Origin of the sequence: Nocardioides sp. NPDC127503, from assembly GCF_040302165.1 — a bacterium.
Classification (GTDB): domain Bacteria; phylum Actinomycetota; class Actinomycetes; order Propionibacteriales; family Nocardioidaceae; genus Nocardioides.
In genome coordinates, this window is the sequence record NZ_JBEORH010000002.1 from 335,679 (window position 1) to 391,340 (window position 55,662).

Genomic DNA, 55,662 nt, shown 5'->3' on the forward strand with positions numbered 1-55,662 from the left:
GCGCCTCGCCCAGGTCTGCGCCTGCGAAGCGGCCCATCGAGAGCGCCGCGAAGAGACCGGAGTTGGCGGCGTCCTCGACCCACTCGGTGGTCAGGGTGATGCCCTCCGCGTCCTCGGCGACGCTCGTACGCGCGCCGATCATGCCGGGAGTGTCGTCGATGAGCCCCGAGGTGGCAACGTCGGCCGCCCGCCGCCAGTAGGCGAAATGGCGTCGGCGGCTCAGCTCGGCCGGATCGTACGACCCCGGCTGCCCGAGCCGCTTGACCACGACCGGCTCCTGCTCCTCGCCCACAGCGGTGCGCCAGACCCCCAGCGTGGAGGGTCCGGTGCCGCCGGGAAGGACGAGCCACCCTGGGTCGGGCTGCCACATGCTTGCCAAAGTAGCGCATCTTCGCAGGTCGCAACGGCACTCACCGCCGGGATGCGACGACGGGATGCTGAGTTTGATCCTGGGGCCGATATGGTTGAGCCGATGTCCGAGACTGACTACTGCGAGCTGTGTGACCTGCCGAAGTCACAGTGCATCCATGGGCGGCCCCCGGCCCCGCCCGCTCCGGCTCCAGTGAAGAAGCCGACAACCCGGGTGCGCAAGACCACGACGAGCTCGACGGCCGCCGCGCCGAAGGTCGTCACCAAGTCCGCTCCCCGCAAGTGGACCCCGCCTGCCGCCTTCGCGCCGCTCATCCTCGAGATCCTCGAGAACGCGGGCGGCTCGATGTCCGCCGACGCTGTCCTCGACGAGCTCGAGAGCCAGCTGGCCGACAGCCTTCTCCCGGGCGACTTCGAGACCACCCCGGAAGGCGAGCTCCGCTGGCGCTACGCGGCGCGACGCGCCCGCCAGACACTCCTGACCGACGGCTCGATGGTCAAGGGTTCGCCGGGAGTCTGGCAGCTCCCCTGACGCTGAGGCGTCAGCTGTCCGCGTTGAGGACCTCGATACGCACCTTCTGGGCGTCCTCGATCGCCTGATCGAGCACCGCGCGGTTGGGGTCCTGAACGGCCAGCCACGGTCCGGTCACCGTGAGCGCTTGAAGCCGCCGGTCCCCGAGTACGTCGTCGACACCGCCGTGGTCGCCGCCGGTGACGAGCGGGCCTCGTAGCCCGTCGAGGATCCGGGCGGCGTGCTCGGCCGCCGCCTCGTACGCAGCACTGGCCTGGTTGGCGCGGCGCCGGGCGAAGCGCTGCTGGCTCCAACCGCCCGCCTTGGTCTTCCCCTGGACGTGCCGCCGCCCGATCTTGTGGTCGACGATCTCGCCGCCGCTCATCCGGGCGATCGCGAAGCCGCCCTTGCGCACCAGCAGGAGGCCCCAGTCCTGCGGGGCCGCCGAGGCGGCGATGAACGCCTCGACCTCGGCCGGCCCGGCGTACGTCTTCTCGAACGGCAGCGCCGCGATGAATGACGAGCTGTCGGCCGCGGCACCGGTCAGCGCTCCGGAGTCGACCGCGAGCCGGGTCTCACCGTGGCGCGCGGCGAAGTTGTCGACCCAACGGTGGATCCGAGCGACCGGGACGGCGACGTTGGGCATGTCCGTACGCTACCGGTCCAGGCCACGCAGCAGCCGAGGCGGCGCGATCTGGCGATAGGCGTCCTCGCAGATCTCGGCGACCTCGCCCCAGTCGACGTCACGGTCGAGCCGCATCCCGACCCAGCCGCGCCCACCGACGTAGGGAGGCACGAAGAACCGCTCGGGGTCATCACCGACGACCTCGGCCTGCACCCCCGCCGCGGCAGCCGCCCACAGATGCGGCTCGTCGCGCCCGTGATGCCCCTGCGGCCACAGCATCACGAACTGCTTCTTCACGAAGAAGCCGGGCGACCCGTGGGTCACCCGCTCAGCGCTCTCCGGGAACCCGAGGCAGATCTCCCGCACCCTCTCGGTCAGCTCGGTCGGTGTCATGCACCCATCATCCGACTTCTCGGATGACTTCGCTCGATCACTCAGGCTTCGGCCACACGAGCTCGAAGCGCTCCAGGACGACTGGCATGTCCAGGGCGAAGCCACGGTCGTGGCCGGCCTCCTCGGTGAAGAAGCGCTCGTGGACCTCGCGCCAGTGCTCGAGAGAGCCGTCGCCCTCACCCTCGGCCCGGGCGTGCTCGGCGGAGACCTCGTCGAACGGCACCACGTCGACCGCGGTCGTCACGACGAGGGCGCGCGGGTGGCCGTCGCCGTCGAGGACGATGCCGAGGGTGCCGACGGTCGGGATGGGCTCCTCGGCGGCCTCGTAGTCCCACATCGCGGAGGCGGTCGCGGTCTTCGCACCCTCGAGGACGAGCTCGAGAAGCTCGTTGGACTGCTCCGGCGTACCTCCGAAGGCCCAGGCCGGCGGCTGCAGCGCCTCCAGCGGCGATGCCCCGAAGTAGCCCGGAGCGGCGCTGAGGTGGGCGTGGTGCTTCACGTCCTCCCAGAACGCGGCGACGTCAGCCTCCTGCTGGGAGTCGGACACAGGGGCATCAGGCTCAGGGATCGCGGCGTCACTCATAGGCGACACTCAACCACAGTTGGCGCTACCCGTGCCGGGACTCCACGGAGGTACGCGGCGTGGCTGATCGCGCGGTCACCAGACGGGCCTCGACGCGCCAGCCGAGGCCGGCGTAGAGGGGCTCACCCAGCTCGCTGGCGACGAGAAGGCCATGGACCGCACCGGTCTCCCGGGCCGCCGCGACTAGCAGGCTCATCACCGCGCCGCCGAGACCGCGGCGTCGGTGGTCGGGGTCGGTCTGAACGCGGTCGGCGACGGCGTCGGCGCCGATGACGGCGATCCGCCCGCTGGCCGCGACGGTCTCGCCTGCCCTGACCGTCACCGTGATGACGCCGCCGTCGCGCTCCGCCTCGGCACGATAGCCCTCCGGGACAGCCCGGGACCCGTGGTCGGCGAGGAGTATCGACATCAGCGCCTCGTCGCCATCGTTGGCGGCCAGTCCGGCCTCGGCGAACCACGGACGTACGCCCGCGGGCGAGTCGGTCACCACCGACAACCACGCCTCGGGCGTGGCCCGGGCGGTGTCGACGAGCCCGGCGAGCGTGTCCGCGTCGTCGGTCGCCACCCACTCGACCCGGCGCCCGGTCTCCCCCACCTCGACGCGTACGCCTCCAGGCACCGCGGCGGGGCGCGGGAAGCCGCGTGCGTAGGCCCAGCCGCGGGCCCACCGGGAGACCAGGTCCGCAAGGTCGACGGCTTCCAGGGCAGCGGCGGCGAGCGCGGTCTGGCGACCGCGGTACCACTCCCCCAGCACCGTCGCGACCAGCACGGCCCCGGCCAGGCCGAACGCCAGCGGGTCGAGGGTGAACAGCCCGATCACCGCGATCCCCACAGCGGCGATGTACCCGAACCAGATCCGACCAGGAGCCTCCACGTCCGCGGAGCCTACCCGGGTCAGCCGAGACGCTCCCGCAACGTCGCCAGCCCCGGCCCGTCGAGATCGGTCAGCGCGACCGACCGCCCGGAGAGCGCCATCGCGAGGGCCTCGCTGGGGCCGGCGACCTCCGCGCCCGGCCCGTCGGCCGGGGTCCAGGACCAGTCCTGGTCGGTCGCACGCAGGGCTAGCCCGTCGAGCCGCCCGGCCGGGACCACCCCGAGCGAGGCCTGCTTGGTCGGCAGCCAGTCGAGCACCGCGCGCCAGTCCTCGAGCGGGACGTCGGTCTCGAGACCGAGCGGCCGGGCACAGTCACGCAGATGGATGCAGTGGTCGGTGAACTGCCCCATCGGACCGACCCCGGGCGCCGGCACCCGCTTGGTGGCGTACGTCCTCAGCAGCCCGGTCAGCTCGGCGACCGGCCGTCGCGCCTGCTCCTCGGCGATCGCGGCGGCGGCCCGGTCGATGGAGCCTCGGGCCAGCAGCGTGCGCCACAGCAGCCGCCCGATCCCGACCGAGAACGGCATCGCGCTGTGACCCAGCACCTCCCGCACCGTCCAGGCCGAGCAGAGGCTCTGGGTCTCCAGCTGGGACTCGTCGAGACCGTCGAAGAAGTCGGCGAGCAGGCGGCGGTTGGCTGCGGTGCGGGCGGCTACGTCCATGCCTCCATCGTGTCAGGCCGCAGCCTCCGCGACAGGCTCCACGACCGGCTTCGTCCCGGCGTACACGTCCCGGTCGATCTCATCCACGCCGTGTGCGACCAGCAGGGCGACCATGGTGTCTCCGTTCACGTTGAGGAACGTACGCAGGATGCCGGTGAACCAGTCCACGGCGATGAGCAGCCCGGCGGCCTCGATGGGCAGGTCCAGGGACGTGGCCAGGAAGATGGCGACGACCGGGAACCCGCCGGGCACCGTGATCGTGCCGATGTTGAGCAGCACCGCCAGTGCCATCCCGAGCGCGATGTCGCCCGGGGAGAGCGAGACGCCGGAGGCCTGGGCGAGGAAGAGCACCACGATCGTGTAGTTGAGCACCGCGCCGCACGAGCCCATCGTCATCCCCAGGCAAAGGGTGAAGTCCGCGACCCGCTTCGAGATCCCGAACTTCTCGACCGCGTTCTTCAGCACCGTCGGGAAGGTGACCGCCGACGAAGTCGTGGTGATCGCCACGACGGTCTGCTCGGCGAGCTTCGCGGGCAGGCGCAGCGGGTTGAGCCGAGTGACGGCGACGACCACGACGACGTAGAGCGCGGAGATGATCACGACGCCGGCAAGGGTCGCGCCCAGGTAGGCGAGCGCGGTGGTGACGACCGCGAAGCCGACGCGGCCGGCGAGGTCGGCGAGGAGGCAGAAGACGCCGATAGGCGCCAGGAACATGACGTACCTGATCATCAGCAGGACGATCGCCTGGATCTGCTCGAAGAAGGTGAGCACGACGGTCGGGCCGTTCATCGCGGTGTAGCGGTTGAGCGCGAGGCCGAAGATCAGGGCGAAGACGATGATCGGCACCATCGCGCCGGTGGCCATCGCCTCGACCACGTTGGTGGAGACGAAGCTCGTCACCGTCTGCTGCCACCCGACCGCGGTCGCCGCGGCCGAGTCGGTCAGGGTCGGGTCGAGCTCGCCGTCATAGCGCATCCCCGAGCCCGGCTGGATCAGCTCCGCCAGCCCCCAGCCGACGAAGGCGGCGACCACCGCGAACCCCAGCATCCAGCCGAAGGTCGCCCCGGCCAGCCTGCCGGCGCCCGCCCCCGTCATCGTGCCCGTCGCGACGATCACCGACGAGGCGACCAGCGGGACGATCGCCATCTGGATCAGCCGGATGAAGATGTCACCGACGAACTTGAGGTTCGCCGCCCACTCCCCCACCACCAGGCCGAAGACGATGCCGGCGACCGCGCCGACGAGGATCAGGACGGCCGGGGACTTCAAGACCTTCATCGGGTCTCCTAAGCGTCGGGGACGTGGCTCCCCGGACGCTAACGAGGCCGCGTACGCCGCCGGTTAAGCCGTCGTCACCGGCACGTTTCCCGCGACAAACCAGTGGTCCCGGCTGGGGCGGGGTGAATACCATTGATGTCATGCGCGAGACCACGATCTGCAAGCACCTGGGCCGACCGGTCCAGGACGTGGAGTTTGCGCGCTCGGAGCCGCAACGAACGTAGGTGCTCACCGCATCCACCAGGGCCGCTCCGATCGAATCGGAAGCGGCCCTTTCTCATGTCCAGCAGCATCACCAGGAGGTGAACGAGATGGAGATCATCACACTCTTCGGAGAGGGCAACAGCTCGAAGACCTACGAGCTGACGCTGAAGCACCCGACTCCCCGGACCGACGAGTGGGCCTGCGTGGGCGAGGACCCGGAGCTCTTTCATCCCGAGGACCTCACCCAGCTCGCCGAGGCGCAGCAGGTCTGCGCCGAGTGCCCGATGCGGCAGACCTGCCTCGAACTCGGGACCGCCCGGAGGGAGTGGGGAGTCTGGGGCGGTGTGCTCCTGGAGAGCGGCAAACCTCGGGACACTCCCAGAACTCCAGGACGGAAGCCCTACAAGCGCAGCCAGGAAGCTATCGCGAGGGCTAGAAGCGTCGCCTGAAATGACGTGGGAGTCCTGAGGTCACCCAGTGACCTCAGGACTCCACGTCGGGCGAAACCCTCAGACGTTGAACCCGAGCGCGCGCAGCATCTCGCGGCCGTCGGGGGTGATCTTGTCCGGGCCCCACGGCGGCATCCAGACCCAGTTGATGTGGACGTCATTGACCATGCCCTCCAGGGCCTGCGAGGTCTGGTCCTGGATGACGTCGGTCAGCGGGCAGGCGGCAGAGGTCAGCGTCATGTCGATGACCACGTTGGACTGGTCCTCGATGTGCAGGCCGTAGATCAGGCCCAGGTCGACGACGTTGATGCCGAGCTCGGGGTCGACGACGTCCTTCATCGCCTCTTCGACGTCCTCGATCTTCAGGCTCGCGCCCTCGACCGTGGACGTACGCATCCCCTGCCACTCCGGGGCCTCGTGACCGTGGCCATGGCCGTGGCCCGAGTGGTCATGACCGGAGTGGTCGTGACCCGCATGGTCGTGACCCGCGTGGTCGTGACCCGCATGATCGTGCTCAGTGTGGTCGGTCTCAGTCATCAGTTCTCCTCAGCGAGCGTCTTGGCGGTGGCGTCTTTCCAGGCCATCCACGACAGCAGCGCGCACTTGATCCGGGCGGGGAACTTGGCGACGCCGGCGAAGGCGATGCCGTCCTCCAGAATGTCCTCGTCGGGCTCCACCTGGCCCTTGCCCTGCATCAGTCGCAGGAACTCCTCGTGGATGACCATCGCCTCATCGACCGTCTTGCCGACGACCAGGTCGCTGAGCACGGAGGCCGACGCCTGCGAGATGGAGCAGCCGAGGGCGTCGTAGGAGATGTCCTCGATCTTGCCGCCGTCGACGTGCACCCGGAGGGTGATCTCGTCGCCGCAGGTCGGGTTGACGTGGTGAACCTCCGCCTCGAACGGGTCGCGAAGACCCTTTCCGTGCGGGTTCTTGTAATGGTCCAGGATGATCTCCTGGTACATGCTCTCGAGGTTCGCGGCAGTCATCACTTGTCCAACTTGAAGAACGTGCGTACGTATTCCAACCCCTCGACCAGCGCGTCGATCTCGGCGGGCGTGGTGTAGAGGTAGGACGACATCCGGTTGGAGGCCTGGACGCCGAACCGCTGGTGAGCCGGCTTGGCGCAGTGGTGCCCGGCGCGGATGGCGACGCCCTTGGAGTCGAGCACCTGGGCCACGTCGTGCGGGTGCACCCCGTCGAGCTCGAAGGCGATCGCGCCGCCGCGCTTGGCCGCGTCGGCCGGGCCGAGCACGGTCACGCCCGGGACGGTCGCGAGGCGCTCCAGCGCGTAGGCCGTGATCGCCTGCTCGTGGGCGTGGACGTTCTCCATGCCGAGGTGCATGAGGTATTCCAGCGCCGCACCGAGACCCACGGCCTCGGCGATCGGCGGGGTGCCGGCCTCGAACTTGTGCGGGATCGGCGCGTAGGTCGACTTCTCCATCGACACCGTCGCGATCATCTCCCCACCACCGAGGAACGGCGGCAACGCCTCGAGCGCGGCACGCCGGCCCCACAGCACGCCGATGCCGGTCGGGCCGACGACCTTGTGGCCGGTGAAGGCGAGGAAGTCGGGACGCTCCTCTTCGGCCATGCCGGCCAGGTCGATCGGCAGCACCGGGGCGGCCTGGGCGGCGTCGACGACGACCAGCGCACCGACCTCGTGGGCCTTGCGGGCGATCTCGGCGATGGGGTTGATCGTGCCGAGCATGTTGGAGACCCAGGTCAGCGCGACGATCTTGGTCGCCGGCGTGATCAGCTCGTCGATGTTCGACAGGTCGAGCTCACCGGAGTCGGTGAGTCCGAACCACTTCAACGTCGCACCTGCGCGCTGCGTGGCGAGCTGCCACGGAACGATGTTGGAGTGGTGCTCCATCTCGGTGGTCACGACCACGTCGCCGGCGGCCAGCGGCACGGTGTTGGCGACCAGGTTGAGCGCCTCGGAGGCGTTCTTGGTGAAGATCACCTCGTCGCGCTCGGGCGCGCCGAGGAAGCGCGCGACGGTGTCGCGCGCCCCCTCGAACGCCTCGGTGGCCTCGGCACCCAGGTGGTGCATCGCCCGAGCGATGTTGGCGTTGTGCCGCTCCAGATGGTCGACCATCGTGTCGATCACGATCTGCGGCTTCTGCGAGGTGTTGGCGCTGTCGAGGTAGACCAGCGGGGTCTCGCCGCCGTCGAAGGTGCGCTCCAGGATCGGGAAGTCCTTACGGACCAGATCCAGGTCGGGCAGCAGACCCTTCATGTCAGACCCCTGCCGAGACGTACTTCTCGTAGCCGTTGGCCTCCAGCTCCTCGGCCAGGTCCGGCCCACCCGACTCCGCGATCCGGCCGGCCACGAAGACGTGCACGTGGTCAGGCTTGATGTAGCGCAGGATGCGGGTGTAGTGGGTGATCAGCAGGACCGACTTGCCATCGCGGGCGCGGAAGTCGTTGATCCCTTCGGAGACGACCTTGAGCGCGTCGATGTCGAGGCCGGAGTCGATCTCGTCGAGCAGCGCGAACGCCGGGTCGAGGATGTCGAGCTGGGCGATCTCGTGACGCTTCTTCTCGCCGCCGGAGAAGCCCTCGTTGACCGAACGCTGCGAGAAGGTCGGGTCCAGGTGCATCTTGTTCATCGCACCGTTGACGTCCTTGACCCACGTACGCAGCTTGGGGGCCTCGCCGTCCAGCGCGGTCTTCGCGGTGCGCAGGAAGTTGGCCACGCTCACGCCGGGGACCTCGACGGGGTACTGCATCGCCAGGAAGAGACCGGCCTTGGCGCGCTCGTCGACCGACATCTCCAGGACGTCCTCACCGTCGAGGGTGACGGTGCCGCCGGTGATGGTGTACTTCGGGTGGCCGGCGATCGAGTAGGCAAGCGTCGACTTGCCCGAGCCGTTGGGGCCCATGATCGCGTGGGTCTCGCCGGAGTTGATCGTCAGGGTCACGCCCTTGAGGATCTCCTTGGCACCGTCCTCGGTGTTGACCGAGACCGTGAGGTCCTTGATCTCAAGCGTGCTCATGCGGTTGCGTCCTTCTCGATAAGGGTGTTGATGTTCTTGGCGAGCTCGGCCTCGACCGTGCTGGTCAGCTTCTCCTCGAGCTCGGGGACACCGATCTGACGGATCAGGTCGTTGAAGAAGCCGTGCACGACCAGGCGCTTGGCCTCGGTCTCGGAGATGCCGCGGCTCTGCAGGTAGAAGAGCTGCTCGTCGTCGAAACGGCCGATCGCCGACGCGTGACCCGCGCCCTCGATCTCGCCGGTCTCGATCTCCAGGTTGGGCACGGAGTCGGCCCAGGCACCGTCGGTGAGGATGAGGTTGCGGTTCTCCTCGTACGTCTCGATGCCCTCGGCCTCCTTGCGGATCAGCACGTTGCCGATCCAGACCGCGTGGGCCTTCTCGCCCTGCAGCGCGCCCTTGTAGACCACGTGGGACTTGGTCTTCGGGGCCGTGTGGTCGACGAAGAGACGGTGCTCGATGTGCTGACCGGCGTCGGCGAAGTAGAGGCCGAGCGACTCCACGGAGCCGCCGGGGCCGGAGTACTCCGCCGAGAAGTCGTGGCGCACCACGTCGCCGCCGAAGCTCACCGAGACGTGCTTGAGGTTGGCGTCGCGGCCGACCTTGGCGTGCTGGGTGGAGAGGTGGACGGCGTCGTCGGCCCAGTCCTGGACGGAGACGACGGTGAGGTCGGCGCCGTCCTCGACGACGATCTCGATGTTGTCGGCCACGACGGCAGAGCCCTCGAAGACCAGCACGACGGTCGCCTTGGCGAACTTCTCCGCCACGATGACCGCATGACCGGCGCCGGCGGTCTCCGAGCCGGTGCCGTGATGGCGGATCACGGTCGCGCCCTCGACGACGGTGTCGGTCGGGATCCGCACGAGGGTCGCCCCGGTGCTGGCCGCCCAGGCCCGCGCCGAGACGCGGTCGGTCGGAACCAGGCCCGAGCTGCCGCGTACCTCATCGTCGGCAGCCACGGTCTCGACGGTCACGCCAGAGGCCGCCTCGACCTCCACCTTGGTAGCACCGTCGGCAAACGGAGCGTCGTTGTGGATGCCCTTGAGGCGCTTGAGCGGGGTGAACCGCCAGATCTCCTCGCGACCCTTCGGCACCTCGTGCGCCTCGACGTCGAAAGAGCCTTCGGGGTGGAGGTGGGACTCGACCTTGTCGAGCTCCAGAGCCTCCTGTACAGCTGCGGTCATCAGCCGACCGCTCCTTCCATCTGCAGTTCGATCAGGCGGTTGAGCTCGAGGGCGTACTCCATCGGGAGCTCCTTGGCGATCGGCTCGACGAAGCCGCGCACGATCATCGCCATCGCCTCGTCCTCGGCCATGCCGCGGGACATCAGGTAGAACAGCTGGTCGTCGGAGACCTTCGAGACCGAGGCCTCGTGACCCATGGAGACGTCGTCCTCGCGGATGTCGACGTAGGGGTAGGTGTCCGAGCGGGAGATCTGGTCGACCAGGAGCGCGTCGCACAGCACGTTGGACTTGGAGCCGTGAGCGCCCTCGTTGATCTGGATCAGGCCGCGGTAGGACGTGCGGCCACCGCCACGCGCAACGCTCTTCGACAGGATGGACGAGGAGGTGTTCGGGGCGGCGTGCACCATCTTGGCGCCCGCGTCCTGGTGCTGGCCCTCGCCGGCGAAGGCGATGGAGAGCGTCTCGCCCTTGGCGTGCTCACCCATCAGGTAGACCGCCGGGTACTTCATGGTCACCTTGGAGCCGATGTTGCCGTCGACCCACTCCATGGTCGCGCCCTCTTCGCAGACGGCGCGCTTGGTGACCAGGTTGTAGACGTTGTTCGACCAGTTCTGGATGGTCGTGTAGCGAACGCGGGCGTTCTTCTTCACGATGATCTCGACGACCGCGGAGTGCAACGAGTCGGACTGGTAGATCGGCGCGGTGCAGCCCTCGACGTAGTGAACGTAGGAGCCCTCGTCGGCGATGATCAGGGTGCGCTCGAACTGGCCCATGTTCTCGGTGTTGATCCGGAAGTAGGCCTGCAGCGGGATGTCGACGTGGACACCCTTGGGCACGTAGATGAAGGAGCCACCCGACCACACGGCGGTGTTCAGCGCGGCGAACTTGTTGTCGCCGACCGGGATCACCGTGCCGAAGTACTCCTGGAAGATCTCCGGGTGCTCCTTGAGCGCGGTGTCGGTGTCGAGGAAGAGCACGCCCTGGGCCTCGAGGTCCTCGCGGATCGAGTGGTAGACGACCTCCGACTCGTACTGCGCGGCGACACCGGCGACCAGGCGCTGCTTCTCCGCCTCCGGGATGCCGAGTCGGTCGTAGGTGTTCTTGATGTCCTCGGGCAGGTCCTCCCACGAGGTGGCCTGCTTCTCCGACGAACGCACGAAGTACTTGATGTTGTCGAAGTCGATGTCCGAGAGGTCGGAGCCCCAAGTGGGCATCGGCTTGCGGCCGAAGAGCTTGAGGCCCTTCAGGCGCAGGTCGAGCATCCACTGCGGCTCAGACTTCTTACCGGAGATGTCGCGGACGATGGCGTCGTTGAGACCGCGCTGTGCCGCGGCACCGGCGACGTCCGAGTCGGACCAGCCGAACTCGTACTTGCCGATGCCCTTCAGCTCGGGGTTGAGCTCCTCGATGGAGGTCATGTCGTGACCTGCTCCTTCTTCTTCGAAACTTCGCCGGGACCGGAGGATCCAGGAGGGATGTGCGTCGTGCAGACTCCGTCGCCGTGGGCGATGGTGGCCAAGCGTTGTACGTGGGTGCCGAGCAGCTTCGCGATCGCCTCTGTCTCCGCCTCGCAGAGCTCGGGGAACTCCTGGGCGACGTGGGCGACCGGGCAGTGCTGCTGGCACAGCTGCTCACCTGCGTCGTGGCCATTGATCAGCGGCAGCTCCCTGACGGAGGCCGCATAGCCGTTGGCCGTGAACACATTTGCGAGCACCTGAGCGGGGCTGAGGTCCGTCTCGCTGGCGGCGATCCGGTCCAGTCCCTGCTTGATGAACGCCGCGCGGCGCTCCGCGAATTCCCGCACGGCCTCCTCGCCGGCCACCTCGGAGAGGAACCGCAGCGCCTCGACCGCCAGGTCGTCGTACTTCTTTTCGAAGCCGTCCCTACCCTGGTCGGTGAGCGCGAAGAGCTTGGCCGGGCGGCCCCGCCCACGCGTGGATGCGGTGCGCGGCTCACGCTGCTCCACCGCCTCCTCCTCGGCCAGGGCGTCCAAGTGGCGCCTGACCGCGGCCGGCGTGAGATCGAGCCGCTTGGCCAGCGTCGCAGCCGTCTGCGGACCGTCGACGAGCAGCGAGCGAGCGACCCGCTGGCGGGTGCTCTCCTCGTTGGTCTCTGCGGGGTGCAGAGTGCTCTCGTCGAATTTCACAACACCATTGTGACGTTATTCCCCCAGGCGATTCAACGAAGGCAACCCTTACTTGCCCACGCGGCGCCGCCAACGTGTCGTACGTCACGACCGCATCCCGATCAGCAGCGAATCACTGGTCAGCCTGTCGGCATCCCGTCAAGGGTTGGGGAGGCGAGGGCGGCGACGCCGATGTAGACGGCGTCGGGCGGCAGCCAGCGGGTGCCGCGGTCCGAACGCAGGACCGCGCGACCGCGTTCGAGGTCGAAGACACCGACCCTGGTGCGGCCGCCGAAGCGTACGACCGCCACCTCGCCGCGCTTGGGTCGGCGGGGGTTGATCATCAGGTCGGAGCCCGGCGGAAGGCCGCGAGACGTGAGGTGGGCGCCGACAAGACGGTAGACCTGCGTCCCCTCTTCCGACGCAGGCGCCGATGATCGCTTGACGGGCGCGGGCAACGCATGAGGAGCGATGTCGAACGGCAGCGGTACGTCGCGCCGGGACGCGCCGCCAGTCGATCTCATGTTCGAAAGCGTACCGGTCGACAACGGCACACGGAACCGACCTGGAATCGGGGATTCGCCCGGGCGCCCTGCTCTCCCTGCGCCGGTCCGAGAGAATGTGGCCCATGACCGCCAATGACCCCACGGACTGGGAAACCGCGTACGTCCGCGGCACGACCGGCTGGGACCTCGGCGCTCCCCTGGCATACATCGAGGAGGACGCGGCGCTGTTCGGGGAGCCCGGCACCGCCTTCGCGCCAGGTGCCGGCCGGGGACACGACGCGGCGGGGTTGGCGGCTGCCGGATGGCGTACGGCGGTTGTCGACGTCTCCCCCACGGCAGCCGCCCACGCAGCAGAGCATTATCCGGATCTCACCTACATGGTCGGCGACGCATTCGACGTCGACGTCGTCCTGGCCGCGACCGGCGGGCCGGTCGACCTGATGTGGGACCACACCTTCTTCTGCGCACTGCCGCCCGCCTGGCGCGGCCGCATCGGCGACCTGGCCCGCGCGGTCGTACGCCCCGGCGGCCGAGTCGCGTCGGGGGTCTTCCCGATCGACCGGCCGAGCGAGGAGCCGGGCCCGCCATGGACGTACGTCCCTGAGGACATGACCCGCGCGCTCGGCTCCGACTTCGACCTGGTCCACCTCTCCGAGCCGCGCCGGCTGAACCCGCGACTCCCGTGGAGCCACCGCCTCGGGATCTGGCAGCGCCGCTGAACCCGCCAGCAGATACCAGCGGCCGCTCGGTCTCAGGCCAGGCGGGCGGGGAAGCCGCCGGTGGCGACCGGGCCCCAGCGCTTCGGGGTGATCCGGAGGAGGGACTTGCCCTGGTCGACCATCGCCTGGCGGTATTCGTCCCAGTCGGAGTGCTCCCCGGAGATGTTGCGGAAGTAGGTAACGAACGCGTCCAGCGCTTCCCCACCGCTCGCCGCGTCGAGGACCTCGGTCTCGCCGTCGACCTGGACCCAGGCGCCGTTCCACTCCTCGGAGAGGACCATCACGCTCACCTGCGGGCGGATGCGGGCGTTGCGGGTCTTGGCCCGTTCGGGGTAGGTCGCGATCACGATCCGCCCGTCGTCGTCGACGCCGCCGGTGACCGGCGAGAGCTGCGGGGACCCGTCGGCTCTGCTGGTCACCAGGATCATCTGGTGGCGGGGACGTACGAACTCCAGGAGTCCCTCGAGATCAACGGTCGTGTTCGTCGCGATCGTGCGTGCCATGGTCTCCAGCCTGCCAGGTGAACCCGTCCGGGTCGGTGAAGGCCTCGCTGCCGCCGCTCAGGACGATTCCGTACGCAGCGGCCGGGTCGACCGCGACACCGGTCTCCTTCTCCAGGGCACGCAGGGGGTAGATCGCGAGCTGGACTGCACCGGGAGCTGCCTCGAACTCGGCGTACTTGCCTCCGAAGCTCCGCTTCACGCCGAGCCCGCGCTCGGCGTAGAACCGCTTGCTCGCCTTGACGTCGGCGACGCCGAGGAGCAGGACGATGTCGTCGATCTCGCGGGTGGCCGGGCCGCTGTCCTTCTTCGCCGAGGTGGCGATCTTCCAGATCGAGCCGTCGGGGACCTGGACGATGCCGCCGTAGCCCCAGAACGACTTCTCGACCGGCTTGAGGGAGGTGGCGCCAGCGGTGAGCGCGGAGTCGACGAGGCTGTCGACCGTCGAGGGCTGGCCGACGACCAGGGAGATCGTGAACGGCCGGCCGGTGCCGGTGCCCGGGCCCTGGCGTACGGAGATCTGGTCGGTCAGCCCGAAGGCCTTCTCGTAGAACGCCTGGGCGTCCGTGGGGTCTGCTGCGTCGAGGGTGATGGTCTGAAGAGTGAACATGTCTTGACCTTAGGAATCCGGGGGCCCTGGGGGCTTCTCGATTCCTGACCGCCTTGCCTGTTGATCTCCTGAGCAGAAATTGTGTCTGAGACACCGCGTCATAGGCCTGGGGGCATCGCGTCTCATCCCCGCGTTGGCCGTCCTTCGGTGGGAGTTGGGCGGCCAACGTCCTTACAGGCACCTAAGAATCCATGGGATCGCACCTACGCGATTGGGCCGGTGGCGTGCGCCTTCTTAGACTGCCGCCGTGGACTCTTCCGTCGCCAGGCCTGCTGTCGAGGTACGCGACCTGCGCATGACCTATGGCGACAAGACGGCCGTCGACGGACTCTCGCTGAGCGTCGCGGAGGGTTCGATCACGGCCGTGCTCGGCCCCAACGGTGCCGGCAAGACGACCACGCTCGAGACCTGCGAGGGCTACCGCAAGCCTCAGCAGGGGACGGTACGCGTCCTCGGGCTCGATCCCATCGCCGACCGCAAGCAGCTGCTCCCCCGGATCGGGGTGATGCTGCAGGGGCAGGGCGCCTGGAGCGGCGTACGCGCCATGGAGATGTTGCGCCACATCGCGCGGCTGCACGCGCATCCGCTCGACGTCGACTACCTCGCCGAGCGCCTGGGACTGGGCGAGTGCGGTCGCACCCCCTACCGGCGGCTCTCCGGTGGGCAGCAGCAGCGGCTCGGGCTGGCGATGGCGCTGGTGGGCCGTCCGGAGCTGGTGTTCGTGGACGAGCCGACGGCGGGCATGGACCCGCAGGGGCGGCGTACGACCTGGGAGCTGCTGCGCGAGCTGCGCGCCGACGGCGTCACCGTCGTGCTGACCACCCACTACCTGGAGGAGGCCGAGGAATTGGCCGACCAGGTGCACATCATCGACCGCGGCCGGATGATCGCCTCGGGCAGTCCGCTCGAGCTCACCAGGGGCGGCGCGACCGCCACTGTCAGGCTGGTCGTGACCAAACCGTTCCCGCCCGGTGCCCGCGAGTCCCTGCGCAAGGCGCTCGGTGAGGACACCGAGGTCATCCTGCTCGACGAGCGCTCGATGCGGGTCACCGGCAAGGCCGACCCGACCACGCTCTCCAAGGTGAGCCGCTGGTGCGAGGAGAACGACGTCCTCCCGGAGTCGCTGACCCTGGGTCGCAGGAGCCTCGAGGACGTCTTCCTCGATCTCACCGGAGGGCTCCATCTCACCGAGGGGGTCGAGCATGTCTGAGGTTGCCACGGGGACCTTCACCCCTCGGCCCGGCGGCGCACCGATCACGCGGCAGGTGATCGCCCAGGCGCTGATGGAGGCCAAGCTGATGCTCCGCAACGGCGAGCAGCTCCTCCTCGCCGTCGTCATCCCGGTGATGGTGCTGATCGGCGGCGTCACCGCAGGCAACGCGATCGACCTCGACCTCGGCACTGACCAGCCGCTGGTCGACCTCCTCACCCCGGGCGTCCTCGCCCTGGCGATCATGTCGACCTCGTTCACGAGCCTCGCGATCGCGACCGGGTTCGAGCGGCGCTACGGCGTGATCAAGCGCCTCGGCGCCTCACCGCTCCCCCGGATCGGCCTGCTCGCCGGCAAGGTGCTCGCGCTCGGCTGCGTACAGCTCGTGCAGCTCTTCGTCATCGGTGGCGTCGGCCAGATCCTCGGCTGGACCCCCGCCGCAGGGTTCGGCACCGTCCTCGCCTTCTTCCTCGCCATCGCGATGGGCACGCTGGCCTTCGCCTCGCTCGGGCTCTTCGTCGCCGGCGTGCTGCGCGCCGAGGCGACCCTGGCCGCGGCCAACCTCATCTACCTGCTTCTGCTGGCCGGCGGCGCCGTGGTGCTGCCGCTGACGGCCTACGGCGCCTACGGCGACGTCGCTCGCTGGCTCCCCTCTGGCGCTTTGGGCGAGGCAGTGCGCACCGCCTTCCTCGACGGCGTCCCGGCCTGGCGAGACCTCGGCGTACTCCTGATCTGGGCCGTTCTCGGCTCCACCCTCACAGCTAGGACCTTCAAGTGGGAATGACGACCACCGAACCCTCCACCGGCCCGGCTCCCTCGGCCAAGGACAAGGTCCTCGGCTGGCTCCGTGCCCATGCGTTCGGTCTGGCCATCGCCAACCTCATCGCCAACATCGGGATCGTGGTGACCGGTGCAGTGGTCCGGTTGACGGGTTCCGGCCTCGGCTGCCCCACGTGGCCCAAGTGCACCGAGGAGTCCTACGTGGCTCACGAGGCCCTCGGGATCAACGGCGTCATCGAGTTCGGCAACCGGCTGCTGACCTACGTCCTCGCCGCGATCGCGATCACGGTCGTCATCGCGGTGTGGAGGCGCCGCGGAGTCGTACGCAACCTCGCGATCGTCATCGCCCTCGGCGTCCCGTTCCAGGGCGTTATCGGCGGGATCACGGTGCTCACCGACCTCAACCCGTATGTCGTCGCCCTCCACCTGCTGCTGTCGATGGCGATGGTCGGACTGTGCGTCTGGCTCCTCGACGAGATCCGTTCGCCGGAGCGTGAGGAGGCTGCGCGGAGCGTGCGCATCGCCTCCGTCGTCACGCTGGTCGTCGGCTGGCTCACACTCTGGCTCGGCACGGTCGTGACCGGCTCCGGCCCCCACTCCGGCGACCTCGAGTCCCGCCGTACCGGCCTCGACCCAGCGCTGATGTCCCACATCCACGCCTACGCCGTCTACGCGCTGATCGCCGCGACCCTGGTCACGCTGTGGCTGGGCCGCAAGAACGCGTACGTCCGCCGGGTCACCATCGTTCTGCTGGTCATCGAGCTCGCCCAGGGCCTGATCGGCTGGGTCCAGTACCTCACCGACCTCCCCGTCCTCCTCGTCGGCTTCCACATGCTCGGCGCCGCCCTAGTCTCCGCCGGCCTCGCCCGCGTCCTCGTCTCCACCCGCGCTCACTCCGCCTGACGCACCCTCGTCGAGGCGTCACCCCGGTCGGCCGAGAAGTCGCTCCCGCAGGCCGAGGCGTCACGCGCGTCGGTCGAGAAGTCGCTCCTGCAGACCGAGACGTCAGGTGCGTCGCTCGAGTGGGCAGCGTGCTGCCGGCTCGGCCGACGTAGCTGACGCCTCGGCCGACGCGGGTGACGCTTCGGCGGGAGGCGATCAGCCGATGAGCGGGTCGACCGCGAGGGCGACGAAGAGCAGGCTCAGGTAGAGGTTGCTGCTGTGGAAGAGCTGCATCGGGCGGATCTTGGCGAGGTCCTCGGTGCCCTTGGCACGAGCGTGCAGCTGGTGGGCCTGGACGAGGAAGACGGCGCCGAGGGCGACGGCGGCAACCGGGTAGAGCCAGCCGGTGGAGGCGAGGGGCCACATCAGCAGCGAGGTGGCGACCATGACCCAGGAGTACGCCACGATCTGGCCGCCCACGTGACGGGCGGACTTGACCACCGGCAGCATCGGCACGTCGACCTGCGCGTAGTCCTCGCGGTAGCGCAGCGCCAGGGCCCAGGTGTGCGGCGGGGTCCAGAAGAAGACGACCATGAACAGGATCAGCGGCTCCCAGTTCACCGAGTTGGTGACCGCGGTCCAGCCGATCAGGGTCGGGAAGCAGCCTGCGATGCCGCCCCAGACGATGTTCTGCGTGGTGCGCCGCTTGAGCAGCATCGTGTAGACGAAGACGTAGAAGGCGTTGGCGGCCAGCGACAGGCCCGCGGAGAGCCAGTTCACGAAGAGGCCGAGCACGACCACCGAGAGCACCGCGAGGATCGACCCGAAGATCAGGGCCGCCCGCGGGGTGACCACGTGCCGCGGCAGAGCCCGGCGCCGCGTACGCCTCATCTGCTCGTCGATGTCGCGGTCGTAGACGCAGTTGAAGACCGAGGCCGAACCGGCCGAGAAGATCCCGCCGACGACCGTGGCCGCGACCAGGCCGACGCCCGGGACACCCTGGGCGGCGAAGAACATCACCGGCACGGTGGTGAGCAGCAGCAGCTCGATCACGCGGGGCTTCGTCAAGGAGACGTACGCCGAGATGACATCGCGCATTGACGCGCGGTCGCTACGCTGGTCGAGGTCGGGGACCGGCTGTTCGACGTGCGTCACTGAGAAGATCCTTCTCGATCGGGTTGAGGCTTCACATGCGGCTCATACAGGCAGTTCACAGCATGCGGCTCGCAGTCTAACCCGGGGCGTGAGTAGGCTCGGATTCGGCAGCCCCCACGGCCAGCCCAAGAACTTCCCAAGTGGACTCTACGAATTTGAAAAGGCACCTCGTGAGCACCAAACCTGTACTCGAGTGGACCGATCTGGACAGCAAGGCCGTGGACACCGTCCGCGTACTCGCCATGGACTCCGTGCAGAAGGTCGGCAACGGCCACCCTGGCACCGCGATGAGCCTGGCTCCGGCTGCCTATCTGCTCTTCCAGAAGGTGATGAAGCACAACCCGGCCGACACCGACTGGCTCGGTCGTGACCGGTTCGTGCTCTCCGTCGGCCACTCCAGCGTCACCCTCTACATCCAGCTCTACCTCGGCGGCTTTGGTCTCGAGCTCGGCGACCTGGAGAGCCTGCGCACCTGGGGCTCGCTGACCCCGGGTCACCCCGAGCGCGGCCACACCCGCGGCGTGGAGGTGACCACCGGCCCGCTCGGCCAGGGTGTCGCCAACGCCGTCGGCATCGCGATGGCCCAGCGCCGACTGCGCGGCCTGCTCGACCCGGACACACCGGTCGACCAGCCGAGCCCGTTCGATCACAAGACGTACGTCCTGGCCGGCGACGGCGACCTGCAGGAGGGCGTCAGCAGCGAGGCGAGCTCGATCGCCGGCACGCAGAAACTCGGCAACCTCACGATGATCTACGACGCCAACCGGATCTCGATCGAGGGTGACACCAACGTCGCCTTCACCGAGGACGTCGCCGCTCGCTACCGGGCCTACGGCTGGCACGTCCAGGAGGTCGACTGGACCCATGACGGCACGGGCTACCAGGAGGACGTACCGGCGCTGTTCGACGCGATCAACGCCGCCGGCGAGGTCACCGACCAGCCGTCGCTGATCGTGCTGCGCACCGTCATCGCTTGGCCCGCCCCGAACGCGCAGAACACCGAGGCCGCTCACGGTTCCGCACTCGGCACCGAGGAGGTCGCAGCGACCAAGGAGATCCTGGGCTTCGACCCGGCCAAGTCCTTCGACGTCGACCCCGAGGTGCTCGCCCACACCCGCCAGCTCATCGAGCGCGGCGAGAAGGCCGAGGAGGCCTGGCGCGCCGAGGAGGCAGCCTGGGCCGAGGCCAACCCCGAGGGCGCCAAGCTGCTCGAGCGGATGCGGGCCGGGGAGCTTCCCGCCGACATCGCCGACGCGCTGCCGTTCTTCGAGGCCGACGCCAAGGGCATCGCCACGCGTGCCGCCTCCGGCAAGGTCATCAACGCGCTGGCCCCGGTTCTGCCGGAGCTGTGGGGTGGCTCGGCCGACCTCGCCGGCTCCAACAACACCACCATCTCCGGTGCGCCCAGCTTCGTCCCGGAGGACCGCTCCACCCACGAGTGGAAGGGCGACCCCTACGCCGGCCGCGTGCTCCACTTCGGCATCCGCGAGCACGCCATGGGCGCGATCCTCAACGGCATCGTGGCCCACTCGCCGACCAAGGCCTTCGGTGGCACGTTCTTCCAGTTCTCCGACTACATGCGAGGCGCCGTACGCGTCGGGGCGCTGTCCAAGCTGCCGGTGATCCACGTCTGGACCCACGACTCCGTCGGTCTGGGCGAGGACGGCCCGACCCACCAGCCGGTCGAGCACCTCGCCGCGGTCCGGGCGATCCCGGGTCTCGACGTGGTCCGCCCCGCCGACGCCAACGAGACCGCCGCCGCGTGGCTCGAGGTGCTCAAGCACCACGACCGCCCCTCGGCGCTCATCCTGACCCGTCAGGCGCTGCCGACCTTCCCCCGCGGGAAGGACGGCTACGCCGACACCAGCGGCGTGGCGAAGGGTGGCTACGTACTCCTCGACTCCCCCACCGGGACCGTCGACGTGGTGCTGCTCGGCACCGGCTCCGAGGTGCAGTACGCAGTCGCCGCCCGCGAGGAGCTGGCGAAGGAGGGCATCGGTGCCCGCGTCGTCTCGCTGCCGTGCCTGGAGTGGTTCGAGGGCCAGGACCAGGACTACCGCGACTCGGTGATCCCGCCCAGCGTCAAGGCGCGCGTCAGCGTCGAGGCCGGCGTGAAGCAGGGCTGGCGGGAGTACGTCGGCGACGTCGGCCGGATCGTCTCGCTCGAGCACTTCGGCGCCTCGGCGTCCGGAGCGCTGCTGTTCAAGGAGTACGGCTTCACCCCCGAGGCGGTCGTCACGGCCGCCAAGGAGAGCCTCGCCGCCATCAACAAGGGAGCATGAAATATGTCTGACCGTCTCAAGGCGCTGGCCGAGGCCGGCGTATCCATCTGGCTCGACGACCTCTCCCGCGAGCGCATCGAGACCGGCAACCTCGCCGATCTCGTCAAGGAGAAGTCCGTCGTCGGGGTGACCACCAACCCGACCATCTTCGCCGCCGCGATCGCCAACGGCGAGCGCTACGACGAGCAGCTCCGCTCGCTGGTGGCCGAGGGCAAGAACGTCGACGAGGTCATCTTCGGCCTCACCACCCGGGACGTACGCAACGCCTGCGACATCTTCGCGCCGGTCGCCGACTCCACCAAGGACGACGGCCGGGTCTCGATCGAGGTCGAGCCCACCCTGGCCAACGACACCGACGCGACCATCGCCTCCGCGAAGGCGCTGTGGGCCGCGGTCGACCGTCCCAACGTGCTGATCAAGATCCCGGCGACCCTCGAGGGCCTCCCGGCGATCACGGCCGCGATCGCCGAGGGCATCTCGGTCAACGTGACCCTGATCTTCTCGGTCGAGCGCTACCGCGCGGTGATGGACGCCTACCTGACCGGTCTGGAGCAGGCCAAGGCAGCCGGCAAGGACCTGTCCACGATCCGTAGCGTGGCCTCGTTCTTCGTCTCCCGCGTCGACACCGAGATCGACAAGCGGCTCGAGGCGATCGGCACCCCCGAGGCCAACGCGCTGCTCGGCAAGGCCGCGGTGGCCAACGCCATCGCCGCCTACGCCGCCTTCGAGGAGGTCCACGCCAGCGAGCGCTGGACCGCGCTGGCCAGTGAGGGCGCCAACGCCCAGCGGCCGCTGTGGGCCTCGACCGGAGTCAAGAACCCGGCCTACCCCGACACCCTCTACGTCACCGACCTGGTCGTCGCCGACACCGTCAACACGATGCCGGAGAAGACGATGGAGGCCTTCGCCGACCACGGCGAGGTCAAGGGCGACGTCGTCACCGGCAAGGGCGCCGAGGCGGCCACGGTCTTCGAGTCGCTCCGCTCTGTCGGAGTCGACCTCGACGACGTCTTCCTGGTGCTGGAGACCGAGGGCGTGGACAAGTTCAAGGTCTCCTGGACCGAGCTCGTCGACACCGTCGTCGCCCAGATCGAGGCGGTCAAGCAGTGAGCGAAGGCCCGGTCGACGCGACGACGACGGACGCTTGGAAGGCACTCACCGAGCTGCGGGCCGGCTTCGAGCCAGACCTGCGCTCGTGGTTCGCCGATGATCCCGGCCGGGCCACACGCTTCACCTTCGAGGCGGCCGACCTCTTCGTCGACCTCTCCAAAGACCTCATCACCGACGACCTCCTGGCCACCCTGCTCGCGCTTGCCGAGCAGGTCGGTCTGGAGGCACGGCGGGACGCGATGCTCGCCGGCGAGCACATCAACGTCACCGAGGACCGCGCGGTGCTCCACACCGCCCTGCGTCTTCCCGCCGACGCCTCCCTCGAGGTCGACGGCACCGACGTCGTGCCCGCCGTCCACGAGACCTTGGCGAAGATGTACGCCTTCGCCGACCGGGTCCGCTCCGGTGAGTGGAAGGGCGTCACCGGCGAGCGGATCCGCACGGTCGTCAACATCGGCATCGGCGGCTCCGACCTGGGCCCGGTGATGGCCTACGAAGCGCTCGAGCCGTTCCGTCACCCCGAGATCGAGTGCCGGTTCATCTCCAACATCGATCCCACCGACGCCGGGCAGAAGCTGAAGGGGCTCGACCCCGCCTCCACCCTGTTCGTCGTCTCCTCGAAGACCTTCTCGACGCTGGAGACCCTGACCAACGCCCGCCTCGCGCGCACCTGGCTGCTCGACGCGCTCGGTGACGAGGTCGACTCCGCCGATGCCGTGAAGAAGCACTTCGTCGCGGTCTCCACGGCGCTGGACAAGGTCGCCGACTTCGGGATCGACCCGGAGAACGCCTTCGGCTTCTGGGACTGGGTCGGCGGCCGCTACTCCGTCGACTCCGCGATCGGCACCTCCCTGGCGATCGCCATCGGACCGGAGGGGTTCGCCGAGTTCCTCGGCGGCTTCCACGCCATCGACGAGCACTTCGCGAAGACGCCGCTCGCGCAGAACGTGCCGGCTCTGATGGGTCTCCTGAACGTCTGGTACGTCAACTTCCTCGACGCTCAGACCCACGCCGTGCTGCCCTACTCCCAGCTGCTGCACCGGTTCCCTGCGTACCTTCAGCAGCTGACCATGGAGTCCAACGGCAAGTCGGTGCGCTGGGATGGCACCGCGGTCACCACCGACACCGGCGAGGTGTTCTGGGGGGAGCCCGGCACCAACGGACAGCACGCGTTCTACCAGTTGATCCACCAGGGCACCCGGGTGATCCCGGCCGACTTCATCGCGTTCGCCAACCCGGCCTATCCGCTCGCGGACGGCAACATCGACGTGCACGAGCTGTTCCTGGCCAACTTCTTCGCCCAGACGCAGGCGCTCGCCTTCGGCAAGACTGCCGAGCAGGTGCGCGCCGAGGGCACCGCGGAGGACATCGTCAACGCGCGGGTCTTCTCCGGCAACCGGCCGACCACCTCGATCATGGCGCCGTCGCTGACCCCCGGGGTCCTGGGCCAGCTGATCGCCCTCTACGAGCACATCACCTTCACCCAGGGCGTGGTGTGGGGCATCGACTCCTTCGACCAGTGGGGCGTCGAGCTCGGCAAGCAGCTCGCTGTCCAGATCAGCCCGGCGGTCTCCGGTGACGCGGACACCGCCAAGCAGCAGGACGCCTCTACCCAATCCCTCATCGCCTACTACAGAGAGAAGCGCACGTGACCAGCGACGGTCATCCCGAGTCACTCATCGAGGTCCACGACACCGCTGAGGCCCTGGCCTCGGCGGTCGCCGGGGAGTTCCTCAGCCGCGTTGCCGACCTGCAGGCGGCCGGCGACGTCCCCGCCATCGGCCTCACCGGTGGCACGATCGCCGAGGCGATCCATCGCGAGATCGCACGCCTCGCGCCCGAGTCGGGTGTCGACTGGGGCGCGGTCGAGTTCTTCTTCGGCGACGAGCGCTACGTCGCGGCTGACTCCCCCGACCGCAACGCCGGCCAGGCCCGCGCCGCCTTCCTGACCGAGGTCGGCGTCCCGGACCACCGCATCCACGAGATGCCCGCCACCGACTCCGGCCTGAGCGTCGACGAGGCCGCGGCACAGTTCTCCGAGGACGTACGCAGCCACGGCTCCGGCGGCTTCGACATCCTGATGCTCGGCGTCGGCCCCGACGGCCACATCGCCTCTCTCTTCCCCGGCTTCCCGCAGCTCGAGGCGAAGGACGCGATCGCCGTCGGCGTCACCGACTCCCCCAAGCCGCCGCCGGAGCGCATCACCTTCACCGTCGAGGCGCTGCGTCGGTCCACGACCGTCTGGTTCCTGGTCAGCGGCGAGGGCAAGGCCGAAGCGGTGGCCAAGGCCCACGGCGGCGCCACGGTCGCCGAGATCCCGGCCACCGGCGTCACTGGCACCACCGAGACGACCTGGTTCCTGGACCGGGCCGCCGCCTCCAAGCTCTGACCCACGCCGACTCGGCGCGTCTGTCCCGCTCAGGCGCCCCGAGTCGGCGCGAATGTCTCGGAAATTCAGTTACCCAGCATGCTAACGCCGGGTAAATCTTTCCCGTTACGGGTGCCGCGCACCCCTGCGGACCTGCCACCATCCGAGCATGTCCCTCAGCCCCTCTCGGCGGCTCGGCCTCACCCTGGCCAGCCTCGTTGCCCTCGCTCTGGCGAGCTTCATGGCGGTCGTGATCACGACCTCCCCGGCCCAGGCGGCCACGATCAACGTCACCACGGCGATCGCCACCCAGAACGGCTCGACGGCCACCGTACGCGGCTATGTCGTCGGCCAACCCACAGCGACCAGCACGGTCGTGACCAGCAACTACCCCAGCGACTACGCTCTCGCGATCGCTGACTCGGCCTCGGAGACCAGCACGTCCAAGATGCTCTACGTGCAGATCCCCGACGCGTTCCGCAGCGCGTGGGGCCTCCGGTCCAACCCGAGCCTCAAGGGGCGTCAGATCGATGTGACCGGCACCCTGACGGCGTACTTCTCCCATCCCGGCCACAAGAACGCCACCGCCTTCGCGTTCGCCGGCTCCACCCCGACTCCGACTCCCACTCCGACGGCCACCCCGACCGCGGACCCGAACATCCCGGCGGGCTACTACGACCCGGCCGCCGGCCTGTCCGGCTCGTCGCTGAAGTCGGCGCTGCACAACATCATCGACGGCCACACCACGCTGTCCTACAGCGCGGTCTGGGAGGCGCTGAAGGTCCTCGACCAGGACCCGAACAACTCCTCGAACGTGATCGAGTTCTACTCCGGGGTCTCCACACCGAAGACCAACAACGGCGGCGACGCCAACAACTGGAACCGCGAGCACACCTGGCCGCAGAGCCACGGCGACTTCGGCACGAGCAACGGCCCCGGCACCGACGTCCACCACCTGCGGCCCGAGGACGTCACCGTCAACTCCACCCGCGGCAGCAAGGACTTCGATCTGGGCGGGTCGGCGGTCTCGGAGTGCAGCGACTGCTGGACCGACGCTGATTCCTTCGAGCCACGTGACAGCGTAAAGGGCGACCTCGCCCGCGGCATCCTCTACATGGCCGTGCGCTACAACGGCGACGACGGCTTCGCCGACCTGGAGGTCAACAACTCCATCAACGGCTCGACCAACTACCTCGGCAAGGTCTGCGTACTGCTCGGCTGGCACAACGCCGACCCCGTCACCGCCGCCGAGCGCACCCGCAACAACAAGGTCTACTCGACCTACCAGCGCAACCGAAACCCCTTCGTCGACCACCCGGAGTACGCCGAGTCCATCTTCGGCGCAACCTGCTAAGCCCTCCCCGTCGAGTCGGCGCATCTGTCTCGCGCAGATGCGCCGACTCGGCGCGTCAGCCCCAGATCTTCCACAGGGTTTTCCACAGTCTCACTGGGCCCGGTGGCGACACCGGACCAAGATCCACAGACTCGCGGCATGGACATGTACGAGATGCTGTTCAACGGAAGCCTCGGTAGCGCCTTCCCGTTGCCGATCACCGAGCCGTTCACCTTCAAGATGGCCCGTGAAGCGGGCATCTCACGGAGGCGGCTCGGCGCGCTCCTAGACACAGGCCTCGTGCGCCGCCCCATCAAGGGCGTCTACCTGGCCACCGAAGTCGGCGACTCACTCCCCACCCGGGCGGCGTGCTTGAGGCTGATCGCACCGGCCGACTGCATCGTCGTCGACCGACATGCTGGGTGGCTCCTCGGGGCTGAGATGATCCTCGCCCCCGGTGAGCACCTCAGCCTTCGCCCGCTATCACTCTTCCGACCAACCGGCCACGGCCGGCTGCGCAATGACATCGCCAGGAGCGGAGAACGCGATGTGAAAGACAGTGAGACCGACGAGATCGGTGGTCTGCGCGTCACCACCCCATTGCGTACGGCCTGGGACCTCGGTCGCGTCCGTTGGCCGGACGAGGCGATCGCCGGAGTCTCGATGATGCACCGACTCGGAGCGTACGAGCCTGAGGAGTTCCTCGCGGGAATCGAGCAGTTCCGCGGCCACAGGTGGGTCACCACCCTCCGTGAGATCGGCCCGCTCGCCGACGGCCGGTTCGAGTCACCGCCCGAGGCGGTGCTCGGCCTGCACTGTCACCAAGCCCGATTCCCGATGACACCCCAGGTCGAGGTTCCGACAATGGCCGGAGAGTTCGTCGCACGTCTCGACCTGGCCAACGAGGATCTGCTCGCCGCGGTCGAGTACGACGGGGCCGAGTGGCACTCCTCCCCTGCCCAACAGGCACATGATCGGGAGAGACGGCTGGACGCATGCCGCGAGGGGTGGCTGGTCGAGGCGTTCACGAAGCGCGACCTCTTCACACGGACCGGGGACGCGGACGTACGCATCCGTAGACTGCACCATGAGGCACTCCGGCGGCGGGGCCGAAGGCTGGCGAGCTGACGCCCGGGACAGTTGCGCCGACTCGTTCGTCCCAGGCGGGACAAATGCGCCGAGTCGGCGCCTCTGCTTGGAGCAGATGCGCCGACTCGGTGGGTGTTTCAGAAGATGATCTCGCCGGACTTGCGGCGGGAGCGGAGGAGGGCGATTGCCTCCTCCAGGATGTCCTCGGCCTCGGCGTCGGAGCGGCGCTCCTTCACGTAGGCGAGGTGGGTCTTGTAAGGCTCGATCTTCGGCGCCGGGGGCGCGTTCTCCGCGTCGAGACCGGCCGGGAGACCACACTTGGGGCAGTCCCAGGAATCCGGCGGCGTCGCCTCGACGGCGAAGGTGATGACCGAGCGATGTGCGTTGGTGCAGAAGTAGGTGACGGCCTTCCGTGGCGCAGCTTCGCCGCGCTCCGCCTCACCCATCGGCCCAGCACCGACTCGGGAGCCCCGAATCGCGTTCCCTCCACCTGCCATGGTGCTGCGGTGTCCTCTCTCAACTTAAAGTTCGCAGCCCCGAGAGGCCACTTTGGGGGAATCGGACGGCAAAATCTCCGTCCAGCGTCGATGAGTTTAGACGCTATCGCGCGTGCGCTGAAGGGGAATGTTTCAGTAGGCCATCAGCAGGCCGAGCGCGATCACACAGGCGAACCAGATCACACCGATGCCGATGGTGAGCCGGTCGAGGTTGCGCTCGACGACCGAAGATCCACCCAGCGAGCTCGAGACACCGCCACCGAACATGTCGGAGAGTCCGCCACCGCGGCCCTTGTGAAGCAGCACGAGCAGGATCATCAGCGCGCTCGCGATGACCAGGATGATGGTGAAGAGAAGTTCCACGTTGAAATCCTATCTGGAGAGCCCGAAACCTACAGCACTGGCCTAGAGAACTGGCAGGTCGTAGTAGCGCGAGATGGCCGCGAAGTCCTCGACCGAGAGGCTCGCCCCGCCGACCAGCGCCCCGTCGACGTCGGCCTCCTGCATAAGTGCGGCCACGTTGTTGGGCTTCACCGAGCCGCCGTAGAGGATGCGTACGCCACCGGCGATCTCCGCGCCATAGCTCTTCTCGAGCTGCTCCCGGATGCCGGCGCAGACCTCTTGGGCGTCCTGCGCAGTGGCGGTCTCCCCCGTGCCGATCGCCCAGACCGGCTCGTAGGCGATCACGATCTGGCCGACCTCGGCGTCGGTGAGCCCGGCCAGCGAGCCCTCGACCTGTGCGGTGCAGTGGTCGAGGTGGTTGCCGGCCTGGCGGACCTCGAGGCCCTCGCCGACGCAGACGATCGGGACGATGTTGTGCTTGAGCGCGATCTTGGCCTTGAGCGCGACGATCTCGTCGGTCTCGCCATAGTGCTCACGACGCTCGGAGTGACCCACGATCACGTAGGAGCAGCCGAGCTTGGCCAGCATCGAGGCCGAGACCTCGCCGGTGTAGGCGCCGGACTCCTGGGTGGAGACGTTCTGGGCACCGTAGGTGATGCGCATCTTGTCGCCGTCGACCAGCGTCTGCACCGAGCGGATGTCGGTGAACGGCGGGAAGACCGCCACCTCCACGGCAGCGAAGTCGTGGCGCTTGTCAGAGAGCGTCCAGGCGAGCTTCTGGACCAGGACCACCGCTTCTTGGTGGTTGAGGTTCATCTTCCAGTTGCCGGCGATGAGCGGGGTGCGCCCCGCGGCCGGCTTCTTGGCCGCCATCAGCCCAGTCCCCCGACCACGGTCGCCTCGTCCAGCACGGCGATGCCCGGAAGCGTCTTGCCCTCCAGGTATTCGAGCGAGGCGCCGCCGCCGGTCGAGATGTGACCGAACTGGTCGTCGGCGAACCCGAGCTGGCGGATCGCCGCGGCGGAGTCGCCACCACCGACGACCGAGAGGCCGTCGATCGTGGTGAGCGCCTGGGCGACCGCGCGGGTGCCCTCGGCGAAGGCGGCCTGCTCGAAGACGCCCATGGGGCCGTTCCAGAAGACCGTCTTGGCGCCCTCGAGCGCGGCGGCGTAGGTCTGGCCCGACTCCGGACCGATGTCGAGCCCGAGCGAGTCGGCCGGGATCGCGTTGGCCGCGACCACGCGGGCGGATGCCTCGTCGCCGAAGGAGTCGGCGACCACGACGTCGGTCGGCAGCAGGATCTCGACGCCGATCTCCTCGGCGCGCTCGAGATAGCCGAGCACGGTGAGGATCTGGTCCTCCTCGAGCAGCGACTGGCCGACCTCGTAGCCCTGGGCCTTGAGGAAGGTGAAGACCATGCCGCCGCCGATGAGCAGTTTGTCCGCCTTGCCGAGCAGGTTGTCGATCACGCCGAGCTTGTCGGAGACCTTCGAGCCACCGAGGACGACCACGTAGGGCCGCTCGGGGGTCTCGGTGAGCCGCTTGAGCACGTCGATCTCGGTGGCCACCAGGTCGCCCTGCGCGCTCGGGAGCAGCTTGGCGACGTCGTAGACGGAGGCCTGCTTGCGGTGGACCACGCCGAAGCCGTCGGAGACGAAGGCGTCGACCAGGGCGGCGAGCTCGGCGGCGAAGGTCGCCCGCTCGATGTCGTCCTTGCTGGTCTCACCGGCGTTGAAGCGTACGTTCTCCAGCAGCGCGACCTGGCCGTCGGCGAGGCCGCCGACGACCGAGCTGGCGGAGTCGCCGACGGTGTCGGTCGCGAAGGCGACCTCGGCACCGAGCAGCTCACCGAGGCGGGTCGCCACGGGGGCCAGCGAGTAGGCCGGGTCCGGCTCCCCCTTCGGCCGACCGAGGTGGGCGACCACCACGACCCTGGCGCCGGCGTCCGCCAGCGTCTTGATCGTGGGCACCGAGGCACGGATGCGACCGTCGTCGGTGATCGTGGTGCCTTCCAACGGGACATTGAGGTCGGAGCGCACGAGAACTCGCTTGCCCGCGACACCCTGCTCGATGAGCTGCGTGAGATTCAGAGACATAACGGGCTAGACCCTAACCTGTGAGGCAGGTCGCTGGGTCACAGGCTCGCGCCAACGTACGCCACCAGGTCGCCGAGCCGGTTGGAGTAGCCCCACTCGTTGTCGTACCACGCCGCGACCTTGACCTGGTTGCCGATCACCTTGGTCAGCGGGGCGTCGAAGATCGAGGACGCCGGGTTGGTGACGATGTCGGAGGAGACGATCGGGTCGGTCGAGTAGACGAGGTACTTCCCGTCGGCGGCCTTCTCCATGATCGAGTTGATCTCCTCGACCGAGGTCTCGCGCGAGGCCTCGAAGGAGAGGTCGACGATCGAGCCGGTCGGCACCGGCACCCGCAGCGCGTAGCCGTCGAGCTTGCCCTTCAGCTCCGGCAGCACCAGACCGATCGCCTTGGCGGCGCCGGTCGAGGTGGGCACGACGTTGAGGGCGGCCGCACGGGCACGGCGCATGTCCTTGTGGATGTTGTCCTGAAGGTTCTGGTCGGCGGTGTAGGCGTGGATGGTCGTCATCAGGCCCTGGTTGATGCCGACGCCGTCGTTGAGCGCCTTCGCCAGCGGCGCCAGGCAGTTGGTCGTGCACGAGGCGTTGGAGATCACCGTGTGGGCCTCGGGGTCGTAGATCGACTCGTTGACGCCCATCACGATGGTGGCGTCCTCGTTCTTCGCCGGCGCGGAGATGATCACCTTCTTCGCCCCGCCGGAGTCGATGTGGGCGCGTGCCTTGGTCGCGTCGGTGAAGAACCCGGTCGACTCGATCACGACGTCGACGTCGAGGTCCTTCCAGGGGATGTTGGCCGGGTCGCGCTCTGCGTACGCCTTGATCTCCTTGCCGTCGACGACGATCGCGTCCTCGGTGGCGGACACGTCGGCGTCGAGGGGGCCGAGGATCGAGTCGAACTTCAGCAGTGTCGCGAGGGTTGCGTTGTCACTGAGGTCGTTCACCCCCACGATCTCGATGTCGAGGTCGGAGGCGCGCACCGCGCGGAAGAAGTTGCGGCCGATCCGGCCGAATCCGTTGATGCCTACTCGAACTGTCACGTGGACTCCTGGTTCGCGTCGAAAAGATTGTGCGCGGGGTCACCCGCTGACGCCGACACTACCCAGCGCCTCTGAACAGCGGGAGAGTGGGTTGGATCGTTCCAAAAGACGGACGAGTAGCAAACGGCCCGAGCCCCTCGATCTGTCGAGGGGCTCGGGCCGGTTTCAGGCCGTGGAGGCTGCTCTCAGGCGTCCTCGGCGAGCATCTCCGCGGTCAGCGACGCCTCGGTGTCGGGGATGCCGAGCTCCTCGGCCCGCTTGTCGGCCATCGCCAGAAGGCGGCGGATACGGCCGGCGATGGCGTCCTTGGTCAGCACCGGGTCGTGGAGCTGTCCGAGCTCCTCGAGCGAGGCCTGCTTGTGCTCCAGACGGAGCTTGCCGGCCTGGCGCAGGTGGTCGGGGATGTCCTCGCCGAGGATCTCCAGGGCGCGCTCGACGCGGGCGCCGGCGGCGACGGCCGCACGGGCCGAACGGCGCAGGTTGGCGTCGTCGAAGTTGGCCAGCCGGTTGGCGGTGGCGCGGACCTCGCGGCGCATCCGGCGCTCCTCCCAGGCCATCAGCGACTCGTGGGCACCCAGGCGGGTGAGCAGCTGGCCGATCGCGTCACCGTCGCGGATGACGACACGGTCCACGCCGCGTACCTCCCTCGGCTTCGCCGAGATGCCGATACGACGGGCGACGCCGACGAGCGCGAGAGCGGACTCCGAGCCCGGGCAGGTCACCTCCATCGAGGAGGATCGGCCCGGCTCGGTGAGCGAGCCGTGGGCAAGGAAGGCACCACGCCAGGCGGCCACGGCGTCGCAGGCGCCGCCCGAGACGACGGCAGGCGGAAGGCCCCGCACCGGCCGGCCACGCTGGTCGAGAAGGCCGGTCTGACGCGCCAGCGCCTCACCGTCCTTGACCACGCGCACGATGTAGCGGCTGCCCTTACGAAGCCCGCTCGCCTGGATGAGAGCCACCTCTGCCTCGTGACCGAAGACGTCGGCGATGTCTCGCTTCAATCTCCTGGCGGCCAGACCGGTGTCGAGCTCAGCCTCGACCACGATCCTGCCTGCCACGATGTGGATCCCCCCAGCGAACCTCAACGTCGAGGCAACCTCTGCCTTCCGGCAGCATGTCTTGGTGATCTGAGTGGAGGCCAGCTCGGCCTTCACCTGTCCCGTCATCGCCATGCCGGAGAGTCTTTCATTGTTGTCAACGACCCTCGAATCGGTTCCACGTCAGAGCACTCTGTGTGTAGGGCCGGAGAGAGGCTTGCAGTAAGAGGAATCGGCGCCCGCCGGGACTCATGACGCGATTGGCGGGAGTGGGTCCGGCGACGTCCGGCGGCGAGATCGCCGTTCCAGCGGCCAGCCCTGCCCGCATGCCCTAGCGTGCGTCATCGTGCCTCAACCCACTATCGACCCCCGCGATCCGGATTCGCGCCTGCTGTGGATCTTCGTCCTCGGTCTGTGCTGTACGCCCGGCCCGTTCGGCGCACTCACCTCGGTGGAGTCCAGGGGCGCTGGTGTCGACGACTTGCTCTTCTTCGTCGGAATCGAGTGCCTCGTGCTCGCCGGCCTCGTGGCGGGAGTCGTCAAGATCGCTCGTACGCCCGTATACCCGCCTGATCGCTGGGCGGCGAGCGCATATCTGGTCCTGGGCGTGATCCTTGTCTGCATGGGAGTCGGAGGAATCGTCGAGGGGCGCCATACATCGAGGCAAAGACAGGCACATCGGACTGGGGATATCGCGTCGACGGCCTCATCCATGCCGCCCTCGGCACAGCGCTGCTGTGCCTCTTCGTTCGTGAGCTCCGTCAGCGCCGCCGCGCTCGCTTGCCCCTGGAGGACTCGCCCGCTTGACACGTCTCGCCGACGAATACGTGCACGTCGAATTGCTGACCGCGATCCTCGCTGCGGCGTTCGAGCGCTAACCCGCCCCGATCACCCTCGCGTACGCAGCGGCGAGCCGCTCCGGGTCGTGGCGAGGGGTCCCGTCGCCGACGGCGACGTCGGCGACCTCGACCTGCGCACCGCACTTCTCGGCCACCCGCGACAGGTCGTCGAGACCGTCGAGGGAGGAGTCGACGAGGACGGTGTGGATGCGGAGGTCGGGGGCGTGGTCGAGGACGACCGAGAGGTGCTCGGCGGGGCCGAAGCCGGTCGTCTCCCCCGGCTGCTCGCCGAGGTTGAGCACGACGACGATCTTCGCGGAGGTCGCGACCAGGGCCTCGCGCAGGGCGCGGACCATGAGGTGCGGCAGGACCGAGGTGAACCAGGAGCCGGGGCCCAGGAACACCCACTCGGCGTCGCAGATCGCCTTGACGGCGTCGGGGGCGGCCGGCGGGTTGTCGGGGACCAGCTGGATCGACTCGATCCGGCCGTCGGTGGTGGCGACCTCGACCTGGCCGCTGATCTCCAGCCTGGCGTCCGGGTCGCCGGGGACGAGCCCACTGACCTCGGCGACGATGTCCATCGGGACCAGCGCCATCGGCAGGACTCGGCCCTTGGCGCCCAGCAAGCGGCCGACCCAGTCGAGGGCCTCGACGTGGTCGCCGAGCTGCTCCCACAGGCCCACGATCAGCAGGTTGCCGAGGTTGTGGCCGCGCATCTCGCCCTCGCCGGCGAAGCGGTGCTGCAGCACTTGCGCCCAGGTGTCGTCCCAGCGGTCCGCGCCGCACAGCGCGGCGAGCGCCATCCGCAGGTCGCCCGGCGGAAGCACGCCGAACTCCCTTCGGAGCCGGCCGCTGGAGCCGCCGTTGTCAGCGACCGTGACGATCGCGGTGAGCTGGTCGACGGTCAGGTCGTCGACGAGCAGCCGCAGCGCGCTCAAGGACGCATGCAGTCCGTGCCCTCCCCCCAGGGCGACGACGGCCTGGGCATCTGCTCCGGGTCGGTCGGCCCCGGCCACTCTCACTCCCGCCCGAGGTCTCGGTGGATCGCCTTCGCATCCAGGCCGGCATCTCGCAGCCGCCTGGAGATCTCCTCCGCCATCGCCACGCTGCGGTGCTTGCCGCCCGTGCACCCGATTGCCACGCGCATGAACCTCTTTCCTTCGTGGAGATAGCCCTTGGTCACTCCGATGAGCACCGGAACATACCCGCTCAGGAACTCCTCCGCACCAGGGCGCGAGTAGACGTAGGCGGCGACGTCGGGGTTGTCACGTCCGTTGCCGTCCTTCAGCTCGGGCACCCAGTGCGGGTTGGGCAGGAAACGCATGTCGGCCATGAAGTCGGCGTCGACCGGGATCCCGTACTTGAACCCGAAGCTCACCACCGACACCTTCAGCGTCGTCCGCTCCGGGGTGCCGAACGCCTCCGCGATCCTCGCGGTGAGCTGGTGCACGTTGAGCTGGGTCGTGTCGATGACCAGATCGGCGGCGCCACGCAGGTTGGCCAGCACCACCCGCTCCCGCTCGAGCGCGTCCAGCAGCCGCTCGTTGCCCCGCTGCATCGGGTGGGGCCGCCGCGCGGCCTCCTGACGGCGGACCAGCGTGTCGTCGGCGGCATCGAGGAAGACCAGGGTCGTACGCCGCCCGGTGGCTTTCTTCGCCACGATCTCCTCGAGCTCGGCGAAGAAGGACCCGGAACGTACGTCGGTCACGACCGCCACCGGCTGCTCCGGGCCGCGGGCCGCGTCGACCCGCTCCACCACCTGCGGGAGCAGGCTCGGCGGCAGGTTGTCGACGACGTAGTAGCCGAGGTCCTCCAACTCCTTGGCGGCGGTGCTCCGCCCGGCACCGGTCATGCCGGTGATGACGACGACCTCCCCCTTGTGCATGACCTACTCCTCGATGATCTCGCCGGTGGTGACGTTGATGGCGCTAACCTTGCCATTCTTCGCCGTCTGCTCCACAGCGGTCTTGATCGCTGTCGCGGTGCCGGGCCCGATGCCGGGCACCTGGGCGATCTCCTCGACGGTCGCCGCGCGGAGCTTCTTGAGCGAGCCGAAGTGCTTCATCAGCGTCCTACGACGCACCTCGCCGAGGCCGGGTACGTCGTCGAGCAGGCTCTCCACCATGGACTTCGACCGACGGCCGCGGTGGTGGGTGATGGCGAACCGGTGCGCCTCGTCGCGGACCCGCTGCAGCAGGTAGAGCCCCTCGGAGCTGCGCGGCAGGATCACCGGGTCCTCCTCGTCGGGGACCCAGACCTCCTCCAACCGCTTGGCCAGGCCGACGACCGGGATGTCATTGATGCCGAGCTCGGTCAGGGCCCGCTGCGCGGCCGCCACCTGAGGCGCGCCGCCGTCGACGACGACCAGGCCGGGGGCGTAGGCGAACTTGCGGGGCCGGCCGGTCTCCGGGTCGACCAGCATCGGGCCGCTGGCCCCCTCGACCTCGGTCGACACGATCGACGTCGACTGCTCGTCGAGGAGCCGCTTGAACCGCCTCGTGATCACCTCGTGCATCGCCCGGACGTCGTCGGAGCCGTCCTGGCCCTTGATGATGAACCGGCGATACTCGGACTTGCGGGCCAGCCCGTCCTCGAAGACCACCATGCTGGCCACGATCTCGGTGCCCTGCAGGTGGGAGATGTCGTAGCACTCGATCCGGAGCGGCACCTCGTCGAGCTCGAGCGCCTCCTGGATCTCCTCGAGCGCCCGGTTGCGGATGGTCAGGTCGCTGGCGCGCTTGGTCTTGTGGAGCGCGAGGGCCTGCTTGGCGTTGTTTGCGACGGTCTCCTGGAGCGTCTTCTTGTCGCCGCGCTGCGGGACCCGGATCCTGACCTTCGCCTTCCGTACGTCCGAGAGCAGCTCCTCGAGGGTCTCGTGGTCGGGCGGCAGCGCCGGGACCAGGATCTCGCGCGGGATCGCCTCTGCGTCCTCGCCTGCGTAGAGCTGGAGCAGGAAGTGCTCGACCAGGCCGGCGGTGTCGGCGTCGTCCATCCGGTCCGCGACCCAGCCGCGCTGACCCTTGATGCGGCCACCACGTACGTAGAAGATCTGCACGCCGACCTCGAGCGGGTCCTCGGCCAGGGCGATCACGTCGGCGTCGGCACCGTCGCCGAGCACCACCGCCTGCTTCTCCAGGGCACGGTGCATCGCGGCGAGGTCGTCACGCAGCCGCGCGGCCTTCTCGAAGTCGAGCGCCTCGGATGCGGCGTACATCTCCTTCTCGATCCGCTTGGTGAAGGTCGTGGTGTGGCCGGCCATGAAGTCGCAGAAGTCGTCGACGATCTCGCGGTGCTCCTCGGGCGAGATGTTGCCGACGCAAGGGGCGGTGCACTTGTCGATGTAGCCGAGCAGGCAGGGGCGGCCGATCTGCTGCGAGCGCTTGAAGACGCCGTTGCTGCACGAACGCATCGGGAAGACCCGGAGCAGGATGTCGACGGTCTCACGGATGGCCCAGGCGTGGCCGTAGGGGCCGAAGTATCTGGTGCCCTTGCGCTTGGCGCCGCGACCGACCATGACGCGCGGGAACTCCTCGCCGACGGTGACCGCGAGCCACGGGTAGGACTTGTCGTCGCGGTACTTGACGTTGAACCGCGGGTCGAACTCCTTGATCCAGGTGTATTCGAGCTGGAGCGCCTCGATGTCGTTGTTGACCGTCGTCCACTCGACGCTGGCCGCGGTGGTCACCATCGTGGCCGTGCGGGGGTGGAGGCTGGGGATCGGCTGGAAGTAGTTCGCGAGCCGTTGACGCAGGTTGATCGCCTTGCCGACGTAGATCACCCGCCCCTTGGGATCGCGGAACCGGTAGACCCCTGGCTGGGTGGGGATGCTCCCAGCTTTCGGGCGATAGCTCTGCGGATCGGGCACGTCCGCCAGCCTATCGGCGAGGACCGACAGGCTGGCGGTACGCAGGGGGTGCCCGGATCGGCTAGCCGAGCAGCTCCACCTCCGAGAGCGTGATCTGTTCGCCCGGGGTCCCGGTGAACTCGATCCGGATCCGGTTGAACCTCGACTCCGACTCGAGCTTGAACGGCCGGGTGGCCTGCTGCCAGGCGAACTCCTCACCCGAGCGCCGGTCGAGGACCTTCCAGTCGGCGCCGTCGTTGGACCCCTTGACGACCCAGCCGCTCGGTGAGCCACCGTCGGCGCCGTTGGTGAGGGTGTAGAAGGACACCGGCACCTTGGTCCCGGAGAACCGGTACTCCACCCAGCCGTCGCCGGCCACGGTCGTCTGCGTCGCGGAGTCGTTGTCGACCAGCCTCTCGCCGTCGCTTCCGCTGGCCGAGACCGTGCCCTTTCCAGCACCGGACTTGTCGGCGATCGGCGTCGCCGGCTCCGAGCCGGTGGTCAGCGACGGCGGGACGGCGCTGGGCGAGGTGCCCCAGCGCGACGGCTTCGAGCCCATGTCGAACTCGATGGTGCCGCCGTCGGCGAGCTCCTTGTGGGAGACGTACGTCTTGTCCCACGTCTTGCCGTCGATCATGACGCCCTGGACGTAGATGTTCTCGTTGCTGTTCGCGGGTGCCTTGATCACCAGGTCCTTGCCGCCCTCGAGGTGGAGGGTGGCCTTGGTGAACAGCGGCGAGCCGAGAACGAGGTTCTCGCTGCCCATCTGGAGCGGGTAGAGGCCGAGGGAGGCGAAGAGATGCCACGCCGAGGTCTCGCCGTTGTCCTCGTCACCGGCGTAGCCCTGCCCGATCTCCGAGCCGGTGTACATCCGGCGCAGGGTCTCGCGGACGATCTCCTGCGTCTTCCAGGGCTGGCCGGTGTAGCTGTACATCCACGGGATGTGGTGGCTGACCTGGTTGGAGAAGCCCCACTGCCCCATGCGTACGTCACGGGCCTCGCGGATCTCGTGGATGATGCCGCCGTAGGAGCCCGGGTACTCCCCCGTCTCCGGTGTGGAGAAGAAGGTGTCCAGCTTGTTCGCGAGCCCGCCGCGACCGCCGTAGAGGTTGGCCAGGCCCTGGCCGTCCTGAGGGGTGTGGAACGCGAAGTTCCACCCGTTGGTCTCGGTGTAGTCGTGGTCGCTCCCCCAGATCAGCGGGTTGTAGTCGGCCGGCGACTTCTTGAAGGTGCCGTCGGCGTTGCGGCCCTGGAAGAAGCCGACCTTGGTGTCGAAGGTGTTGACGTAGTTGCGGGCCCGGCCGAGGAAGTACTCCGACTCCTCCCGCAGCCGCTTCCGCTCGGCCGAGGAGATTCCGTCACGCTCGGCGAGCTTCGCGGCCATGTTCCCGATGCCGTAGTCGTTGATGTAGCCCTCGAGCCCCCAAGAGACGCCCTCGCTCACGGCCGCGGGCGTGTAACCGAGGAACACCGAGGTCTGCATGCCCTTGCGGCCGACGTTGGAGTTGGTCGCGGAGCCCGGAGGCCGGACGGTGGCGTTCTTCACCGCGGCCGCATAGGCGGCCTCGGCGTCGATCCCCTCCACCCCCTTGACGTACGCATCGGCGAAGGAGACGTCCGAGCTGGTCCCGGTCATCAGGTTGGCGTAGCCCGGCGAGGACCAGCGCGAGATCCAGCCGTTGTCCTTGTACTGCTGCACGAAGCCGTTGACCATCTCGGCCGCCTGGCTCGGCTCCAGGAGCGAGTAGGCCGCCCAGGTGGTGCGGTAGGTGTCCCAGAAGCCGTTGTTCACATAGACCTTGCCGTCCTTGATCTCGGCCCCCGTGTGGGTGGGCGTCGTTCCGGGCGGGTTGGTGTCACCGGAGGTGGACTGCACGGCGTGCTTCCAGACCGGTTCGTCCTCGGTGCCGGTGTTCTCGTGGCCCGAGTTGGGATAGAGGAAGAGCCGGGCGAGGTTGGAGTAGACGGTCGTCTTCTGGTCCTTGGTCGCGCCCTGGATGTCGAGGACGTCGAGCTTGTCCTGCCACAGCGCCTTCGCCTTCTCCTTGACCGTGTCGAAGGAGTCGTCGGCGACCTCGAGCTCGAGGTTGCGCTTGGCCTGGTCGATGCCGATCAGGCTGGTGGCGATGCGCATCGTCACGGTCCTGTCCGCGCCGGCGTCGAACTGGAGATGGCCCTGTACGTTCGGGCGCTCGGCGGTGGCGTACTTCCCACCGCCGGTGACCGGCTGGTCGAAGGTCGCGTAGACGTACATCCGGGTGGCGCCGTTGGACAGGCCGCTGCGGGTGTCGGTGAAGCCGGTCAGCGTCCCGGCCGCCGGGTCGAGGGTCAGTCCGCCGTCGTTGTTGACGTTGTCGAACACCAGCCGCGCGGAGTCACCGGGGTAGGTGAACCGGAACACGGCCGCATGGTCGGTGGGTGCGATCTCGGCGCTCTGCCCGTTGTCGAAGTCGACCTTGTAGTAGTGGGGCCGGGCGGTCTCGTTCTCGTGCTCGAAGGTGAGCTCGCGCGCGTTGCGGCCCGGGTCCGGGGTGCTCTCGGCGGCGGACGGCATCACCTGGAAGGTCTGCCGGTCGCCCATCCACGGGCTGGTCTCGTGGCTCAGCGTCAGCGCCTGCAGGCTGGTCCGGTTCTGGGCGTCGTTGTCCTGGTGGTAGCGGTAGAACCACGACAGCGAGCCGGCGTTGGTCATCGGCGCCCAGAAGTTGAAGCCGTGCGGGACCGCCGTCGCCGGGATGTTGTTGCCGCGCGAGAAGCTGCCGCTGGACTGCGTGCCACGGGTCGTCACGGCGTAGTCGACGCTGCTGGTGATCTGTGGTTCGTCCGGGGAGGCGGTGATCGCGATGTCGTCGTACCAGCCACGGAACTTCGTCGGGCCGCTCGGGGCGTCGACGGCGACCAGGATGCGGTCGATCGTCCTGCCCGCGGCGACCTCGCCGATGACGGAGCTCTTCTTGTTCCACTGGTTGGTGTAGAGCGACTTCGACTCGCCCTGGCCCTTCGGGGACAGTACGTAGCCCTGCTCGTCGAGCGCGCCCAGCTCCGAGAGCAGGGTGCCGTCGGTGAAGGCCAGGTCGACGGCCGTGTAGGTGCTCGGGTAGCTCAGGTCACCATCGATGAACTCGGGGAAGACCAGGTAGGACAGCTCGGTCTCGGCGCCGACCGGGATGTCGACGTCGAAGACGCGGTTGTAGGAGTGGCCCTTGTCGCCGGTGATCTTGCCGGCGTACTCGAAGGCGTGCACTCCGGTGAAGCCGACCTTCGACTTCGCGGCGTACGCCGTGGCGGGGCCGTCGTCGGGGTGGCTGGTCATGTTCTTCAGCGGCGGCGGGGGCTCGGAGCCGTCGGAGAGCTGCCACTCGGCGAGCTGGATGATGCCGCCGCTCTGGTTGGCGGAGATGTCGATGCGGTAGTGGGAGTACGCCTGCGGGGAGGCGATCTCGAACTCACGGGTCTGGAAGCGCTCGTCCCAGGACTGGCCGGTGCGGGTGTCGACGGTCGTCCAGGCTTGGCCGTCGGTGGAGCCCTGGATCACCCAGTTCTTGGGGTCACGCTCGGCGGCGTCGTTGGCCGAGGTGAGGGCGTACCTGACGACATTGACGGGCTGGTCGAGCTCGATCTGCACCCAGCCCGTGGTCGCGAAGGTGAGCCACTTGGTGTTGATGTCGCCGTCGACGAGCTCGGCGGCCCCCTCACCTGAGCCGGTGTTCTCTCCGCTGGCGGTGACGCCGGTGATGTGCTCGGAGATGTCGCCGGGGATGCCGAAGTGGTCCGGTCCGGTGACGCCCGCGGTGCGGGGGTTCCCGTCGTCGTCGGTGTCGACGAGGTCGGCCCAGCTCGGCTGGGGCTCGTTCTCCTCGAAAGAGGTCTCCCAGTCACCGCCCTCCGCGGCCTGCTGGGGATCGGCGGTGTCGCTCTTGGGGGCCGAGGGCTCAGGTGCCTCCGGGGTCGCGAGTGCGGGCGCGGTGCCGCTCATCGCGACCATCAGCGTCGCCGTCGCGGCGATCATCGCGGCCAGGCGGGCCCGGCCTCTCGTTCTGCGTGGTGCGTCCCAACGGTGCATCGGTGTGATCTCCTTCACATGGGGGCCATCCCAGATGGAACCGTGGGATGACAACGTTGTCAACGTGGTTTGAGAAGGATTTACGCGGGCACGCTGCGGATGCTGGGTGATTTGTGCCGACACACGGGAAAAATCGAGACATCGTTGTCGCGCTCGGATCGACGTCTACGCTGAGCACGTGGCACCACCCTCGCCTGAGCAGACCCGTCAGCAGCGCCGCCCGACCATGAAGGACGTCGCGGCGTCGGCCGGGGTGAGCCTGAAGACCGTCTCGCGGGTGGTCAACGGCGAGTCGAACGTCAACGACGACCTGCGCGCGGCCGTGCTCGAGTCGATCGCCGAGCTCGGGTTCCGGCGCAACGCCAGCGCCCGCGACCTCCGGCAGGGACGGTCAGGCACCGTCGGGCTGCTGCTCGAGGACGTCGCCGACCCGTTCTACTCGATCCTGTCCCGCGCGGTCGAGGAGGTCGCCCGGGAGCACGGGACGATGGTCTTCGCAGGCTCCTCGGCCGAGGACGCCGACCGGGAGCGCGAGCTCGCCCTCGCCTTCTGCGAGCGGCGCGTCGACGGCCTGATCGTCGTGCCGGCCGGGACCAGCCACTCCTATCTCCTCCCCGAGATGCGGGCCGGCATCCCGGTCGTGTTCGTCGACCGGCCGCCCGGCGACATCGAGGCCGACATGATCCTCACCGACAACCGCGGCGGCAGCCGGCGCGGCGTGGAGCATCTGCTCTCCCACGGCCATCGCCGCATCGGCTTCATCGGCGACGCACCGGAGATCTACACCGCCGGCGAGCGCCTGCGCGGCTATCGCGAGGCGCTCGAGTCGGCAGGGGTGCCCTACTCCGACGATCTCGTCACGCAGGCGCCGCCGTCCCCCGCGTCTACCGCCGACGCGCTGGACCGGCTGCTCGACGGGCCGTCACCGGCGACCGCACTGCTGTGCGGCAACAGCCGCACCACCGTCAGCGTGCTCCGCGAGCTCGCCCGGCGCTCGACGCGACTGGCCCTGGTCGGGTTCGACGACGTCGAGCTCGGCGATCTCCTCCAGCCCGGGCTCACCGTGGTCGCCCAGGATCCCGGTGCCATGGGCGCCGCCGCCGCGCGACTCCTCTTCCAGCGAATCGCCGGCGACACCGCGGGCCCGCCGCAGACGGTCACCATCGGCGCTCGGCTGATTCCTCGGGGTTCCGGCGAGCTCCTGGCTCCCTGAGTCTGGGGAAATTCGCCGGGCAGGCCTGGGTTTTAAAGTCTAGTGGCCTAGTATGGTTATGTGCCTTGTCGTGACCGCTACGGATACGCGCTGACCACCAGTGACGAAGCTGCCCGGGCCTACTCCCAGGGGCTGCTCGACGTGCTTCGTCTACGGGACGGCGCTCTCGCCTCGTTTGCGGCCTCGATCGTCCTCGACCCGACCTTCGCGCTCGGACACGCGGCGCTGGCACTGCTCGGCCACGAGATGTGCGCGCCCGTCGACGTCGGCGCTCGCCTGAAGCAGGCTCGACTGCACGCCCGGCGGGCGACCGAGCGTGAACGCAGCCACGTCCACGCGGTCGATGCCCACATCGGCGGCAATCCGCGGCCGCTGATCGACCATCTGGCCGCCTTCCCGCGGGACTCGCTGCTGCTCTCGACCGCGGTGCCGACCATCGCATTCGCCGGAGCCACCGAGGTGCCCGAGGAGGCGTGGGCGATCGTCGAACGTGCCGCGCCCGCCTACGGCGACGACTGGTGGTTCACCGGCCTCCTTGCTTTCGTACGCCAGGAGCAGCGCCGCTTCGACGACGCGATGTCGCTCTCCTGTGCGTCGCTGGCGGTGGAGCCCGGCGCCGGCCACTCGGCCCACGCCCGCGCACATGCCCACTACGAGACCGGCGACCACGAGGCCGGACTCGCGTGGATGTCGTCGTGGGTGCTCGGTGACGGCGCCCAGATCGACGCGCTCTCCCATTTCTCCTGGCACGCCGCGCTGCACGAGCTCTCGCTGGGCAACCTGGAAGCCGTACGCCGCCGCTACGAGACCCAGCTCCAGCCCGGCCACGCGCTGGGCTGCCGGGCGCTGGTCGACTCCGGCTCGCTGCTCTTCCGCTGGGCGCTCACGCCGGGTGCTCGCGACGTGCCCGACATCGCCGAGGTCGTACGCGTCACCGGCCGCGAGACCATGATCCGGCCCGCCACCCCGTTCCTGGCCATGCACACCGCGGTCACTCACCTCGCCACCGGCGACGCCGGTGCGCTCGATGAGCTGAGGTCGTGGGCCGCCGGGCACGTACACCCGACCATGGCCACCGTCGTCGCCCCGCTCGCCGAGGCGCTCGGGCTGATGGCGCGCGACGAGAACTCGGCTGCCGCCGACAGGCTCGCCGTGCTCGCGCCGTCGATCCGCGGTCTCGGCGGCTCCGACGCGCAGCGGGAGATCATCGAGGAGGCCCGCATCGCCGCCCTGCTTCGCGCCGACCGCTGGGACGAGGCCCGGGTGCTGCTCGATGCCCGGCTCGACCGCCGCCGCTCGCCGCGCGATGAGCTGTGGCGGGCACAGGCTCTCGCGCGCGCCTGAGTCAATCCTGCCGAAACGTCACTTCTGCAGGTCGAGTGGGCAGCGGCGTGACGTGTCGGCCTGCAGAACTGACGCCTCGATCTGTGCGCGTGACGCCTCGGCCTGCGGGGGCGACGCCTCGACGAGGCGTGGCTCAGCTGGGGACGATCTCACCGTCGGTGACCTCGAAGGCGACCTCCTCCAGCGCACCCGTCGCCGGGCCCTGCGTCACCGAGCCGTCCTCGATCGAGAACCGGCTGCCGTGGCACGGGCAGTCGATGGTGCCGCCCGCGACCTTCGTGACCGGGCAGCTCCGATGGGTGCAGATCGCGGAGAAGACCTTGAACGTGCCCTCGGTCGGCTGGGTGGCCACCAGGTTGCGGTCAGCGACGATCACTCCCCCGCCGACCGGGACCTCGCTGGTCGCGACCAGCGGGCCGCTGCCACCTGACCCGCCGTCACCCGAGGAGCCGGTGTCGCCGTCACCGCTGCCGCATGCTGCCAGGAGAGGGACGCCGACCGCGGTCACCGCGGTGCCGGTGACGACCTTCCGCCGGGTGATTCGAGATTCACTCATGCCGCCCAGAATAGGCGTGCGTGTCCCCGGCTGAGCGCAAACCGTCGGGCAAATCTCGATCTCAGGTCAGGACGCGCTGACCTTCTTCCGCGTCGCCGGCTTCTTCTTGGCCGCCGTCTTCTTGGCGGGGGTCTTGGCCGGCTCCTCCTTCGCCTTCACCGGCTTGTCCGGCGGCTGCTCGGCGGCCTTGCCGTCGAGCAGCGGGGCGAGGAAGCCACCGGTGTGGCTACCAGGGGTCTCGGCGACGGTCTCGGGAGTGCCCTCGGCAATCACCATGCCGCCGCGGTTGCCGCCCTCCGGACCCATGTCGATGATCCAGTCGGCGGTCTTGATCACGTCGAGGTTGTGCTCGATCACCAGCACTGTGTTGCCCTTGTCGACCAGCGAAGAGAGCACGCCGATGAGCTTGCGGATGTCCTCGAAGTGGAGGCCAGTGGTCGGCTCGTCGAGGACGTAGAGCGTCTTGCCGGTCGAGCGCTTCTGCAGCTCGGCGGAGAGCTTGACCCGCTGCGCCTCACCACCGGACAAGGTGGTCGCGGGCTGCCCCAGCCGCACGTAGCCCAGGCCGACCTCGACCAGGGTCTTCATGTGGCGCGCGATCGCGGGCACGGCGGCGAAGAACTCCACCGCCTCCTCGATCGGCATGTCGAGCACCTCGGCGATCGACTTGCCCTTGTAGTGCACCTCGAGCGTCTCGCGGTTGTAGCGCGCGCCGTGGCAGACCTCGCACGGGACGTACACATCGGGCAGGAAGTTCATCTCGATCTTGATCGTGCCGTCACCGGAGCAGGCCTCGCAGCGGCCGCCCTTGACGTTGAACGAGAACCGGCCCTGCAGGTAGCCCCGCATCTTGGCCTCCGGGGTGGAGGCGAAGAGCTTGCGGATGTGGTCGAAGACGCCGGTGTAGGTGGCAGGGTTGGACCGCGGCGTACGCCCGATCGGGGACTGGTCGACGTGGATCACCTTGTCGACGTTGTCCAGGCCGGAGATCTTGGTGTGCCGGCCCGGAACGGTGCGGGCGCGGTAGAACTCCTTGGCCAGGGCGGTGTAGAGGATGTCGTTGACGAGCGTCGACTTGCCCGAGCCGGAGACGCCGGTGACCGCGAGGAAGAGCCCCAGCGGGAACGTGACGTCGATGTCCTTGAGGTTGTTCTCCTTGGCCCCGTGGACGGTCAGCTCCCGCCCGGCGGTGCGGGGGCGGCGTACGGCCGGGACGGCGATCTCGCGACGACCCGCCAGATACTGACCGGTCACCGACTGCTCGTTGGCTAGCAGCTCCTCGACCGTGCCGGAGTGGATCACCTGGCCGCCGTGCTCACCGGCGCCGGGGCCGATGTCGACGACCCAGTCGGCGACCTTGATGGTGTCCTCGTCGTGCTCGACGACGATCAGGGTGTTGCCGAGCCGCTTGAGCCGCTCGAGGGTCTCGATCAGCCGGTGGTTGTCGCGCTGGTGGAGGCCGATGGACGGCTCGTCCAGCACGTAGAGGACGCCGACCAGACCGGACCCGATCTGGGTCGCCAGCCGGATCCGCTGGGCCTCACCGCCGGAGAGCGAACCTGAGGGTCGCTCCAGGGAGAGGTAGTCGAGGCCGACGTCGAGGAGGAAGCGCAGCCGCGCCTGGATCTCCTTGAGGACCTGCTCGGCGATCTGTCGCTCCCGGCCGCTGAGCTCGACCTGGTCGAGCCACTCCGCGGCCTCGTTGATCGGCAGCGCGCAGAGCTCGGCGATGTTGAGACCGCCTCGCCCAGTAGCAGGGTTCCGCTCCCCCAGCGTCACCGAGGTCGAGACGGGCTTGAGCCGGGTGCCCTTACAGGTCGGGCACGGCACCTGCCGCATGTAGCCCTCGAAGCGCTCCCGGGTGGTGTCGGACTCGGCCTCCTTGTGGCGCCGCTCCACCCAGCGGCGTACGCCTTCGAACTCGGCGTCGTAGGAACGGCGCCGGCCGTAGCGGTTGACGGAGACCACGTGCACCTTGTGTCCGTGACCGTCGAGGATCGCCTTCTGCCCGGCCACCGGGATGTCGTCCCAGGGTGTGTCCAGGTCGAAGCCGAGCTCACCACCGAGAGCCTCCAGCAGGCGCAGGAAGTATTCGGCGACGTGGGCCTGGGACCAGGGCTGCAGCGCGCCCTCGGAGAGCGTGGCTGCCGGGTTGGGGACGACCAGCTCGGGGTCCACCTCCATCCGGGTGCCGAGGCCCGTGCAGGCCGGGCAGGCGCCGAAGGGCGAGTTGAACGAGAACGACCGCGGCTCGAGCTCGTCGGTGTCGAGCAGGTGGTCGTTGGGGCACGACATCCGCTCGGAGAACTTCATCTGCTCGCCGGTGTCCACGAAGTCGAAGACGACCAGACCGCCGGCCAGCTCCAGCGCGGTCTCGACCGAGTCGGTCAGCCGCCGCTTGGAGGACTCCTTGACCGCGAGCCGGTCGATGACCACCTCGATGGTGTGCTTCTTCTGCTTCTCGAGCTTGGGCGGCGCGTCGAGCTGGTGGGTCTCGCCGTCCACCCGCACCCGGGAGTAGCCCTGCTGCTGCAGCTGGCTGAAGAGCTCGACGTACTCCCCCTTGCGGGCCCGGATCACCGGGCTCAGCACCTGGAAGCGGCGCCCCTCCTCCAGCGTGAGCACGTGGTCCACGATCTGCTGCGGCGTCTGCCGCTCGATCGGCGCACCACAGGTCGGGCAGTGCGGACGCCCGGCGCGGGCGTAGAGCAGACGCAGGTAGTCGTAGACCTCGGTGATGGTGCCGACCGTCGAGCGCGGGTTCTTCGAGGTCGACTTCTGGTCGATCGACACCGCCGGGGAGAGCCCCTCGATGAAGTCGACGTCGGGCTTGTCCATCTGACCGAGGAACTGTCGAGCGTAGGCCGACAGCGACTCGACGTAGCGACGCTGGCCCTCCGCGAAGATGGTGTCGAACGCGAGGCTCGACTTCCCGCTTCCGGACAGGCCGGTGAACACGATCATCGAGTCCCGAGGCAGGTCGAGGGAGACATCCTTCAGGTTGTGCTCCCGGGCTCCCCGGATGATCAGCTGCTGCTCCGCCACGTTCTTTCCTCGTCCAGTGCTTATCGCATCGCGCTACTGCGTCGAACAGATGTTCGCATCATACGACGCCGGGAAGACTCCCAGATGGCACCCTCTCACGGAGCACCGACATTTTACTTCTGGTCGTGTCCGACGTGCTTGCATAGACGCATGAGCGATGCCCCTACCACTTATACAGGCGCGGTGAAACCGGGCGGCCCGGCCGACGTACGCGAGCTCGGCCGGCTGACCATCACGAAGGTCGCCGTCGACGCGCAGATGTCCAACAACTGCTACCTGCTGCGCTGCCGGGCGACCGGCGAACAGCTTCTGATCGACGCCGCTGCCGAGCCGGAGACCCTGCTCCCACTCATCGGTGAGGAGCTGGCCACCGTCGTCACCACCCACCAGCATTGGGACCACCACCGGGCCCTGGCCGACGTCACCGCCGCGACCGGCGCCACCACCCTCGCCGGAGAGCCCGATGCCGCCGCGATCACGGAGGCCACCGGCGTACCCATCTCTCGCACGCTCTCCCACAACGACACCGTCACCGTCGGCGACTGCACCCTCGAGGTCATCGCGCTGCGCGGACACACGCCCGGGTCGGTCGCCCTCGTCTACCGCGACCCCGAGGGCATGCCACATCTGTGGACCGGCGACAGCCTCTTCCCGGGAGGCGTCGGAAACACCCAGCAGGATCCCGTACGTTTCACCCAACTGCTCGACGATGTCGAGGAGCGCATCTTCGGCACCCTCCCCGACGAGACCTGGTTCTATCCGGGCCACGGCGACGACTCCACGCTCGGCGCCGAGCGTCCTCATCTCGCCGAGTGGCGCGAGCGGGGCTGGTGACTACGGCTCCGTAGTCGGGGTCGCGGTCTCCGTCGGCGTCGGGTCCGTGGTCGGATCTGCCGACTCGGTCGGCTCGACGCTGGGCTCCGGTTCCGCCGTACGCGTGGGCCCGGAGGTGGGCGTCGAGCCACCGGTCTCGGCGGGCTCGTCCGGCTCACGCGACGGCGTCGGCCGATTCGGGCCGCCGGTCATCGACGGGTCGGCCTCCGGTTGATGTGTCGCGCCGTCACGATCGGCCGCAGAACCACGCGGACGCGCGGACGAGCCGTCCGAGGGCTCCTCGGACGGCGTCGATCCGGGCGCCGGCGGCAGCGGATCCACATCGGGATAGACGTTCCCGACGTCCTCATAACCAGTGACCGGGTCACGATCGGGTCGCTCGGCCTGCGCCAGGCCGGCGATGAGGACGACCACCCCGAGACCGGTGATGACTCCGCCCGTCAGGATGCCTGCCACGGCGACCTGCTTGCTCTGCAACTCGACTCCCTGTACCCGCCCCGCGCCTGGTGTGGCGCACAGCGTAGGGCAGCGAGGCCTCGAGCGTTACCCACCCCGGGGCATCGCGGCACCTCACCCGGGAGCCTGGGTCACTCGCTGGGGGTCTCGCTCGGCGACTCGCTGGGCTCGCTCGGCGACTCACTCGGCTCGCTCGGCGACTCACTCGGCTCGCTCGGCGACTCGCTCGGGTCGCTCGGGCTCCCGCTCGGCGACTGGCTGGGCTCGCTCGGCGACTCGGTCGGCCTACCCGAGGGCCTCGGCTCCGACGGCACCTGAGTGGGTCGCGCCGGGAGCGGGGACATGGAGCCGCCTGCCGACTCCTCGACCGACCGCGGGCTCGCCGGGACCGGCTCAGCGACCTCGGGAACCTCGCTCCCGGGACCCATCTGGCTGGGTGGACCAGCCTGCGAAGGCGTCGAGGACGACTTCTCCAGCGGTGCCACCGGCGAGACCGGCGAGATCAGGCTGATCCCGGACTCGTCCGTGGCGTAGTTGTGTCCTGGCTCTTCTGCTCCGGCGTTGCCGACGATCAGGCCACCAATCCCGATGCTCGTCATGGCCAGCCCCGTTGCCATTCCAGCCAAGGCGATCTGCTTGCGATGCAACACGATTCCCCCGTGATACCAACGACTCGACAAGTTCTCTGGTCGTGCACAGTAGACCTACAAAGATCCAAACTGTGCGACCACTATCGGGGTGTCGGGCCTTGCTGGCAAGTCCTTGTCATCTATCGTTCGACCGATATAACCCCTGGTAAGAGGTCTGTTCGCCCGGCGCGAACGGGCCGTCGGGGCCTCGTGTGGGGCGCTAGTGTGTTGGCATGGGCGAAGTGATCAGGTTTCCCGGCCATCCGCTGCCGGACCACGACAAGCCGGCGCCGCTGTGGCGTGAAGCCGCCGGCCAGGTGATCCGCGACGAGCGGTCCCGCCAGGAGCGCACGCTCGCCGACGTCGCCGGCGATGCCGGTGTCTCGACGCAGTATCTCTCCGAGATCGAGCGCGGCCGCAAGGAGCCCAGCTCCGAGGTGCTCGAGGCGGTCGGTGGTGCGCTGGGCCTCGGCCTCGTCGACCTCACCGAGCGGGTCACCCGCACGCTGCGTGCGGGCGCCCGCCCGACCGGCCCGATGGCTCTCGCCGCCTGACCTCCGCCGGCCTGGTCACCCCAGGTCACACCGAGGCGAGCTTGCGGCTCTCCAGCACCGCATCAACCAGGCCGTACGCCACCGCTTCCTCGGCCCCGAGGACGAGGTCGCGCTCGGTGTCGGCGTGGATCTGGTCGGTGCCGTGGCCGGTGTGGCGCGCCAGCAGCGCGTCCATCTCGGCTCGCACCCGGCCAATCTCCTTCGCCGCGACCTGCAGGTCGGTGACATCGCCCCGCTGACCGTCCTGGCCCGGCTGCTGCAGCACGACCCGCGCGTGCGGGAGGACCGTACGCCGCCCCGGCTCCCCCGCGGCCAGCAGCACGGCCGCAGAGCCCGCCGCCTGGCCCACGCAGGTGGTCGCCACCGGAGAACGCAGGAACTGCATCGTGTCGTAGATGCCCAGCATCGCGGTCGGGTCGCCGCCGGGAGAGTTGAGATAGAGCTCGATCTGCGTGTCGGGCGCGTCCGACTCCAGGTGGATCAGCTGCGCGATGACCACGTTGGCCACCCCGTCATCGATCGGCGTACCGAGATAGACGATCCGGTCCGAGAGCAGGCGGCTGTAGACATCGAGCGCCCGCTCGCCACGTGGGGTCTTCTCGATGACCGAGGGAATCGTGTACGAGCTCATCGGGCACCTCCCGCCGCGGAGAGACCGAAGGCGGCGCTGCGCTGCTGCACCGGCGTCACCGACTGCACGTCGTTGAGCACCTCGTCCACGAACCCGTACTCGCGCGCCTCCTCGGCGGTGAACCACCGGTCGCGCAGCGAGTCGTGGTCGATCTGCTCGACGCTCTGACCGGTGTGGGCCGCGGTGATCCGGAGCATCTGCTCTGTCATCCGCGCCAGCCGTGCGGCCTGCACCTCGATGTCGGCCGCGGAGCCGCCGATCCCGGCGGATCCCTTGTGCAGCAGCACCTCGGTGTGCGGGAGGACGTAGCGCTTGCCCGGCGTGCCCGCGGTGAGCAGGAACTGCCCCATGCTGGCCGCCATCCCCATCCCCAGCGTGGAGACGTCGTTGGGGATCAGGTGCATCACGTCGTAGATCGCCATCCCGGCCGTCACCGAGCCGCCGGGCGAGTTGATGTAGAGGGAGATGTCGCGGTGCGGATCCTCCGCGCTGAGCAGGAGCAGCTGGGCGCAGATCCGGTTCGCGATCGCGTCGTCCACCTCCTGGCCGAGCACGATGATCCTCTGGTTCTGCAGTCGTGCCGTGAGCTGCTCGTCGAGCGGCCCGGCCGTGATGGGTGTCTGGGTCATGCTGTCGAGCCTGATCCACGCGTACGCCGCATTCCAGCGAATCTGCCGTGGGCAGATCTGCCCTCAGCAGATCACGCGGTCTGACCCCGCTCCGGCAGAGGCTGCGGCACACTCTCACCCATGCTCGCCGACGTCGGTGTCGTTCATATCCTGGCCGCAGCAGTGCTTGCGTACGGCCTCTACGCCGTCGGGGTCGCGACAACGACGGGCGTCAAGATGCGCCGGCTCGCTCGGGATCCCGGCCCGGACGCCGCGTATGCAGCCCTGTGCGCGAGTCGCGGCTGGACCTACACCAGCAAGGGCGAGAGCGCCCCGACGAGATTCCAGCTGATGCCGACGGAAGCGGACTCCGCACTCACCCCCGGACCACAGGCGATCGACGTGGTCACCGGCACCCACGCCGGCCTGCCCTTCCTCTCCTACGAGCACCGGTCGTGGTCGCGCGAACCCATGATCCGAGGCCTCTACCGTTACCGATCGGAGCGCCTCCACCTGGTCGGGTTCGACCTCGGGCATCTCCACCCGTGGCTGCACATTCGGCCGAAGCCCCGCCCCACTGGCCTGTCGCGGCTGCTCTCCCGCAGCGAGGACTCCTTCGAACGCGCGTACTTCGTGGAGACGACCCGCAAGGCGTTTGCCACGGCTGTGCTCCACGAGGAGATGCGCGACCACCTCCTACGCAACGTGGCGCGCTATCAGTTCGACGGGACCTGGCTGGTCATGGTCATCGACGGACCCGCGCGACCCGAAGAGCTCGAACCACGTCTGGCCGACCTGGCCGCCTTTCTCCACCTCGTTCCCGAGCACCTCCTGAATCGCTACTGACCCACCTCGTACGCTCTGCACGTGCGCTGCGTGATTCTCGACGACTATCAGGACGTGGCGAGGACGTACGCCGCATGGGACTCTCTCGACGGCATCGAGGTGACGTCGCTGACCGAGCACCTCGGGCCGGACGCGCTGGTCCGGGCGCTCGACGGTGCCGAGATCGTGGTGGCGATGCGGGAGCGTACGCCGTTCCCGGCCGCCGTCCTGGAACGGTTGCCCGACCTGAAGCTGCTGGTCACGACCGGGATGCGCAATGCCTCGATCGATCTCGCCGCGGCGGATCGGCTGGGGATCACCGTGTGCGGCACCTCGTCGAGCCCGCATCCTCCCGTCGAGCTGACCTGGGCGCTGATCCATGCGCTGACCCGCCACATCGTGACCGAGGCGACCGGGCCCGGCTGGCAGCGGACCGTCGGGAGCGACCTCCACGGCCGGACCCTCGGCCTGCTCGGGATCGGCAAGATCGGGGCTCGGGTCGCGGCCGTCGGGCAGGCGTTCGGGATGGATGTGGTCGCCTGGAGCCCCCACCTCACCCCCGAGCGCACCGAGCCGCTCGGGGTGCGTGCGGTCGACAAGGCCACGCTTTTCGAGACCAGCGACATCGTCTCGATCCATCTCGTCCTCTCCGAGGCCACGCGACACATCGTCGGACATGCCGACCTGGCCTCGATGAAGGCCACCGCCCACCTGGTCAACACCTCGCGTGCCGGTCTGGTCGACACCGAGGCACTGGTCGCCCACCTCGGCTCCGGGACGATCGCCGGAGCTGGCCTGGACGTCTTCGACGTCGAGCCGCTGCCCGTCGACGACGTGCTGCGCCATCTTCCGAACGTGGTCGCGACCCCGCATCTCGGCTACGTCACCGAGGACAACTACCGACGCTTCTACGGTGGCGCCGTCGAGGACATCGCCGCCTGGCTGGTCGGCGACCCGATCCGCACCCTCCTGCCGAAGGACCCTGATGCTTGACCCGATGCAGCACGCCGCCGATCTGGCACCGACCGGCACTCTGCGCGCCTCGATCAATCTGGGCAACCCGGTCCTCGCCCAGGGCACCCCTGAGGCGCCGAGCGGAGTCACCGTGGACATCGCCCGCGAGCTGGCGCACCGGCTCGGCGTACCGGTCTCCTTCCAGTGCTTCGACGCCGCCCGCAAGTCCTTCGAGGCGCTGCGGACCGGGGCCGCCGATGTTGCCTTCCTCGCGATCGAGCCCGCGCGGGCCGCCGACGTCGAGTTCACCGCGCCGTACGTCCTCATCGAGGGCGTCTACGCCGTCGCGGCCGACTCCCCCATCCGGACCGCGGACGACGTGGACCGCCCCGGCGTTCGGGTCGGCGTGAAGGAGGGCTCGGCCTACGACCTCTTCCTGACCCGCACGCTGGAGAACGCCGAGGTCGTACGCGGCGCCGACGGGATCGACGCCTTCCGCGAGCTCGGGCTCGAGGTCGCCGCCGGGATCCGGCAGCCCCTCACCCGGCACGTCGCCGCCGACCCCGGTCTGCGGCTGGTCGAGCCGCGGTTCATGGAGATCCGCCAGGCCGTGGCGGTCGCGCGGAACCACTCGCCTGCCACCGTGAGCTTCCTGCACGAGCTGGTCGAGGACCTGAAGGCGAGCGGCCGGATCGCCGAGTCGCTGGCCAGCTCGGGTCAGGTCGCGTCGGTCGCGCCCTGATCAGCGAGGGCTGCGCCGGACGTACGGCGTGGTGGTGCCGACCTTCGCCAGCCCCGAGCGCTCGAGGATCGGCCGGGAGAACTCGGTGGAGTCGCTGTGGATGTAGCGCTTGCCCCGGGCGATGGCGGTGCGGGCGCGAGCGGCGGTGAGGGCGCGGTAGATGCCGCGGCCGCGCCACTTCTCCAGCGTCACTCCGCCCCAGATGCCGGCGAACTCCGTGTCCGGCACCATGTCGATCCGGCCGGCACTGACGATCTCGCCGTCCGCCTCGGCGACCCACATCTCGCTCTCCCCCGCCGCGATCCCACGCAGCTGGCTCTCGACCCGAGCCTCCGAGGCCGGCGAGCCGAAGACGCCGTCCTGGACGAAGCTGGCGGCGCGTACGTCCTCCTCGCTGGTGATGGCACGCAGGCCGATCCCGTCGGGCAGCGGCACGTCGACGGCCAGCAGCCGGGCCTCGCCCACCATGATCGACTCGGGGTCCTCGGGCGCGAACCCGTGCCGCAGCAGCGTCTCGTGCAGCCCCGGGGCGTGGTCGTGGCCGCGGGTCTTCCACTCGACCTCCTCGACGGCTGGATCGGCGTCAAAGTGCGCCACCGCCGCAGCGACCAGCTCCTCGACGCCGGCGGCATCAGCCCCGTCGAGGTCCTGGTAGGAGATGAATCCTCGTCCGCCCCCGAAGGTGGCCATCCGCAACGGACCGTGCCGGGTAACCGACACCGCCCCGGAGGTCTCGGCATCGGTTCGCAACTGTTCGTCATAGGCCTTCAGCACGGCGAGAAACCTACGCCGAAGTCGTACGCAGAAGCATGTAGTTATCGGGCAGCCGGCTCCGTTCCCCTGGTGAATGGCGCTTACAAGGAGCGTCCGAAGTGGAAGGGTGAGGACATGCCTCGCTACCTGATGATCCTCGACTACCAAGCCGGCAACGACGAGACTCCCGGCGGTCTGGCCGGGTGGAAGCCGGAGGAGGTGCAGGGCCACATGAGCTACTACGAAGCGCTCAACAAGGCCCTGACCGAGTCCGGCGAGCTGGTGCACGTCGAGGCGCTGACGCCGCCCGACCAGGCCTTCGTGGTGACCTCGGACGGCACCGACAAGACCGTCACCGACGGACCGTTCCAGGAGTTCAAGGAGTGGGTCGCCGGCTACATGATCATCGACGCCGAGACCCAGGAGCGCGCCCTGGAGATCGCCGGGCTCTACTCCGCCGCGCCCGGCCCGGGCGGACGGCCGATTGAGCAGCCGATCCAGGTGCGCCGGATGTACCACGGCACCGACGGCTCCTCCGTCGACGACACCATCGCCTTCGGCGAGGCGAGCATCGAGTGACCGAGGCGCTGCCGGCTGACCTCCTGCGTGACCTCACGCCCCAGGTCGTCGCCATCGTCACCCGCCGCAGCGGCGACTTCTATGCGGCCGAGGACGCGGTGCAGGAGGCGCTGGTCGAGGCCGTACGCACCTGGCCGGAACGAGGCATTCCGGAGCAGCCCCGCGGCTGGCTGGTCACCACCGCGATGCACCGCCTCGTCGACGCCAAGCGCAGCGAGTCGCGCCGCCGCGACCGCGAGCAGGCCGATCAGCTGGCAGAGCCGGAGGGGCAGGAGACGTACGAAGGGGACGACTCCCTCGACGTACTCCTGCTCTGCTGTCATCCCAGCCTGACTCCGGCCTCGGCGGTGGCGCTGACCCTGCGGGCGGTCGGCGGGCTCACCACCCGGGAGATCGCGAGCGCCTACCTCGTCCCGGAGAAGACGATGGCGCAGCGGATCTCCCGGGCGAAGGCCACGATCAAGGGCCGCTCGCTCGGGATCGACGGCGCCGCCGACCTCGCCGCGCGGATCCCGGCGATGCTGAAGGTGCTCTACCTGCTCTTCAACGAGGGGTACGTCGCGACCGAGGGCGACCAGCTGCAGCGGGTCGACCTGTGTGCCGAGGCGATCCGATTGACCCGCCTCGCCCGCACCGCGCTCGCCCGGATGACGGGGAGCGCGCACGGCGAGCTCGGCGGGCTGCTGGCGCTGATGCTGCTGCTCGACGCTCGTCGTCCGGCCCGGATCGACGCGCACGGCGCCGTGGTGCCGCTGGCCGACCAGGACCGGAGCCGGTGGCGCGGCGAGGCCACCCGCGAGGGGATCGCCCTGATCGACTCCGTCATCGGCACCGGGCGGCCGGGGACCTACCAGATCCAGGCCGCCATCGCCGCGCTCCACAATCGCGCGCCCACCGCGGAGGAGACCGACTGGCTGCAGATCACCGCGCTCTACGGGTTGCTGGAGAAGGTCGCCCCCGGTCCGATCGTGACGCTCAACAAGGCGGTCGCGGTCGGGTACGCCGACGGCCCGGGTCCCGCGCTCGCGCTGCTCGACGAGCTCCTGCGCGACTGTGCCCAGAACGGCGCCGCCGGCTTCGCCGACCATCCGCGGGTGCCGGCGGTGCGCGCTCATCTGCTGGAGCTCGCCGGCGACCTGGACGGTGCTGCCGCTGCGTACGATCTGGCCTCTGTGCGGGCAACCAATCTCGCCGAGCGCCGATTCCTGACCTCAAAGGCAGCTGCGCTTCGCGATGCTCGCTGCTGAAGCGGAGCGCGCACCGCTGAGTTCTACTGAGAACCGTTCTCAGGCTACGCTGTGCCTGTGATCGAACTGCGCACCCCGACCCAGATCGAGCAGATGAAGCCCGCCGGCCGATTCGTGGCCGATGTCCTGACCGCACT

The 55,662-nt window shown here is 68.9% G+C and carries 57 protein-coding genes (2 of these 57 running past the window's edge); 22 read left to right on the top strand and 35 right to left on the bottom strand.

Features of this window, described 5'->3' with window-relative positions; translation table 11 throughout:
- A protein-coding gene (locus ABTW65_RS05625; RefSeq protein ID WP_350658964.1) for a phosphotransferase crosses the window boundary here: on the bottom strand, positions 1-370 show its start. It extends 548 nt beyond the left edge of the window; the window shows 370 of its 918 coding nt (coding positions 1-370); it begins with the start codon at positions 368-370; its stop codon lies off the left edge, out of view.
- A 102-nt stretch (positions 371-472) separates the two neighbouring features.
- On the opposite strand from ABTW65_RS05625, the gene ABTW65_RS05630 reads away from it, so the two are divergent.
- Positions 473-901, top strand: a complete 429-nt coding sequence (locus tag ABTW65_RS05630; RefSeq protein WP_350658965.1) for a hypothetical protein — start codon at positions 473-475, stop codon at positions 899-901.
- 10 nt (positions 902-911) lie between these two features.
- On the opposite strand, the gene ABTW65_RS05635 is transcribed toward ABTW65_RS05630, so the two are convergent.
- From ABTW65_RS05635 to ABTW65_RS05660, 6 genes are read right to left on the bottom strand one after another with little or no spacing between them, the layout of a single operon-like run.
- Positions 912-1,526, bottom strand: a complete 615-nt coding sequence (locus tag ABTW65_RS05635; RefSeq protein WP_350658966.1) for an acVLRF1 family peptidyl-tRNA hydrolase — start codon at positions 1,524-1,526, stop codon at positions 912-914.
- Positions 1,527-1,535: 9 nt separating this feature from the next.
- Entirely contained in the window at positions 1,536-1,898 is a 363-nt protein-coding gene (locus tag ABTW65_RS05640) for an MmcQ/YjbR family DNA-binding protein (RefSeq protein WP_350658967.1), read from the bottom strand.
- 37 nt (positions 1,899-1,935) lie between these two features.
- The gene (locus ABTW65_RS05645) at positions 1,936-2,481 is read right to left on the bottom strand and encodes an ASCH domain-containing protein (protein ID WP_350658968.1); all 546 of its coding nucleotides are present in this window, start codon (positions 2,479-2,481) and stop codon (positions 1,936-1,938) included.
- 25 nt (positions 2,482-2,506) lie between these two features.
- On the bottom strand, positions 2,507-3,355 hold the full coding sequence (locus tag ABTW65_RS05650) for a GNAT family N-acetyltransferase (protein WP_350658969.1): 849 nt from the start codon (positions 3,353-3,355) through the stop codon (positions 2,507-2,509).
- A gap of 20 nt (positions 3,356-3,375) precedes the next feature.
- Positions 3,376-4,017, bottom strand: coding sequence for a maleylpyruvate isomerase family mycothiol-dependent enzyme (locus ABTW65_RS05655; protein WP_350658970.1), 642 nt, complete (start codon positions 4,015-4,017; stop codon positions 3,376-3,378).
- Between the two features lie 12 nt (positions 4,018-4,029).
- Positions 4,030-5,295: a dicarboxylate/amino acid:cation symporter gene (locus tag ABTW65_RS05660; RefSeq protein WP_350658971.1), complete on the bottom strand. Its 1,266-nt coding sequence runs from the start codon at positions 5,293-5,295 to the stop codon at positions 4,030-4,032.
- A 311-nt stretch (positions 5,296-5,606) separates the two neighbouring features.
- Between ABTW65_RS05660 and ABTW65_RS05665 the strand changes: the two genes are divergently transcribed.
- On the top strand, positions 5,607-5,948 hold the full coding sequence (locus ABTW65_RS05665) for a WhiB family transcriptional regulator (RefSeq protein WP_350658972.1): 342 nt from the start codon (positions 5,607-5,609) through the stop codon (positions 5,946-5,948).
- A gap of 60 nt (positions 5,949-6,008) precedes the next feature.
- On the opposite strand, the gene ABTW65_RS05670 is transcribed toward ABTW65_RS05665, so the two are convergent.
- From ABTW65_RS05670 to ABTW65_RS05705, 8 genes are all read right to left on the bottom strand, one after another.
- Positions 6,009-6,344 carry a metal-sulfur cluster assembly factor gene (locus ABTW65_RS05670; RefSeq protein WP_350659271.1) on the bottom strand — a complete coding sequence of 112 codons (336 nt, stop codon included), beginning with the start codon at positions 6,342-6,344 and terminating at the stop codon, positions 6,009-6,011.
- A 140-nt stretch (positions 6,345-6,484) separates the two neighbouring features.
- Entirely contained in the window at positions 6,485-6,937 is a 453-nt protein-coding gene (sufU, locus tag ABTW65_RS05675; protein WP_350658973.1) for a Fe-S cluster assembly sulfur transfer protein SufU, read from the bottom strand.
- The gene (locus tag ABTW65_RS05680; RefSeq protein ID WP_350658974.1) at positions 6,937-8,190 is read right to left on the bottom strand and encodes a cysteine desulfurase; all 1,254 of its coding nucleotides are present in this window, start codon (positions 8,188-8,190) and stop codon (positions 6,937-6,939) included. The genes sufU and ABTW65_RS05680 overlap by 1 nt, the downstream gene beginning before the upstream one ends.
- 1 nt (position 8,191) lies before the next feature.
- Positions 8,192-8,950: a Fe-S cluster assembly ATPase SufC gene (gene sufC / locus ABTW65_RS05685; protein WP_350658975.1), complete on the bottom strand. Its 759-nt coding sequence runs from the start codon at positions 8,948-8,950 to the stop codon at positions 8,192-8,194.
- On the bottom strand, positions 8,947-10,131 hold the full coding sequence (gene sufD, locus ABTW65_RS05690; RefSeq protein ID WP_350658976.1) for a Fe-S cluster assembly protein SufD: 1,185 nt from the start codon (positions 10,129-10,131) through the stop codon (positions 8,947-8,949). The genes sufC and sufD overlap by 4 nt, the downstream gene beginning before the upstream one ends.
- Positions 10,131-11,549 (bottom strand): Fe-S cluster assembly protein SufB, encoded by a 1,419-nt coding sequence (gene sufB / locus ABTW65_RS05695; protein ID WP_091041037.1) that lies wholly within the window; start codon positions 11,547-11,549, stop codon positions 10,131-10,133. The genes sufD and sufB overlap by 1 nt, the downstream gene beginning before the upstream one ends.
- On the bottom strand, positions 11,546-12,277 hold the full coding sequence (locus tag ABTW65_RS05700; protein ID WP_350658977.1) for a helix-turn-helix transcriptional regulator: 732 nt from the start codon (positions 12,275-12,277) through the stop codon (positions 11,546-11,548). Before ABTW65_RS05700 ends, sufB begins: the two co-directional genes overlap by 4 nt.
- Positions 12,278-12,396: 119 nt before the next feature.
- Positions 12,397-12,780: a hypothetical protein gene (locus tag ABTW65_RS05705; protein WP_350658979.1), complete on the bottom strand. Its 384-nt coding sequence runs from the start codon at positions 12,778-12,780 to the stop codon at positions 12,397-12,399.
- Between the two features lie 104 nt (positions 12,781-12,884).
- Between ABTW65_RS05705 and ABTW65_RS05710 the strand changes: the two genes are divergently transcribed.
- On the top strand, positions 12,885-13,481 hold the full coding sequence (locus ABTW65_RS05710) for a methyltransferase domain-containing protein (RefSeq protein WP_350658980.1): 597 nt from the start codon (positions 12,885-12,887) through the stop codon (positions 13,479-13,481).
- 32 nt (positions 13,482-13,513) lie between these two features.
- Here the strand turns inward: ABTW65_RS05710 and ABTW65_RS05715 are convergent, their stop codons facing one another.
- Both ABTW65_RS05715 and ABTW65_RS05720 read right to left on the bottom strand, forming a co-directional pair.
- Positions 13,514-13,984: a PPOX class F420-dependent oxidoreductase gene (locus ABTW65_RS05715; RefSeq protein ID WP_350658981.1), complete on the bottom strand. Its 471-nt coding sequence runs from the start codon at positions 13,982-13,984 to the stop codon at positions 13,514-13,516.
- On the bottom strand, positions 13,950-14,591 hold the full coding sequence (locus tag ABTW65_RS05720) for a glyoxalase (protein ID WP_350658982.1): 642 nt from the start codon (positions 14,589-14,591) through the stop codon (positions 13,950-13,952). Before ABTW65_RS05720 ends, ABTW65_RS05715 begins: the two co-directional genes overlap by 35 nt.
- A 247-nt stretch (positions 14,592-14,838) precedes the next feature.
- Here ABTW65_RS05720 and ABTW65_RS05725 point away from each other — a divergent pair, with 247 nt between their 5' ends.
- Genes ABTW65_RS05725 through ABTW65_RS05735 form a run of 3 tightly spaced genes read left to right on the top strand, consistent with a single transcriptional unit; the run spans position 14,839 to position 17,484 of the window.
- Positions 14,839-15,801, top strand: a complete 963-nt coding sequence (locus tag ABTW65_RS05725) for an ABC transporter ATP-binding protein (RefSeq protein WP_502890547.1) — start codon at positions 14,839-14,841, stop codon at positions 15,799-15,801.
- Positions 15,794-16,585 carry an ABC transporter permease gene (locus ABTW65_RS05730; protein ID WP_350658983.1) on the top strand — a complete coding sequence of 264 codons (792 nt, stop codon included), beginning with the start codon at positions 15,794-15,796 and terminating at the stop codon, positions 16,583-16,585. The genes ABTW65_RS05725 and ABTW65_RS05730 overlap by 8 nt, the downstream gene beginning before the upstream one ends.
- Positions 16,582-17,484: a COX15/CtaA family protein gene (locus ABTW65_RS05735; RefSeq protein WP_350658984.1), complete on the top strand. Its 903-nt coding sequence runs from the start codon at positions 16,582-16,584 to the stop codon at positions 17,482-17,484. The genes ABTW65_RS05730 and ABTW65_RS05735 overlap by 4 nt, the downstream gene beginning before the upstream one ends.
- A gap of 195 nt (positions 17,485-17,679) precedes the next feature.
- Here the strand turns inward: ABTW65_RS05735 and ABTW65_RS05740 are convergent, their stop codons facing one another.
- The gene (locus tag ABTW65_RS05740) at positions 17,680-18,618 is read right to left on the bottom strand and encodes a heme o synthase (protein WP_350658985.1); all 939 of its coding nucleotides are present in this window, start codon (positions 18,616-18,618) and stop codon (positions 17,680-17,682) included.
- 170 nt (positions 18,619-18,788) lie between these two features.
- Between ABTW65_RS05740 and tkt the strand changes: the two genes are divergently transcribed.
- The 6 genes from tkt to ABTW65_RS05770 all read left to right on the top strand — a co-directional run bounded on the left by tkt (position 18,789) and on the right by ABTW65_RS05770 (position 26,839).
- Positions 18,789-20,900 carry a transketolase gene (gene tkt, locus ABTW65_RS05745; protein ID WP_350658986.1) on the top strand — a complete coding sequence of 704 codons (2,112 nt, stop codon included), beginning with the start codon at positions 18,789-18,791 and terminating at the stop codon, positions 20,898-20,900.
- Between the two features lie 3 nt (positions 20,901-20,903).
- On the top strand, positions 20,904-22,010 hold the full coding sequence (tal, locus tag ABTW65_RS05750; RefSeq protein WP_350658987.1) for a transaldolase: 1,107 nt from the start codon (positions 20,904-20,906) through the stop codon (positions 22,008-22,010).
- On the top strand, positions 22,007-23,662 hold the full coding sequence (pgi, locus tag ABTW65_RS05755; RefSeq protein ID WP_350658988.1) for a glucose-6-phosphate isomerase: 1,656 nt from the start codon (positions 22,007-22,009) through the stop codon (positions 23,660-23,662). Before tal ends, pgi begins: the two co-directional genes overlap by 4 nt.
- The gene (gene pgl / locus ABTW65_RS05760) at positions 23,659-24,399 is read left to right on the top strand and encodes a 6-phosphogluconolactonase (protein WP_350658989.1); all 741 of its coding nucleotides are present in this window, start codon (positions 23,659-23,661) and stop codon (positions 24,397-24,399) included. The genes pgi and pgl overlap by 4 nt, the downstream gene beginning before the upstream one ends.
- A 148-nt stretch (positions 24,400-24,547) precedes the next feature.
- Positions 24,548-25,732, top strand: a complete 1,185-nt coding sequence (locus tag ABTW65_RS05765; RefSeq protein WP_350658990.1) for an endonuclease — start codon at positions 24,548-24,550, stop codon at positions 25,730-25,732.
- A gap of 138 nt (positions 25,733-25,870) precedes the next feature.
- A complete protein-coding gene (locus ABTW65_RS05770; protein ID WP_350658991.1) occupies positions 25,871-26,839 on the top strand; it encodes a type IV toxin-antitoxin system AbiEi family antitoxin domain-containing protein in 969 nt (322 codons plus the stop codon).
- A gap of 98 nt (positions 26,840-26,937) precedes the next feature.
- Here ABTW65_RS05770 and ABTW65_RS05775 read toward each other — a convergent pair whose 3' ends face one another.
- The 10 genes from ABTW65_RS05775 to ABTW65_RS05820 all read right to left on the bottom strand — a co-directional run bounded on the left by ABTW65_RS05775 (position 26,938) and on the right by ABTW65_RS05820 (position 40,555).
- Positions 26,938-27,297: an RNA polymerase-binding protein RbpA gene (locus ABTW65_RS05775; RefSeq protein ID WP_350658992.1), complete on the bottom strand. Its 360-nt coding sequence runs from the start codon at positions 27,295-27,297 to the stop codon at positions 26,938-26,940.
- A gap of 132 nt (positions 27,298-27,429) precedes the next feature.
- On the bottom strand, positions 27,430-27,660 hold the full coding sequence (gene secG, locus ABTW65_RS05780) for a preprotein translocase subunit SecG (protein WP_008357155.1): 231 nt from the start codon (positions 27,658-27,660) through the stop codon (positions 27,430-27,432).
- A 42-nt stretch (positions 27,661-27,702) separates the two neighbouring features.
- Positions 27,703-28,512: a triose-phosphate isomerase gene (tpiA, locus tag ABTW65_RS05785; RefSeq protein ID WP_350658993.1), complete on the bottom strand. Its 810-nt coding sequence runs from the start codon at positions 28,510-28,512 to the stop codon at positions 27,703-27,705.
- The gene (locus tag ABTW65_RS05790; protein WP_350658994.1) at positions 28,512-29,735 is read right to left on the bottom strand and encodes a phosphoglycerate kinase; all 1,224 of its coding nucleotides are present in this window, start codon (positions 29,733-29,735) and stop codon (positions 28,512-28,514) included. Before ABTW65_RS05790 ends, tpiA begins: the two co-directional genes overlap by 1 nt.
- Before the next feature lie 38 nt (positions 29,736-29,773).
- Positions 29,774-30,772, bottom strand: coding sequence for a type I glyceraldehyde-3-phosphate dehydrogenase (gene gap, locus ABTW65_RS05795; protein ID WP_350658995.1), 999 nt, complete (start codon positions 30,770-30,772; stop codon positions 29,774-29,776).
- A 185-nt stretch (positions 30,773-30,957) separates the two neighbouring features.
- Complete coding sequence (whiA, locus tag ABTW65_RS05800; protein ID WP_045547796.1) at positions 30,958-31,944, bottom strand: DNA-binding protein WhiA; 987 nt, start codon at positions 31,942-31,944, stop codon at positions 30,958-30,960.
- Positions 31,945-32,683: 739 nt separating this feature from the next.
- Complete coding sequence (locus ABTW65_RS05805) at positions 32,684-33,664, bottom strand: gluconeogenesis factor YvcK family protein (protein ID WP_502890548.1); 981 nt, start codon at positions 33,662-33,664, stop codon at positions 32,684-32,686.
- Positions 33,665-33,666: 2 nt separating this feature from the next.
- Positions 33,667-34,533 (bottom strand): RNase adapter RapZ, encoded by an 867-nt coding sequence (rapZ, locus tag ABTW65_RS05810; RefSeq protein WP_350658997.1) that lies wholly within the window; start codon positions 34,531-34,533, stop codon positions 33,667-33,669.
- Positions 34,534-34,536: 3 nt separating this feature from the next.
- Entirely contained in the window at positions 34,537-36,513 is a 1,977-nt protein-coding gene (gene uvrC / locus ABTW65_RS05815; protein ID WP_350658998.1) for an excinuclease ABC subunit UvrC, read from the bottom strand.
- Between the two features lie 61 nt (positions 36,514-36,574).
- Positions 36,575-40,555 (bottom strand): GH92 family glycosyl hydrolase, encoded by a 3,981-nt coding sequence (locus ABTW65_RS05820; RefSeq protein WP_350658999.1) that lies wholly within the window; start codon positions 40,553-40,555, stop codon positions 36,575-36,577.
- A gap of 178 nt (positions 40,556-40,733) precedes the next feature.
- Here ABTW65_RS05820 and ABTW65_RS05825 point away from each other — a divergent pair, with 178 nt between their 5' ends.
- Both ABTW65_RS05825 and ABTW65_RS05830 read left to right on the top strand, forming a co-directional pair.
- Entirely contained in the window at positions 40,734-41,768 is a 1,035-nt protein-coding gene (locus tag ABTW65_RS05825; RefSeq protein WP_350659000.1) for a LacI family DNA-binding transcriptional regulator, read from the top strand.
- Positions 41,769-41,828: 60 nt separating this feature from the next.
- On the top strand, positions 41,829-43,112 hold the full coding sequence (locus ABTW65_RS05830; protein WP_350659001.1) for a tetratricopeptide repeat protein: 1,284 nt from the start codon (positions 41,829-41,831) through the stop codon (positions 43,110-43,112).
- A gap of 133 nt (positions 43,113-43,245) precedes the next feature.
- Here ABTW65_RS05830 and ABTW65_RS05835 read toward each other — a convergent pair whose 3' ends face one another.
- Both ABTW65_RS05835 and uvrA read right to left on the bottom strand, forming a co-directional pair.
- Positions 43,246-43,668, bottom strand: coding sequence for a Rieske (2Fe-2S) protein (locus ABTW65_RS05835; protein WP_350659002.1), 423 nt, complete (start codon positions 43,666-43,668; stop codon positions 43,246-43,248).
- Positions 43,669-43,734: 66 nt separating this feature from the next.
- On the bottom strand, positions 43,735-46,713 hold the full coding sequence (gene uvrA, locus ABTW65_RS05840; RefSeq protein ID WP_350659003.1) for an excinuclease ABC subunit UvrA: 2,979 nt from the start codon (positions 46,711-46,713) through the stop codon (positions 43,735-43,737).
- 150 nt (positions 46,714-46,863) lie between these two features.
- Between uvrA and ABTW65_RS05845 the strand changes: the two genes are divergently transcribed.
- Positions 46,864-47,547, top strand: coding sequence for an MBL fold metallo-hydrolase (locus tag ABTW65_RS05845; RefSeq protein WP_350659004.1), 684 nt, complete (start codon positions 46,864-46,866; stop codon positions 47,545-47,547).
- Here ABTW65_RS05845 and ABTW65_RS05850 read toward each other — a convergent pair whose 3' ends face one another.
- Both ABTW65_RS05850 and ABTW65_RS05855 read right to left on the bottom strand, forming a co-directional pair.
- Entirely contained in the window at positions 47,548-48,024 is a 477-nt protein-coding gene (locus ABTW65_RS05850) for a hypothetical protein (protein ID WP_350659005.1), read from the bottom strand. It abuts the gene before it with no gap.
- A gap of 110 nt (positions 48,025-48,134) precedes the next feature.
- A complete protein-coding gene (locus ABTW65_RS05855; protein WP_350659007.1) occupies positions 48,135-48,602 on the bottom strand; it encodes a hypothetical protein in 468 nt (155 codons plus the stop codon).
- 263 nt (positions 48,603-48,865) lie between these two features.
- On the opposite strand from ABTW65_RS05855, the gene ABTW65_RS05860 reads away from it, so the two are divergent.
- A complete protein-coding gene (locus ABTW65_RS05860) occupies positions 48,866-49,186 on the top strand; it encodes a helix-turn-helix domain-containing protein (RefSeq protein ID WP_350659008.1) in 321 nt (106 codons plus the stop codon).
- A 25-nt stretch (positions 49,187-49,211) separates the two neighbouring features.
- On the opposite strand, the gene ABTW65_RS05865 is transcribed toward ABTW65_RS05860, so the two are convergent.
- On the bottom strand, positions 49,212-49,817 hold the full coding sequence (locus ABTW65_RS05865) for a ClpP family protease (RefSeq protein WP_350659009.1): 606 nt from the start codon (positions 49,815-49,817) through the stop codon (positions 49,212-49,214).
- Complete coding sequence (locus tag ABTW65_RS05870) at positions 49,814-50,446, bottom strand: ClpP family protease (RefSeq protein ID WP_350659010.1); 633 nt, start codon at positions 50,444-50,446, stop codon at positions 49,814-49,816. Before ABTW65_RS05870 ends, ABTW65_RS05865 begins: the two co-directional genes overlap by 4 nt.
- A 120-nt stretch (positions 50,447-50,566) precedes the next feature.
- Here ABTW65_RS05870 and ABTW65_RS05875 point away from each other — a divergent pair, with 120 nt between their 5' ends.
- Genes ABTW65_RS05875 through ABTW65_RS05885 form a run of 3 tightly spaced genes read left to right on the top strand, consistent with a single transcriptional unit; the run spans position 50,567 to position 52,946 of the window.
- Positions 50,567-51,271 (top strand): hypothetical protein, encoded by a 705-nt coding sequence (locus tag ABTW65_RS05875; RefSeq protein WP_350659011.1) that lies wholly within the window; start codon positions 50,567-50,569, stop codon positions 51,269-51,271.
- Positions 51,272-51,292: 21 nt separating this feature from the next.
- Complete coding sequence (locus ABTW65_RS05880; protein ID WP_350659012.1) at positions 51,293-52,243, top strand: D-2-hydroxyacid dehydrogenase family protein; 951 nt, start codon at positions 51,293-51,295, stop codon at positions 52,241-52,243.
- Entirely contained in the window at positions 52,236-52,946 is a 711-nt protein-coding gene (locus ABTW65_RS05885; RefSeq protein WP_350659013.1) for a transporter substrate-binding domain-containing protein, read from the top strand. Before ABTW65_RS05880 ends, ABTW65_RS05885 begins: the two co-directional genes overlap by 8 nt.
- Here ABTW65_RS05885 and ABTW65_RS05890 read toward each other — a convergent pair whose 3' ends face one another.
- Entirely contained in the window at positions 52,947-53,720 is a 774-nt protein-coding gene (locus ABTW65_RS05890; protein ID WP_350659014.1) for a GNAT family N-acetyltransferase, read from the bottom strand.
- A 114-nt stretch (positions 53,721-53,834) separates the two neighbouring features.
- Here ABTW65_RS05890 and ABTW65_RS05895 point away from each other — a divergent pair, with 114 nt between their 5' ends.
- The 3 genes in view from ABTW65_RS05895 to map are tightly spaced (at most 57 nt apart) and all read left to right on the top strand, a layout consistent with a single transcriptional unit that may run on beyond the window.
- Positions 53,835-54,278 (top strand): YciI family protein, encoded by a 444-nt coding sequence (locus ABTW65_RS05895; RefSeq protein WP_350659015.1) that lies wholly within the window; start codon positions 53,835-53,837, stop codon positions 54,276-54,278.
- The gene (locus tag ABTW65_RS05900; protein ID WP_350659016.1) at positions 54,275-55,525 is read left to right on the top strand and encodes an RNA polymerase sigma factor; all 1,251 of its coding nucleotides are present in this window, start codon (positions 54,275-54,277) and stop codon (positions 55,523-55,525) included. The genes ABTW65_RS05895 and ABTW65_RS05900 overlap by 4 nt, the downstream gene beginning before the upstream one ends.
- 57 nt (positions 55,526-55,582) lie before the next feature.
- Positions 55,583-55,662, top strand: partial view of a type I methionyl aminopeptidase gene (gene map / locus ABTW65_RS05905; protein ID WP_350659017.1) — the start only. The gene runs 688 nt beyond the window's last position; only the first 80 of its 768 coding nucleotides appear in the window; it begins with the start codon at positions 55,583-55,585; the stop codon falls past the right edge of the window.

Excerpts from the sequence above, each read along its gene's own strand:
- ABTW65_RS05720 (WP_350658982.1), bottom strand. The coding sequence starts at position 14,591 with ATGTTCACTCTTCAGACCATCACCCTCGACGCAGCAGACCCCACGGAC.
- ABTW65_RS05895 (WP_350659015.1), top strand. The coding sequence starts at position 53,835 with ATGCCTCGCTACCTGATGATCCTCGACTACCAAGCCGGCAACGACGAG.
- ABTW65_RS05705 (WP_350658979.1), bottom strand. The coding sequence starts at position 12,780 with ATGAGATCGACTGGCGGCGCGTCCCGGCGCGACGTACCGCTGCCGTTC.
- ABTW65_RS05865 (WP_350659009.1), bottom strand. The coding sequence starts at position 49,817 with ATGAGCTCGTACACGATTCCCTCGGTCATCGAGAAGACCCCACGTGGC.
- ABTW65_RS05730 (WP_350658983.1), top strand. The coding sequence starts at position 15,794 with ATGTCTGAGGTTGCCACGGGGACCTTCACCCCTCGGCCCGGCGGCGCA.
- ABTW65_RS05640 (WP_350658967.1), bottom strand. The coding sequence starts at position 1,898 with ATGACACCGACCGAGCTGACCGAGAGGGTGCGGGAGATCTGCCTCGGG.
- ABTW65_RS05635 (WP_350658966.1), bottom strand. The coding sequence starts at position 1,526 with ATGCCCAACGTCGCCGTCCCGGTCGCTCGGATCCACCGTTGGGTCGAC.
- ABTW65_RS05645 (WP_350658968.1), bottom strand. The coding sequence starts at position 2,481 with ATGAGTGACGCCGCGATCCCTGAGCCTGATGCCCCTGTGTCCGACTCC.
- ABTW65_RS05765 (WP_350658990.1), top strand. The coding sequence starts at position 24,548 with ATGTCCCTCAGCCCCTCTCGGCGGCTCGGCCTCACCCTGGCCAGCCTC.
- ABTW65_RS05860 (WP_350659008.1), top strand. The coding sequence starts at position 48,866 with ATGGGCGAAGTGATCAGGTTTCCCGGCCATCCGCTGCCGGACCACGAC.
- whiA (WP_045547796.1), bottom strand. The coding sequence starts at position 31,944 with ATGGCGATGACGGGACAGGTGAAGGCCGAGCTGGCCTCCACTCAGATC.
- sufC (WP_350658975.1), bottom strand. The coding sequence starts at position 8,950 with ATGAGCACGCTTGAGATCAAGGACCTCACGGTCTCGGTCAACACCGAG.
- ABTW65_RS05885 (WP_350659013.1), top strand. The coding sequence starts at position 52,236 with ATGCTTGACCCGATGCAGCACGCCGCCGATCTGGCACCGACCGGCACT.
- ABTW65_RS05660 (WP_350658971.1), bottom strand. The coding sequence starts at position 5,295 with ATGAAGGTCTTGAAGTCCCCGGCCGTCCTGATCCTCGTCGGCGCGGTC.
- ABTW65_RS05855 (WP_350659007.1), bottom strand. The coding sequence starts at position 48,602 with ATGACGAGCATCGGGATTGGTGGCCTGATCGTCGGCAACGCCGGAGCA.
- sufB (WP_091041037.1), bottom strand. The coding sequence starts at position 11,549 with ATGACCTCCATCGAGGAGCTCAACCCCGAGCTGAAGGGCATCGGCAAG.
- ABTW65_RS05655 (WP_350658970.1), bottom strand. The coding sequence starts at position 4,017 with ATGGACGTAGCCGCCCGCACCGCAGCCAACCGCCGCCTGCTCGCCGAC.
- sufU (WP_350658973.1), bottom strand. The coding sequence starts at position 6,937 with ATGACTGCCGCGAACCTCGAGAGCATGTACCAGGAGATCATCCTGGAC.
- ABTW65_RS05835 (WP_350659002.1), bottom strand. The coding sequence starts at position 43,668 with ATGAGTGAATCTCGAATCACCCGGCGGAAGGTCGTCACCGGCACCGCG.
- ABTW65_RS05870 (WP_350659010.1), bottom strand. The coding sequence starts at position 50,446 with ATGACCCAGACACCCATCACGGCCGGGCCGCTCGACGAGCAGCTCACG.
- rapZ (WP_350658997.1), bottom strand. The coding sequence starts at position 34,533 with ATGCACAAGGGGGAGGTCGTCGTCATCACCGGCATGACCGGTGCCGGG.
- ABTW65_RS05790 (WP_350658994.1), bottom strand. The coding sequence starts at position 29,735 with ATGTCTCTGAATCTCACGCAGCTCATCGAGCAGGGTGTCGCGGGCAAG.
- ABTW65_RS05710 (WP_350658980.1), top strand. The coding sequence starts at position 12,885 with ATGACCGCCAATGACCCCACGGACTGGGAAACCGCGTACGTCCGCGGC.
- tpiA (WP_350658993.1), bottom strand. The coding sequence starts at position 28,512 with ATGGCGGCCAAGAAGCCGGCCGCGGGGCGCACCCCGCTCATCGCCGGC.
- ABTW65_RS05670 (WP_350659271.1), bottom strand. The coding sequence starts at position 6,344 with ATGCGTACGTCCACGGTCGAGGGCGCGAGCCTGAAGATCGAGGACGTC.
- ABTW65_RS05845 (WP_350659004.1), top strand. The coding sequence starts at position 46,864 with ATGAGCGATGCCCCTACCACTTATACAGGCGCGGTGAAACCGGGCGGC.
- sufD (WP_350658976.1), bottom strand. The coding sequence starts at position 10,131 with ATGACCGCAGCTGTACAGGAGGCTCTGGAGCTCGACAAGGTCGAGTCC.
- ABTW65_RS05665 (WP_350658972.1), top strand. The coding sequence starts at position 5,607 with ATGGAGATCATCACACTCTTCGGAGAGGGCAACAGCTCGAAGACCTAC.
- ABTW65_RS05630 (WP_350658965.1), top strand. The coding sequence starts at position 473 with ATGTCCGAGACTGACTACTGCGAGCTGTGTGACCTGCCGAAGTCACAG.
- ABTW65_RS05735 (WP_350658984.1), top strand. The coding sequence starts at position 16,582 with ATGACGACCACCGAACCCTCCACCGGCCCGGCTCCCTCGGCCAAGGAC.
- ABTW65_RS05875 (WP_350659011.1), top strand. The coding sequence starts at position 50,567 with ATGCTCGCCGACGTCGGTGTCGTTCATATCCTGGCCGCAGCAGTGCTT.
- ABTW65_RS05680 (WP_350658974.1), bottom strand. The coding sequence starts at position 8,190 with ATGAAGGGTCTGCTGCCCGACCTGGATCTGGTCCGTAAGGACTTCCCG.
- ABTW65_RS05770 (WP_350658991.1), top strand. The coding sequence starts at position 25,871 with ATGGACATGTACGAGATGCTGTTCAACGGAAGCCTCGGTAGCGCCTTC.
- ABTW65_RS05820 (WP_350658999.1), bottom strand. The coding sequence starts at position 40,555 with ATGCACCGTTGGGACGCACCACGCAGAACGAGAGGCCGGGCCCGCCTG.
- ABTW65_RS05775 (WP_350658992.1), bottom strand. The coding sequence starts at position 27,297 with ATGGCAGGTGGAGGGAACGCGATTCGGGGCTCCCGAGTCGGTGCTGGG.
- tal (WP_350658987.1), top strand. The coding sequence starts at position 20,904 with ATGTCTGACCGTCTCAAGGCGCTGGCCGAGGCCGGCGTATCCATCTGG.
- ABTW65_RS05715 (WP_350658981.1), bottom strand. The coding sequence starts at position 13,984 with ATGGCACGCACGATCGCGACGAACACGACCGTTGATCTCGAGGGACTC.